The sequence below is a fragment of the Plantibacter sp. VKM Ac-2885 genome (genome assembly GCF_015351205.1).
Taxonomy (GTDB): domain Bacteria; phylum Actinomycetota; class Actinomycetes; order Actinomycetales; family Microbacteriaceae; genus Plantibacter; species Plantibacter auratus.
Map to the genome: position 1 here is coordinate 1,293,163 of NZ_JADKSK010000002.1, position 57,671 is coordinate 1,350,833.

Consider the following 57,671-nt stretch of genomic DNA (forward strand, 5'->3'; position numbering starts at 1 on the left):
GGCGAGCATGGTGAGGGTCGCGAGCGCGGTGTCGTGCAGGAGTCGTGCGTCCTGTCGTCGTTGCGACTCGGCCTGACTCGCGAGCCGCTCCGCGTTGTAGGCGCTGCCGATGGTGTCGACCCGACGGATGAGTCGGGGGATGCTCGTGTCGAGCCACCCGCCGAAGGCGCCGATCGCGACCCACACGACCGCGGTCAGGCCGATGGTCGGGATCGTGAGCGCGGTGGGCCCGGTGACGACGATGATCGTGACCGCCGTCACGACGAACGCGGTCAGGAGCAGCGGCCAGGTGCGCCGGAGCGGCACGAGTCTCGCCGCGACAGCGCCCAGGCCGAGGGAGGTGATCGCGGCGATCGCGCTGGCGGAGCCGACCTGGCCGGTGTTCCCGTCGGACAGACCGATGACGACGACGACCCCGACACCGACCAGGAACACCAGGACCAGCCAGCGACGGCCGTCGTACTGCTCCGCGGCCACGTGCGTGAGCGCGAGGGCGGCGACGAGGATGAGGAGGACGGTGTACCGACCTCCCGAGACGACGCCCGGGACGCTGAGGATCATCGCGGCCGTGACGCAACCCGCGAGCCCGAAGAGACGCGTCGTGCGCAGCAGCAGACGTCGCTGGGTCCTCGCCACCCGATCCATGCTCACGCTCCTCTGAGGAGTCACCTTATCGGGTGACACGACCGCCACGGAACGGGTGTCGGACAGAAGGGGCGCGGCCGTCAGACGGCGAGGAGCCGCCCGAGATGCGGCGCGACCAACGCGTTCTCGATGAGGAAGCCGTCGTGTCCGAAGTCGGACCGGAGGACCGACGGTCGGGTGCCGTCGAGGTTGCCGGGGAGATGGAGCGCGATCTCCTCCTGCCCACTGACCGGGAAGAGCCGGTCGCTGTCGATCCCGAGCACGAGCGACGGACCGGGGTAGGCCCGCAGCGCCGCCCCGACGCCGCCACGATCGCGTCCGACGTCGTGCGAGTTCATCGCCTCGACGAGGGTCACGTAGCTCCCGGCGTCGAAGCGTCGGGTGAACTTGTTGCCGTGGAAGTCGAGGTAGGACTCGACGGCGAAGCGTCCGCCGTGCCCGAGCGGGCTCACGCTCGACTGCCAGCTGCGCTCGAAACGGGCGTTCAACTCTCCCGGGCTGCGGTAGTTGAGCAGGGCCATCCGGCGGGCGAGCGCGAGGCCGCGGTGCGGGCCCTCACCGTCCGGGGCGTCGTAGTAGTCGCCTCCCTGGAAGTGGGGATCCGTGCGGACCGCTTCGAGCTGCACGAAGTTCAGGGAGATCTGGTCGGCCGTCGTGACCGGGGGTGCGGCGATCACGGCCAGTCGGTCGACGAGTTCGGGGTGGGTGGCGGCCCACTCGAGGGCGTGCATGCCGCCCATCGAGCCACCGATCACCGCGGCCCAGCGGTCGAGTCCGAGGTGGCCGAGCAGTCGGTGCTGGGCCTCGACCTGGTCGCGGATCGAGGTGTACGGGAACCGCGAACCCCACTCGACGCCGTCGGGCGCGAAGGAGGAGGGGCCGGTGCTGCCCTGGCAGCCGCCGATCATGTTCGGCGCGACGACGAACCAGCGGTCCGTGTCGACGGCGAGTCCCGGACCGACGATGCCGGCCCACCACCCGGCGGTCGCATGTCCGTTGCCGGCACCACCGAGGACGTGGCTGTCTCCGGTGAGCGCGTGGAGGATGAGGACAGCGTTGCCGCCGTCGTCGTCGAGCGTGCCCCAGGTCTCGTAGGCGAGTCTGGCGTGCGGGATGCTTCCGCCGTGTTCGAAGTCGAGGCGGCCGAGCGGGGCGAAGAGCCGGTCGCCTGGCCGGTCGCCGTCGCGCCAGGCGCCGCTCGAGGGCGGGTTCGCGAGCAGGGCGCCGACCTCGGCTTCGGTCACGAAGCGGGAGGGCACGCTGTCTTCCGGGGTCTGCCAGTCCATAGGTCTCCATTGTGGCGTGCCCTGGGGCGTCGACCGGCCGTGTTACGTCACCCGATCAGTCGAGGTCGGCGCGGTGCGCTGGCGCGAGTGCGCTCCCGTCGGCTCCGGCACGCCGCAACGGGCTCGCGTGACGGGGAACCGGCCCGAGTGCGCAACGAACGACGCGAGCGCGGGTCTCTGGAGACCCGCGCTCGCGGTTGTGGGGTGCGCTCGCGTCAGCGCACCGCGCTGGCGCAACCCGGGAAGGACACGTTGCGGGACGGACTCAGACCCGGGCGGCCTCGACGACCTGCTTCGCGGCGGTCAGACCGGCCTGGAGGTCGGCCGTGATGTCGTCGATGTTCTCGAGCCCCACCGAGAGCCGCACGAGCCCGGGCGTGACGCCGGCCGTGAGCTGCTGCTCCGGGGTGAGCTGCGAGTGCGTCGTCGACGCCGGGTGGATGACGAGCGAACGGACGTCGCCGATGTTCGCGAGGTGCGAGAACAACTGCAGGGAGTTCACGAAGGCGCGGCCGGCGTCGACCCCACCCTTCAGCTCGAAGGACAGGACCGCTCCGACACCCTTCGGGGCGTACTGGTTGGCCGCCGCGTACCAGGGGCTCGACGGCAGACCCGAGTAGTTGACGCTCGCGATGTCGGGGTGGGCGTCGAGCCACTCGGCGACCTGCTGGGCGTTCTGCACGTGGCGCTCGATGCGGAGGCTGAGCGTCTCGATGCCCTGGATCAGCTGCCAGGCGCTCGCCGGGGCGATGGCCGCACCCAGGTCGCGCAGGAGCTGCACGCGCGCCTTGATGATGTAGGCGAGCGCGTCACCCACGGCGTCCGTGTAGACCGCGCCGTGGTACGAGGGGTCCGGCGTCGTGAGGCCCGGGAACTTGTCCGCGTGCCCGGTCCAGGAGAAGGTGCCGCCGTCGACGATGACCCCGCCGATGACCGTGCCGTGACCACCGAGGAACTTCGTCGCCGAGTGGACGATGATGTCCGCTCCGTGCTCGAAGGGACGGATGAGGTACGGCGTGGCGATCGTGTTGTCGACGATCAGCGGGACGCCGGCCTCGTGCGCGACGTCGGCGACGAGGCGGATGTCGAGGATGTTGATCTTCGGGTTGCCGATGGTCTCCGCGAAGAACAGCTTCGTGTTCGGGCGCACCGCACGCCGCCACTCCTCGGCGTCGTCCTGGTTCTCCACGAAGGTGGTCTCGATGCCGAGCTTCGCGAGCGTGTACTTGAAGAGGTTGTACGTGCCGCCGTAGATCGACGAGGACGACACGATGTGGTCGCCAGCCTGCGCGATGTTGAGGACGGCGGAGGCCTCCGCCGCCTGGCCGGACGCGAGGAGGAGGGCACCGCTGCCGCCCTCGAGCGCGGTCAGACGCTCCTCGACGACGGCCTGCGTCGGGTTCTGGATGCGCGTGTAGATGTTGCCGAACTCCGCGAGGGCGAAGAGGTTCTTCGCGTGGTCGGCGTTGTCGAACACGTAGCTCGTCGTCTGGTAGATCGGCGTGGCCCGAGCCTTCGTGACCGGGTCGGGCGCGGCTCCGGAGTGGATCTGCTTCGTCTCGAACTTCCAGTCGTTCGTGGCATCGCTCATGGTGGATGGTCCCCTCTGCTCGGGTGGTCGGTGCTGCTCGGGTGATGGGTGCCGCCGGTGTGGCCGCTCGGTCCGACAGCGATGTCGCCGGGCGTGGCTCCGGGTGGTGCTCCGTCGTGACCCCGAGGCTACCGGCCCCACCTGCACGCGCCAACCGCGCGGACACACGGCGTAACGGCTCGGCCCGGTGGCTACCCTGGAGGCATGACGACGAGACGTGTGGTGGTGACCGGTGCGAGTTCAGGGATCGGGGAGGCGACCGCGAGGCGATTCGCTGCCGACGGCTGGGACGTCGTGGCGGTGGCCCGCCGAGCAGAGCGGCTCGAGGCGCTCGTCGCGGACATCGGCGGTACGGCGGTCGTCGCGGACCTGACCGTGCAGGCGGACGTCGACGCGCTCGCCGCCCGGGTGGAGGAGCTCGGCGGCGCCCAGGCGCTCGTCAACAACGCGGGCGGTGCCTTCGGCCTCGCGTCCGTCGAGGACGGCGACGCGGAGGACTGGCGGCGCATGTTCGACATCAACGTCCTCGGCACGAAGCGCGTGGTCCAGGCGCTCCTGCCGATCCTCCGTCGGAGCATCCCGGAGGGTGGTGCCGCCACCATCGTCGGTGTCACCTCGATCGCGGGCCACATCGCCTACGTGGGTGGCGGCGGGTACAACGCGGCGAAGTTCGCCGAGCGCGCCCTGTTCGAGGTGCTGCGGCTCGAGCTCAACGGCGAACCCATCAGGGTGATCGAGGTGGCGCCGGGCATGGTGCACACGGAGGAGTTCTCGCTCGTACGCTTCGGTGGCGACCAGGACCGCGCCGACGCCGTCTACGAGGACGTCCCGGATCCGCTCTCGGCCGACGACGTCGCCGAGGCCATCGTCCACGCGACCTCCCTGCCGCCGCACGTCAACCTCGACCTCATCACGATCAAGCCGGTCGCCCAGGCCGCCCCGTACCGCCTGGCGAAGGGACCGTTGCGCGTCGCGGAGTAGGCCCTTCGACAAGCTCAGGGACCGGTTGGGGCTCAGGGGCCGGTCGGGAGCTGAGGGACGGGTTGGGAACGTCGGGACCGGTTGCAGTCAGGGACGGGTCGGGAGGTCAGTGATCGGTCGGGTGCTCGGCAGCGGGGTCGGTGCGTGGCTCGGGTTCCGCGTCGACCGGGGCCGCATCCGCGAAGGCGAGTTTCGGGACGAAGCAGAGCAGGACGGCGGCGACGAGCGCGCCCGCCCCGCAGATCGCCCAGACCGTGAGGTAGCCGGACAGGCTCGACGCCCCGGCGGTGACGGCCTGCGCGGCGCCGGCGAACAGCACCACGCCGAAGACGGCTGAGGCGAAGGAGCCGCCGATCGTCTTCGTCGTGTTGGTCAGCGCCGACGCGACACCCGTCTGCCCGCGAGGTGCGGCGGCCGCGGCCGCAGCCGGCATGGCGCCGACGAGGGCACCGGAGCCGAGCCCCGCGATCGCCATGTTCAGGAAGACCTGCCACGTCTCGAGGTGGAAGGGGAGGAACAGCAGGTACCCGACCGCGACGAGTGAGGCGGCGATGATGAGCGCGATCCGAGGCGTCGCCCAGCGCGACACGAGTGGGAACAGGAGCGCACCGACGATCATCGAGATCAGGTAGGCGCCGATGAGCGTGGAGATGTCGCCGGCGTCGAGCCCCAGTCCGTACCCGTTCTCCCGGGGTGTCCCCGCATAGGTGCTGAGCGGGGCCTGGGCGCCGAGCAGGCTGATGCCGATGAGCCCGGCGGTCAGTTGCACCGGCCACATGTTCGGTTGCCGGAGCACCCGGAGGTCGATCGCCGGGTCGGGCTGCCGCAGTTCATATCGCCCGAACGGCAGGAACGCGAGCACGCCGATCGCGATGAGCCCCCACACCCACCACGTCTGCGGACCGTTGAGTCGCAGGAAGGTCAGCCCCGAGGTGATGAGGAGGAGCGCGAGGCTGAGGAGTACGAAGCCCGCGAGGTCCAGGGTCCTGCCCGGCAGGGGTTCGGACTCCGGGACGCCGAAGAGGATGGCGAAGAAGACGAGGGTCACCGCAACGGCCGGCAGCATCATCGTGAGCGGGATATCGCCGCCGAGGGCGGTGAGGATGCGGCCACTCGACAGCGCACCGATGATGGCCCCGGCCTCGAGCGCCACGACGAGGAGCCCGGCGGCCCGGCGGGTCTGCGAGGCCCCGGTGCCGGAGCGACGGCCCCGCTCGAAGATGAGTGCGATCTCGAGTGGCAGCCACACGACGTAGAAGCCCTGCAGCGCCCAGGCCGCGAGGAACGACCAGAAGTCCCCGGCCACGACGAGCCACCAGCTGGCGCCGGCCGTCAACACGGTGGAGACGAGGAGGACCCGCTTGTGCCCGAACATGTCGCCGACCTTCGCGAGGATGGGGACGACGAGCGCCGACAACAGCAGTTGCGCGGCCTCGAACCAGTTGAAGTCCGCGTCGTGGATGCCCAGGTGCTCGACGAGGTCGGGGATGAGCGGGACGTAGTAACCCTGCAGGACACCGCTCGTGATCTCGACGAGGAACAACCAGCCGATGAGTCCCGCCGTGATGCCCGCTGCCGAGCCACGGATCGACGTGCGCCATCCGGTCGCCGAGGCTCCGCCGGTCGTCGTGCTGTCTCGCGCCATGGGGGGATGGTACAGGCGGCCCGGCCGGCAGGATAGCGTTGGAGGATGTCGACCGAGAACCCCAGCGCAGCGTCCCCGGAGCGAGAGGTCCTCGACTGGCCCACGTTCGGTGACGCGGCCCGCGAACTGTCCAGTGCGATCGTCGCGAGCGGGTTCCGGCCCGACTCCGTCGTCGCGATCGCGCGCGGCGGGCTCCTGCTCGCCGGTGCCATCGCCTACGCCCTCGACGTGAAGGCGTGCGGCGCGCTGAACGTCGAGTTCTACACCGGGGTCGACGCGCGTCTCCCCGAGCCCGTCGTGCTCCCGCCGCTGCTCGACGTGGCCGGGCTGCCGGGGAGTCGGGTGCTGCTCGTCGACGACGTGTCCGACTCGGGTCGCACGCTCGCGATGGTGCTGGAACTCATGCAGGCGAGCGGGGCGGAGGTCCGCACGGTGACGCTGTACGAGAAGCCGCAGACGGTGCTCCGGCCCGACTACGTGTGGAAGCGCGTCGACCGCTGGATCTCCTTCCCCTGGTCGACGCTGCCGACGATCACGGCCTGATCGTCCCCGCCTGATCCGGGGTGCCGGGTAGGGTCTCAGGGTGAGTGTTTTCCTCCTCGGCGGTCCGGCCGCCCCAGAGACCGAGTCGACCGTCTACGCAGCGTTCATCGCCGAGGCGGCCGCGCTCGCGGTCGTCGCCGGTCGGTTGGCCCCGCGCATCGCGATCGTCGTCGTGCACGACGGCGACGGGCTCGAGCAGTCCGCCGCCCTGGAACGTGCCGTCGCACGCTCCGGTGAGATCGAGGCGATCCGCGTGGTCGTCCGCGAGGGTGGCGTGGTCGCGCAGGCGCAGCTCGCCGAGGTCGACGGGATCGTCGTCGGCGGTGGGCTGCCCTCGGCCTACGCGGAGGCGGTCGCGCCGGTCGCCACCGACATCCGACGCCTCGTCGCGTCCGGTCTGCCCTACCTCGGCATCTCGGCCGGCGCGATGATCGCCGCCGAGCACGCGATCATCGGCGGATGGCGTGTCGGCGAGGTCCCCGTGAGCCCCGAGGCGGCGTCCGAGGAACTCGACGAGGTCACGATCGGCGACGGTCTCGGGCTCGTCGACATCGCGGTGGAGGCGCATGCCGCACAGTGGGGCACCCTGGGGCGGCTCGTCGCCGCGACGGAGGCCGGGGTCGTCGACGGCGGGGTCGCGATCGACGAGAACACGGCGCTCGTCGTCGGGCAGGGGGCGCTCTCGGTCCTCGGTGGCGGCAGCGTCTGGCAGGTCTTCACCGCCGAGCACGGGGTCGTCGTCCGCACGATCGGTGCCGAGCAGCCGCAGCAGCAGTAGTCCATGACGGACGGGATCCTCGGCGGCAGCCCGGCACAGCTCGCCGCGGCGGGGTCGATGGACGAGGGCTGGGCCGACGCGCTCGCACCCGTCGCGGACGACCTCGCGACGATCGACCACTGGCTCGCGGCGCAAGCGGCGGCCGGTGCCCGATGGTTGCCGGCACCAGAGCTCGTCCTGCGTGCCTTCCGTACGCCGTTCAGCGCGGTCCGGGTCCTCATCGTCGGGCAGGACCCGTACCCGACGCCGGGTCATCCGATCGGCCTGTCGTTCGCCGCGGACCGGGACGTGCGCCCGCTGCCACGCAGCCTCGCGAACATCCATCGGGAACTCCGCGAGGACCTCGGTGTCCCGACGCCGGAACACGGCGATCTCAGTTCGTGGACCCGACAGGGCGTGCTGCTCCTCAACCGTGTCCTCACGGTCGGGGCGGGTTCCGCCGGGTCGCACCGCCGACACGGCTGGGAGGCGGTCACCGAACAGGCGATCCGTGCGCTCGCCGCACGCCCCGCACCGCTCGTGTCGATCCTCTGGGGCAAGGACGCCGAACGACTGGCGCCGCTGCTCGAAGCATCGGGCGACCCCGACCGCCACGTCATCGTCTCGGCGCACCCGAGTCCGCTCTCCGCTTCGCGGGGCTTCTTCGGTTCGAAGCCGTTCAGCCGCACGAACGACTTCCTCGTCTCCCGCGGCGTGGACCCGATCGACTGGTCGCTCGACTGACGACCGGGTCGTGGCGTCGGCCGCAAGGGCTGTCCGCCGACCCACCCCCTCGTTAGGCTTGGGGGATGCTGGAAGAGGAGTACGAGCCGAGGCGACGGCTGCCGCCGCACCTGCGCAAGCCGCCGACCCCCGAGACGCCCTTCGCCTTCACGATGCGCGACGCCACTGCGGCCGACCTGCCCGACATCCGGGCGATCTACAACCACTACGTCGCCAACAGCATGGTCACCTTCGACGAGGACGCGATGACCCTCGCCGAGTGGCGCTCCAAATTCGCCTACCTGCAGCGGCTCCAGCTCCCGTTCATCGTCGCCGTCAACCCGACTGGACAGATCCTCGGGTACGCGCTGTGTGCGCCGTGGAAGCAGAAGCGCGCCTACCGCTTCACGGTGGAGAGCTCGATCTACCTCGGAGCCGCGGCGACCGGCAAGGGCCTCGGCACCGATCTGCTCGGTGAGCTCATCGAGCGCTCGAAGGCCGCCGGGCTCAAGGAGATGCTGGCCGTCATCGCCGACAAGGGCGCCGAGTCGTCGATCGCCCTGCACGAGAAGTTCGGGTTCACCGAGGTGGGCCGCATGGGCCGTGTCGGGTTCAAGTTCGACCGGTGGATCGGCACGGTCCTCCTGCAGAAGTCCTTGAAGCGCTGAGCCGGTCGACGCCCTTCGACAGGCTCAGGGACCGGAACGGACAGGGAACAGGGACCGGAACGGACAGGGAACAGGGACCGGAACGGACAGGGAACGGGGACCACCGGAGACCGCCGCCTCTAGGCTGGTCGCATGGCGGAACTCCACGAGCTGACGGCGCTCGAGCAGTGGCAGGCGTTGCAGCGGGACGAGGTCTCACCGACGGAGCTCGCCCGGCACTACCTCGACCGGATCGAACGCCTCGACGACGCGATCGGCGCCTTCACCTCGGTCGCCGCCGGATCGCTCGCCGAACGCGTGGAGGCGGTCGACGCGCTTCCTCGGACCGCACCGCTCTGGGGACTCCCGATCGGCGACAAGGACCTCGTGTCCCGTGCCGGTCAGCCCGTCCGCTTCGGGTCGCGGCTCACAACGGATCTCGTGGCGACGACCGACGACGAGCTGGTCGGCGTCCTCGACCGCGCCGGTGCGGTGAGCCTCGGGAAGACCGCGACTCCGGAGTTCGGGCTCTACGGCTACACGGAGCCGCTCCACGGGATACCGACGCGGAACCCGTGGGCCCTCGACCGCGGCGCGGCGGGGTCAAGTGGCGGGGCCGCAGCCGCCGTCGCCGCGCGGCTCCTCCCGTTCGCCCCCGGCTCCGACGGCGGCGGCTCCGTCCGCATCCCGGCGGCCGCCTGCGGGCTCGTCGGCCTGAAGCCCACGAGGGGGCTCGTCCCCGCGGGCTCCGGTGTCGACCGACTCGCAGGCCTCGTCGTCCCCGGGCCGATCGCCCGGACCGTCGCCGACGCGGCGCTCCTGCTCGACGCGATGATCGAGCGCGTGCACGGACGCATCGACCACCACTTCACGCTGCGCGCACCCGACGCCGACGACGGACCACTGCTCGGACACGCCGTGCGTGGCGAGGGCCGGTTCCAGTTGGCGGTCCTCGACGGCTCACCCTGGGACAGCGCCTTCGAGCTGGCGGTCGACCCGGAGGCCCGCGCGGCCGTCGACGTCGCCACCCGGGCGTTCACCGCGATGGGGCACGGCCTGGAGGAGCTCACCCTCCGCGACGCCGAACGGTACCCGGCCGACTTCACGACGATCTGGCAGGCCTCGGCGGCCGGTGTCCCGGCGTCCTCGGAGGCGGAGCTGGCGCTCCTCGAACCCATCACGAGGTCCCTCGTCGAGCGCGGTCGGGCGCTGACGGCGACCCGGCTCATGGAGACGCTCGCCAGTCTCCACCGGTTCGAGCGCAGCGTCCTCGCGCAGTTCGCGCCGTTCGACGCGATCATCACGCCGGCGCTCGCCCAGACACCACGGCCGATCGGGTGGTACGACCAGGACTCGCCCGAACTGAACTTCGAGCAGCAGGTGCGCTACGCGCCGCACACCTCCTTCGTGAACGCGACCGGCTTGCCGGCCATCACGCTCCCCGCGCACGAGACGTCCGAGGGGCTGCCGATGGGCGTCCAGCTGATCGGGCGTCCCGGAGGCGAGGCGACCTTGCTCGCCCTCGGGGCGCAACTGGAGCGGCGACTGCGCTGGCAGGACCGCGTCCCGTCCGTCGCCCGCTGACCGGTCGTCGCCCTCGCGTCGCCCGGTGGCGTATGACGGGATGTGACACCGCGGCCGGACCTCGTCCCTCCCGCTGCGCCTAGGGTGCTCAGGCGGCCCGGTCCGGACGGACCGATCGCCGCTCCACCGGAGGAGTCGATCATCAGCGCACAGTCCAGCCCAACGCAGTCCAGCCCCAAGCAGCTCATCCTCAACCTGTTCGAGATGAACTGCGTGAGCCACATCACCCACGGCCTCTGGCGCCTGCCGGACAACCGACGCGACCAGTACACCGACATCCGGTACTGGACGACACTCGCCCGGACGGCTGAGGCGGGCGGGTTCGACGCGATCTTCATCGCGGACGTGGTCGGCGCCTACGACGTGTTCCGTGGTGGCCCGGCCGACGCCCTGCGCGAGGGTCTGCAGATCCCGAACAACGACCCGCTGCTCGTCGTCCCCGCGATGGCCGCCGTGACCGAGCACCTCGGCTTCGGCATCACCTTCTCGACGAGCTACGAGCCGCCGTTCGCCTTCGCCCGTCGCATGAGCACCCTCGACCACCTGACGAACGGCCGCGTCGCGTGGAACATCGTCACCTCGTACCTGCCCAACGCCGCACGGAACTTCGGCCTCGCCGAGGAGATCCCGCACGACGAACGGTTCGCGATCGCCGAGGAGTACCTCGATGTCCTCTACAAGCTCTGGGAGGGGTCGTGGGACGACGACGCCGTCGTCCGCGACCGGGAGGCCGGCGTCTACTCCGACCCCGACAAGGTGCGATACATCGATCACGTCGGACGCTACTTCCAGGTCGCCGGACCGCACCTGTCCGAGCCGAGCGCGCAGCGGACACCGCTGCTCTACACCGCGACCGCATCGCCGGCCGGCATCGCGTTCGCCGGCCGGCACGCCGAAGCCGTGTTCACGGGCGTGCGGGGTCCAGGTGGTGCGGGCCCCCTCCTGGAGCGGTTCCGTGCGGCAGCGGCCGACAACGGACGCGACGGGGCCGCGCTCAAGATCGTCGTCCAGGCCGCCGTCATCGTCGCGACGACGCAGGAGGAGGCCGAGGCCAAGGCCGCGCAGTACCGCGAGCACGCGAGCATCGTCGGCCGGTTCGTGCACGCCGGGCTGCCGTTCGACCCGCTGGCCCACCCGGAGGACCGGACCGTCGCCGAGGCGCTCGCCGCTGAGGGGGTCCCGGCGGACGCCCTGCCGCCGCAGGTGACGGCCGGCACCGTCGGCGAGTTCATCGTGCGGGTCGGCAGCGACCTCGAACGGGACTTCTTCGCCGTCGGCACCCCCGAGGTCGTCGCCGACGAGATCGAGCGATGGTTGGACGAGGTCGGTATCGACGGCATCAACCTGCGGCAGTACCACAGCCTCGACACGCTCACCGATTTCGTCGAACTCGTCGTGCCGGAGCTGCGTCGCCGAGGGCGGCTGCGCGACGCATATCGACCGGGGGAGACGCTCCGCGAGCGCCTGACGGGCGGAGCGGCCCGGCTCCCGGACGACCACCCGGCCGCACGATACCGCGGAGGACGGAACCTCGGCGACCAGCACGAGGGGACGGTCGACGGTCACACGGCGTCATCGAGGGAACCCGCGGGAAACCTGTCGTAACAGAGCGGCGGGGTGGCCCGGTGCGCCGACCAGGATGGGCAACCACACCGGCACAGCACCGGACCACCCCGACCCACAGGAGTACCCGTCATGACCCGAACCACCAGACGGCGAGCACGACTCGCCGCCGCAGCACTCGTCGCCGTGAGCATCGCGCTGACCGGCTGCTCGGCGGCGTCGGCCTCGTCCGACGCGGACGGTGGCAGCCTCACCTACCTCGACGCGGAGATCCCCACCTCGGCGCAGGTGCAGGAGGCGGGCACGTGGCAGACCCGTGCGCTCCAGCAGAACATCACCGACCGACTGCTCTACCGCAACGCGGAGACGGGCGAACTCGAACCGTGGATCGCCGACTCCTGGACCGTCAGCCCCGACGGTCTCACGTACACCTTCGTGATCCGTGACGGCGTCACCTACAGCGACGGCACCGACGTCGACGCCTCGAGCGTCGCGAAGAACCTGAACTGGCAGTCGACCGGCGACGAGGCGAAGGGCACGACCCCGAATGCGCAGTTCCCGCCCGGTCTCGTCGCGACGCCGGACGACGCGACCAGCACCGTCACCGTCGTCCTCGCCGCACCGTACGCGCCCTTCCTCAACGTGCTCACCGGGTGGGGATCCGGTCTCGTCGCCGACGCCACGATCGACGCGAGCAAGGAGGAGCAGTCGAAGTTCGTGAACCTCATCGGCTCCGGTCCCTTCGTCGTCGCCTCCGAGACCTACGGCAAGGAGATCGTGCTCGACCGTCGTGAGGGCTACGCCTGGGCCCCGCCGTCCTCCCCGAACCAGGGCGAGGCGCACCTCGCCTCGGTCACGGTCATCCCCGTGCAGGAGGACAGCGTCCGGCTCGGCACCCTGAAGTCGGGCGAGGCGGACGTCATCCGCTACGTCCAGCCGAGCGAGGAGCAGGGGCTCGTCGACGCCGGCTACGACATCGTGTCCAAGACGGGTGTCGGTCTCAGCAACCAGTGGTTCCTCCGCAGCCAGGCGCCGTTCCTCGACGACGTCGACGTCCGCAAGGCGCTGCTGCACGCGATCTACCGTGAGCAGATCATCGAGACGCAGTACACCGACAGCTGGACGCCCGCGACGTCGGTCCTGTCGCCGGGCACCTTCGGCTACGTCGACGAATCGGCGAAGTTCGCCTACGACCCGGATGCGGCCAACAGCCTCCTCGACGGAGCCGGCTGGACCGAGCGCGACGCGGACGGCTACCGCACGAAGGGCGGCGAGCGGCTCACGGTGAAGACCTACATCGACGTCTACGACAACACGGCGAAGAGCCTCTTCCAGCAGATCCAGAACCAGTTCAAGGACGTCGGGATCGAGCTGTCGCTCAACGAGCTCGACTACTCCACCTACTGGGCGACCGCGTTCGCGGACCCGGAGGTCGGGGCGCTCCGGGTCGGTTGGCCGCACCCTGACCCCTCGAAGGGCCTCAGCGAGTACTACAGCAAGGACGGCTCCGACCTCCTCGGTCTCGCCGGCGCCGACACGACCCTGCAGTCGCTGCTCGACGCGCAGAACGAGGCGACCGACGAGGACACCCGTGCGGTGATCCTCGGACAGATCCAGGACCACCTGATCGACCAGGCCTATGTCGTCCCGATCCTCAACGACAGCCAGGTGTTCGTCACCCAGCAGCGGGTGAAGGGCTTCTCCCTCACCGACGGCGCCCTGCCGGAGTTCTACAACACCTCGATCGAGGACTGAGCGAGCGGGAGGGCCGTCGACCGGACGGCCCTCCCGTACCCGGTCCCGTCCCTTCCGAGAGGAGGCCCCACATGTCCAACCAGCATCCGAACGCCAGCGCGGCGGACACGCGACGCCGGCAGTACCGCGAGTACGTGATCAGGCGCGTCGCCCAGGCGCTCCTCGTGATCGCCCTCGTCTACACGCTCGTCTTCTTCACCCTCTTCGTCCTGCCCGGCGACCCCATCGAGAACAAGCTGACGAGCCCGCTCAACCCACTGCCCCCGTCCGCAGGCGAAGCACTGCGGGCGTACTACCACTTCGACCTGTCGCCGATCGAACAGTTCGCACTGACGGTCGGTCGGCTCCTCCACGGGGACCTCGGCTACTCGCTCGTGAGCGGTCGTGCCGTGTCGGACCTCGTCGCGCAGGGCTTCTCGGACACGATCGTGCTCGCGGGCGTGGCGTTCGTCATGACGATCGTGCTGTCGCTCGCGATCGCGCTCACCGCCGTGTACGGCCCCGTCAAGGCGATCAGGAGCATCGCGGCCTCGGCGCCCATCGCCTCGATCTCCGCGCCGAGCTTCCTCATCGGCTTCGTGCTCCTCGCGATCTTCTCCTTCCAGCTCGGCTGGGTGTCGTCGGTGCGCGATCAGGGCTTCGTGTCCTACGTGCTCCCGGCACTGACCCTGGCGCTCGCCGTCAACGGTCCGTTGACGCAGGTGTTGATCCAGGGACTCCGGAAGGCCGCGGACGAACCCTTCGTCACCGTGCTCCGCGCGAAGGGGACGAGCGAGGTCCGGATCGCCCTCGGCCACGTCTTGAAGAACGGTGCGATCCCGTCGATCACGATGCTCGCCCTCGTCGTCGGAGAGCTGCTGGCCGGTGCCGTCGTCGTCGAGGCCGTGTTCACCCGCACCGGCCTCGGATTCATCACCTTCGAGAGCGTGCGCGATCAGGACACCCCGGTGATCCTGGCCGTCGTCATCCTCATCTCCTCCATCTACGTCGGCATCAACCTCGTGACCGACCTCGTCTACCCCGTCCTCGACCCGCGCATCGTCCGCCCGGGGCATGGGCGGTCCCGACGCTCCCGCCTCGCCAGGCCTGCTGTCGCGACAGCGGCGGCGACGGGGACGGCGGTGCCCGACGGTATCTCGTCGAAAGCGAGCGTGGACGCATGAGCCTCCGACTCCACCCGGACCGCGACGTCACCGCGGCCGACGACGGACCGGACGTGTTCCGTCGACTCCTCGGCCGCCTCGGGGTCGCGGACGTCCTGGCGATCATCGTCGTCGGTCTCGTCCTCGTGTCCGTCGTCGCACCCGGCCTCCTCACGCCGTACGACCCGCTCAAGCCCGACGACGCCAACGCGCTCGCCGCTCCATCGGTCGCGCACTGGTTCGGAACCGACTCCCTCGGTCGCGACCTGCTGTCGCGGGTGATCCACGGCACCGGTCGGACCCTGCTCGGCTCGGCGGTCGCCGTCCTCATCGGTCTCGGCGCCGGCACGGTCCTCGGGCTCGTCGCCGCGTCGTTCGGCGGTCTCGTCGACGCCGTCATCAGCCGGATCGTCGACGTGCTGCTCTCGATCCCCGGGCTGCTCCTCGCGATGGTCGTCGTCGTGGCGCTCGGCTTCGGCACCTTGAACGCGGCCGTCGCCGTGGGGATCTCCTCGATCGCGGCGTTCACCAGGATCATGCGCTCCGAGGTGTTGACGGTGAAGGACCTGCCGTTCGTCGAGGCGAGTCACCATCTCGGCGGTTCGCGGGCGTACGTCCTCGCGAAGCACGTCTTCCCGAACTCGTACTCCGCGGTGCTGTCGCTCACGGCCCTCCAGTTCGGCCTCGCGATCATCTGGATCTCCTCGCTCAGCTTCCTCGGGTACGGAGCTCCGCCGCCCGACCCGGAGTGGGGCCTGCTCGTCTCCGAGGGTCGTCAGTACGTCGTGTCCTCGCCGTGGCTCGTCGTCGTCCCGGGCCTCGTGATCGCCGTCACCGTGCTCGCCATCAGCCGTCTCAGCCAACTCACCCGCGAGAGGACCACCGCATGAACCAGGCAGCCCTGCAGCACAGCGCACTCCACGTCGTCGACGCGGCTCCGGTGCCCTTGCTCGTCGACGGACTCGCCGTCGGGTACCGGACGCGTGGTTCGAGGGGGCCGACCGACACGGTGCGCGACGTGTCGTTCCAGGTCGGGCGCGGCGAGACGGTGTCGCTCGTGGGCCAGTCCGGTTCGGGGAAGAGCACGATCGCCCGGGCGGTCGCGGGGCTCCTCCCGGGCAACGGCTCGGTCACCGCCGGTCGGGTCGCGGTCGCCGGACACGAGGTGGCCGACTTCTCCCGGAAGCAGTGGCGCCCCCTGCGCGGCTCGACGCTCGGTTTCATCCCGCAGGATCCGCTGAGTTCACTCGACCCGCTGCAGCGGATCGGCGTGCAGATCGCCCAGGCGGTCCAGGTGGCGGGCGACACCCCGCGCTCGGAGGTCCCCGCGCGCGTGATCGAGTTGCTCGAGCACGTGGGCATCCGTCAGGCCTCGGCCCGCGTGCGGTCCTACCCGCACGAGCTCTCGGGCGGGCAGTTGCAGCGGGTGCTCATCGCGATCGCCATCGCGGCGAGGCCCAAGCTGCTCATCGCCGACGAGCCGACGTCCGCGCTCGACGTGACCGTCCAGCGGCGCATCCTCGACCTCCTCGACGGCCTCCGGCAGGAGCTCGGGCTCGGGATCCTCTTCATCACCCACGACCTGGCGCTGGCGCAGGAGCGCAGCGACGCGATCGTGGTCCTGCAGGACGGGAACGTCCGCGAGTCGGGCCCGGCCGAGGAGGTGTTGCTCGCACCGCGGCACCCCTACACGGTGGGGCTGCTCTCGGACTCACCCGCGTCCTCGCCCTTGCGCTACCGGGAACGCATCCGCGCTGCGGCCGAGCAGGTGCAGGCGGAGCAGCGCGGCGAGACGAACGCGGCGCCCGCAGTGGTCGAGGTGTCGCACGTGTCCAAACGGTTCGGACGCGATCCGCAGGCGCCGCCCGCACTCGACGGCGCGTCGCTCGTCCTCCGTCCGCGTTCGATCCACGCGCTCGTCGGCGAGTCCGGGTCGGGCAAGTCGACGCTCGCGCGCATCGTCGCCGGGCTCACCTCCTTCGACGACGGCTCGGTGCGGGTCGCCGGCCGGGAACTCCCGCGGGACAACGCCGTCGCCAACCCCTTCGCGCGCGACCTCCAGCTGGTCTACCAGAACCCGCTCTCGGCGGTCGATCCGCGGTACACCGTCGGACAGATCATCGAGGAGCCCCTGCGGATCCACGGGGTGCGGAGCGCCGCCGAACGCCGGCGCCGCGTCGCGACCATCCTCGACCAGGTCGCCCTCCCCGCGAGTGCGCTGGGGCGTCGTGCACGGGAGGTGTCGGGTGGCCAGCGCCAGCGGGTCGCACTCGCGAGGACGCTCGTCCTCGCGCCGTCGGTCCTCGTCCTCGACGAGCCCACCTCGGCCCTCGACGTCTCGGTGCAGGCGCAGATCGTCGAACTGCTCCTCGACCTCCGGGACGAGCACGCGCTCAGCTACCTGTTCATCTCGCACGACCTCGGTCTCGTCCGGCAGATCGCCGACGAGGTGACGGTGCTGTCGACCGGGCGCGTCGTCGAGTCGGGCCCGGCCTCGGCCGTCCTCGGGCATCCACAGCACGCGTACACTCGGGAGCTGCTCGACGCGGTGCCGCGGTTCGATGTCGAGCGGCTCGATCCGAGCCGGTTCGAGGCCGTCGGATGAGCGCACCGACCACGGAACCACGCACGGAGGAGACCATGTCACGATCGTTCGACGACCTCGTCGCCGAGGCCGACGCCGCCTCGGTCGACGGATGGGACTTCTCGTGGCTCGACGGCCGAGCCAGTGAGGCGCGCCCCTCCTGGCGGTTCTCGGAGCTGCTCGGGAGACGTCTGGCCGACGTCCCGTCCTCGCTCGACCTCGAGACCGGCGGGGGAGAGGTGCTCGACACGGCGCCGGTGCTTCCACCGCTCGCGGCCGCCACCGAGTCCTGGCCACCGAACCTCGCCCGAGCCGCCGCCCGCCTGCACCCGCGCGGGGTCGTCGTCGTTCGCACGGAGGAGGGTGCTCCACTGCCGTTCGCGGACGACTCGTTCGCGCTCGTGTCGAGCCGGCATCCCGTCGCTGTGGACTGGGCCGACGTAGCGCGGGTGATCGCGCCGGGAGGAGGCTACCTCGCCCAGCACGTCGGACCGGCGAGCGTGTTCGAACTCGTCGAGGCCTTCCTCGGCCCGCAGCCCGAAGCCGTCCGTCGAGCACGTCACCCTGACGACGAGGCCGACGCCGCCCGCGCCGCCGGACTCGAGATCGTGGAGCTGCGGACCGAACGGCTGCGGATCGAGTTCCACGACGTCGGTGCGATCGTCTGGTTCCTGCGCAAGGTGATCTGGATGGTGCCCGGATTCACCTCCGCGCGGTACCTCGACCGCCTGCGGGAGCTGCACCGTTCCCTGCAGGAGGACGGCCCGTTCGTCGCGCACTCCTCCCGAACCCTCATCGAAGCGCGCAAGCCCGCCCGGTGACCGCGGCCCTGCCGAGGCGCCCTTCGACAGGCTCAGGGACCGGGATACAGGCTCAGGGACCGGAAGACGGGAGATGATCCCTCTACGGGTGGGTCCACCGGCATCCCGACGTAGGCTCGTCGTGACGGCGAGTGGAGGACGATCGAGTGGTGGATGTCGGCACCGGACGGCGACCGGTCTCCCGCCTGCGCACCCGCCTGCTCGCCGGGCTCCGCTCACGCATCCTCGCGGTCTTCGCGGTGGAGCAGGACCGCCCGCCGCAGTGGACGCTCGATCTCGAGGACGGCACCGACGCGGGGTTCTTCACGCCCGACTCCGCGGCCTGGACGGTGCACGGCGGTGTCGAGACCATGGTCGCCGGCATCCGGGCGCTCCTCCTGCAGGCGGCCCACCCCGGGGCGCTCGCCGGCGTGCACGACTGGTCCCGGTACCGGGAGGACCCGCTCGGACGGCTGGACGGCACCATCCGCTGGATCTTCACCGTCACCTACGGCGATCGTGACACGGCGCGTCGGACGAGCGACTACGTGCTCAAGCTCCACGAACGCGTCGTCGGGGAGTACCTCGACGCCCATGGCGTGGTGCGCCCGTACGCGGCCAACGACCCGGACCTCCTGCGCTGGGTGCACCTGGCGTTCACCGACGCCTTCTTGAGCGTGCGACAGACCTGGGGCGGTCGGATCCCCGGTGGTGCGGACGCCTATGTGGCCGACTGGGCACTCGCGGGCGAGCTCATGGGCGTCGTCGACCCGCCCCGCTCCGAGGCTGAGCTGGCCCGACAGCTGCACGGGTACCTCGACGCGGGCGAGCTGACCGGCGGCCCTCGGGTGGACGAGACCCTGGCGTTCCTCCGTCGACCGCCGCTCGACCGCTCGCTGCTCCCCGCCTACGGGATCCTCTTCGCGGGAGCCGTCGCGACGATCCCACCCGAGTACCGCCGCATCCTCGGGCTCCGCACCGCTCATCTCGGCCCGATCCCGCTGCCGGTCGTGACGGCGACCCGGGTGGTCCTGTGGATCGTGGGGCTCGTCCTGCACGGTGAGTCGCCGAGCCAGCGCGCGGCCCTGCGCCGGCATCGACGCCTGGCGGACCCGCCGGCTGTCTCCGGTCCCTGAGCTTGTCGTCTCCGGTCCCTGAGCTTGTCGAAGGGCTGCGCTCCGCGTTCCGTACTTCGCCCTTCGACAGGCTCAGGGACCGGGTGGTGGCGCAGGACCGGACGGCAGGTCGGCATGCCCTCTTGGGCGTCATCGCGCCGCCAACCGTCTCCGGTCCCTGAGCTTGTCGAAGGGCGGTTCTGCGCGGAGGATTGTCGCCCTTCGACAGGCTCAGGGACCGGGGAATGGTGGCTGAGGGGCCGAGACGGTGGTCCAGCGACGGTGGTCCAGGGACCGTGTGGTGGCTCAGGGACCGGGACGGTGTCAGAGGCGGGGGACCGAGGCGAGCAGCTGGGTCGTGTACGGATGTGACGGCCGACTGAGGACCTTGGCGACCGGACCCTCCTCGACGATCGCTCCGTCGCGCATGACGACGACCCGGTCGCAGAGATGCTGCACCACGCCGATGTCGTGTGAGACGAGCACGATCGCGAGCCCGAGCTCCTGCCGCAGCCCGCCGAGCAACTCGAGGATCTGCGCGCGGACGGTGACGTCGAGCGCGCTGAGCGGTTCGTCACCGACGAGGAGGCGCGGGCGGTGCACGATCGCGCGCGAGAGGGCGATGCGCTGGCGCTGACCACCCGAGAACTCGTGCGGGAAGCGGTCGGCCGCGTCGGCGTCGAGCCCGACGAGCCGGAGCACCGCGCGGACCTTGGAACGGTGGTCGCCCTCGATCCCGAGCGCCGAGAGGGGCTCGGCGACGATCCGCCCGACGCTCATGCGCGGGTCGAGCGACGCGTACGGGTCCTGGAACACCACGCCCGTCTGTCGACGGAACCAGTGCAGGCTCCTGGCGCTCGCCGCAGCGCTGACGGGACGGCCGTCGAACGCGACGGACCCGGAGCTCGGGGTGTCGAGCGCGAGCAGGAGGCGGACGAGCGTCGACTTGCCCGACCCCGACTCGCCGATGATGCCGACGGCCTCACCGGGGGCGACGACGAGGTCGCTCGGGTGGAGCGCGACGGTGCGGCTCGGGCGCTGGAAGAGCGACTCCCGCGGGTTGGTGTAGACCCGTCCGAGCCCCTGGGCGTGGAGCAGCGGCTCAGTCATCGTCCTCGCCCTTCCAGCTCATGGTCTTCGCGGCGGCCAACAGCCGCTGCGTCACGGGCGACACCGGCATCGACAGCAGTTGGGCCACCGGCCCGGCCTCGACGACCTTCCCCTGCGCGAGCACCACGGCGTCACTGGCGATCCGGGAGAGGACCGCGAGGTCGTGCGTGATGAAGACGAGGGACGCCCCTGTCTCGCTCACGAGACGCTCGAAGAGGCCGAGGATCTCCGACTGGATGGTGACGTCGAGCGCCGTGGTCGGCTCGTCCGCGATGAGCAGGGAGGGTCCGCAGGCGAGGGCGATGGCGGCCGCGACCCGCTGGCGTTGCCCGCCCGACAGCTGGTGCGGATACCGCCGGACGATGCGCTCGGGGTCGGGCAGACGGACCCGCGCGGCGAGTTCGACGGCCCGGTCGAGCGCCTCCCGTTTCGACAGCCCCTCGTGGATGCGCAGCGGCTCGCCGATCTGGCGTCCGATGGTGCGGATCGGGTTGAGCGCCGTCCGAGGCTCCTGGAACACGATCCCGATCTCACGCCCGCGGATCCGCGCGAGTTCGCGGTCGTCGCGGCCGAGGAGCTCCTCGCCCTGCCAGCGGATACTGCCACTCACCGAGGCGCCGTCCGGGAGCAGTCCGAGGATCGCCAGCGCCGTCAGTGACTTCCCGGATCCGGACTCGCCGATGAGGCCGAACCGTGCGCCCGCCGGCACGCTGAAGCTCACTCCGTCGACGACCCGGCGGCCGCCGAGCGTGACGACGAGGTCCTGGACGTCGAGACTCATGCGGTCACCCCCTGGGGGGACGTGGGGGTCGAGGCGGGTCCTCGGCGACCGAGGGTCGGATCGGTCGCGTCCCGCAGGGCGTCACCCAGCAGGTTGAGGGCGAGGACGGTGATGGTGATGGCGAGCCCCGGCCACAGCACCGACAGCGGGTGCACGGCGAGGTAGGTCTGCAGCTCACTGAGCATCCGACCCCAGGACGGGACACTGGAGGGGGCGCCGTAGCCGAGGTACGACAGGCCCGCCTCGGCGAGCACCGCGACCGCCATCGACCACGACAGCTGGACGATGAACACCGGTGCGACGTTCGGCAGGAGATGCCGCGTCAGGTTCCTCACCGGCCCGAGACCGGCGGCCTTGCCGGCGAGCACGTACTCGCTGTGCGAGACCCGGCGGATCTCGGGGCGGGTCACCCGTGCGATGTTCACGCCGAAGCTGATGCCCACCGCCCAGATGACGACCCACAGCGAGCCGCCGAAGACCGAGGCGATCATCATGGCGATGAGCAGTGTGGGGAACGCGATGAGGATGTCGATCAGCACCGCGACCGTCTCCCGGACCCAGCGCCGCGTGAGTGAACCGAGGGCGGCGAGGGCGACCCCGAGGACCGTCGATACGACTGCGGAACCGATCGCGACGGCCACGGTCACCCGCGCACCGACGAGCAGCAGGCTGAAGATGTCGCGTCCGACCTCGTCCGTGCCGAGCAGATGGGCCGGCGACGGAGCCAGCCACTTCGCGAACGGATCGGTGAGCTGGGGGTCGTACGGCGTCCAGAGGAAGGAGACGCCGGCGCTCAGGAGGAGCAGGGTGACCACGACGAGCCCGAACACGCCTGCCGGGCCGGACACGAGGGTGCGGAGTCCGCCTGATGCCGCGCGCCGACGCGGGTGATCCTGACGGGCGGTCATGTGGTCCGCTCCCGTTCGCGGAGTCGGGGGTCTGCGAGACGGTGGACGACGTCCACGACGGCACCGATCACGAGGACCACCCCGGTGAGGACGAGGAGCTCGCCCTGCACCTTCACGAGGTCGCGGTTGCCGACGTCGGCGACGAGCATGCGCCCGATGCCGGGAAGCGTGAAGAGCTGTTCGATGATGACGCTGCCGACGATGAGCCCGGCGATCTGGAGCCCGAGCACGGTGACGACCGAGAGCGCCACGTTCGGCAGCCCGTGGCGGATGAGCGCCTGCGAACGGGTCAGCCCCTTCGCCGCCGCCGTCCGGACGTAGTCCTGGCCGATCGCGTCGAGGGCGGCGGAACGGACGAAGCGCAGCAGGACCGCGCCCTCGACGATGCCGATCGTGAGTGCCGGGAGGAGGAGGGCACGGATCGCCGCCAGCGGATCGTTCCAGCCCGCGCGCGGGAAGCCCTGCGCTGGGAGCCAACCGAGCACGACGGCGAAGAGGAGCACGAGCAACATGCCGGCCCAGACGACCGGGACGGCGGCGAGCCCCTGCGACGCGAAGGAGATGACGACGCCCGTCGCGCGGGTGCGCCGGACGGCCGCCAGCACCCCGAGCGGAACACTGAACGCGAGGGCGATCACGAGGGCCATGACGCCGAGCGGGACGGTCACCTGCGCCTTCTGGGCGAGTTCGCTGGCGACGGGGGTGCCCGTGATGAGCGAGTTCCCGAGGTCGCCCCGGAGCAACCCGCCGATCCAGTCGAGGTACTGCAGGAGGACGGGCTGGCCGAGTCCCAACTGTTCGCGGATCGCGGCGACCGCTTCGGGCGTCGCATCCGTTCCTGCGATGACCTGGGCGACGTCGCCCGGGAGCACCCTGATGGTGAAGAAGATCAGGGCGCTCGCGGCGAGGAGCCCGACGAGGAGGAGTACCAGCCTCGTCAGGATGAACCGGGTCACCCGGTCACGGCGACCTTCGCCAGGTTGATGCGCGAGTTGACCGAGTCCACGGGGAAGCCGGTCACGCCGTCGCGCACCACCGTGAGGGTGATCGCGGTGTAGAGCCAGTCGGCGGCGTTGTCCTTCGACACGAGGTACGCCGCCTCCTTGAGCTTCTGGGCTGCGACGGCCGGATCGGTCGCCGCTACGGATTCAGCATAGAGCGACTGGACCTGCGCGTTGTCGTAGCCGAAGTAGTAGTTCGGGTTCGCCCAGTTCTGGAAGTCGCGTGCCTCGACGTGGTTCACGTAGCTGAGGTCGTAGTCCTTGTTCGTGTAGACGTCGTTCAGCCAGGTCGGGAACTCGACGCTCTTGACCGTGAGGGTGACGCCGATGGCCTTGAACTCGGACACCAGGACGTTGGCCACCGAGGTGCCGTAGAAGCTCGGGATCGTGAGCGTCAGGGACAGGTTCTCCTGGCCGGCCTGGGCGAGGAGCGCCTTCGCCTGGTCCGGGTCGTACTTCACGAGCTCGCTGAGGTTCTCGTAGCCCGGGTCGAGCTCGGGGATCGGACCGTACTGCTCGACCGCGGCGCCGCCGACGGCCTCGACGATCGCGGCGTGGTCGATGGCGGAGCGGAGCGCCTGCCGGACGAGGGGGTCGTTCAGGGGAGCGCGCTGGTTGTTGAAGGCGAGGGTGTACTTGTCGGTCGTCTTGCCTTCGGTGATGCTGAACCCGTCGGCGCGGGTGATCTGGTCCTTGAGGTTCGCGTCGAGCGCCGTCTGCACGTCGAGTTCGCCGGCGAGGGTGGCGTTGACGGCGGAGGAGGCGTCGGGGATGTAGCTGAAGACGACCTCCTTGACCTTCGGAGCGTCGCCCCAGTACTTCGCGTTCCGGTCGAAGGTGATGCTGTCGCCCTGCTTCCAGGTCTTCAGGGTGAACGGCCCGGTACCGTTGGCGGTCGTCGACAGGTCGTTGGTGGCGCCCGACTCCAGGACGAGTCCTGCGCGTCCGGTCAGGGTCCACAACAGGTTGGAGTCGGGCGAGGTGAGCTGCAACTGCACGGTCGAGTCGTCGACGGCCGTGATCGAGGCGACCTTCTGGAGCGCCACGTTGTCGACGAACGTCGGGTCCTGCTGAACCTGCGTGATGGAGTCGACGACGTCGGCCGCGGTCAGGGCGGCGCCGTCGTGGAAGGTCACGCCGTCGCGGAGGACGAAGGTGTAGGTGAGACCGTCGGCGCTGATGTCGTGGCTCTTCGCGAGCGTGTCGACGATCTGGTTGTCCTCGGTGCGGGACACGAGGCCCTGGTAGACGTTGTCGATGAGGATCTGATCGAGCGCGGCGCCCGAGGTGGTGCGGATGTTGAGGTCGGAGGGCTCCAGGACGAGACCGACCCGCAGGGTCGCGTCGGCGTCGGGCGTCGGCGTCGCGGCCGGGCCTGCGCAGCCGGTGAGGACGAGGGCGGCGCCGGTGACCGCGATCGCGGCGGTGAGGAGCTGACGACGCAGCTGACGATGACGCATGGAGGTCCTTTCGGGGATGCTGGAGTGGCCGGCATCTGGAGACGCACAACCGGTTCCGGGCAGCGGGCATTCCCGCCTGGGCCGCGTGAATACTGGACCGCGTCCGGAAAGCCGCATCGCTGGGGCTCCAGCGAGCGTACCCAGTCGACGTGTGTGGTGCCAGCCACGGTGTCAGGGGGCGTCACAGAGTGATCGGATCGTGATGTGCTCCGCCGCCTTGGAAGACCCTGCGCAGGGGATGGAAGTGAGCTTAGGCTCGCCTATACTGATCGCGTGAGCTATTTCGAGGATCCGGCGGAGTTCGCCGTCGCGGACGCACGCCACGTGCTGCTCGCGGGCGACGAGTCGTCGGTCGGCGAGCTGGCGGAGGTCCTCGCGCTGCTCCCCATCTGCGCCCGCGGTCAGGTGTTCGTCGAGGTCGACGACGCCGCGTCGATCACCACCCTCGACTCGCCGGGACGCGTCGTCGTGACGTGGCTCGTCCGCGCAGCGCGTTCGGGGGAACCCGGAACGGGCAGCCGGTGCGCACGCGGTCAGGCCGTCGCACGAGCGACCCGGGCCTGGGCGAGCGAGATGCTCGACGTCGACGGACACGACGCGGCCGACTACCACGTGTGGATCGGCGGCGAGACGGAGCACCTCACGGGCCTCCGGAACGACCTCAGGATGACGCTGGCGAGCATCGGCGCGCGTCAGCGCTCGAGCTCGGTCGAGCGCGCATCGCACTGACACGACCTCGAACCGGCACGACACCGCACGGACGCCGCGACGCTCGTCAGCGGCGCTTCGGCAGGTAGCCTCCCGCTTCGAGACCGGCTTCGATCTCGAACCGGTTCCGGAGCGGATCACGACCGGCGATCGCATACATGAGCGGGAAGAGCATGCCGTAGCGCTGCCACTGCCGCTTGTGCACCGCCTCGTGTTCGAGCACCCGGGTCGACACGTTCCGATCGGTGAGGTACACCCCGCCGACGCATGAGCCACCTCGGCCGAACGTCCACGACGGCATCCCGCGGAAGACGATCATCCCGCCCCGCCGTTCGACCGGACCGGTGCTCCAGAGTGCGCCCCAGACGAGCCCGGTGAGCGTGGCGTACCAGTACCCGATCCGGCTCAGGGGTGAGTCGAGCCACGGGCCGCCGGAACGACGGCTCCGCGGCTCATCGACGTCGCCGGGACGGGTCACGCACCGCTCCGGTAGGTCTCGAGGAGTCGCAGCCAGATCTCGCTCATCGTCGGGTAGGACGGCACCGCGTGCCAGAGGCGGTGCAGCGGCACCTCACCCACGACGGCGATCGTCGCCGCGTGGACGAGTTCGGCGACGTCCTGACCCACGAAGGTCATCCCGATGATCACGCCGCGCTCCTCGTCGACGACCATCCTCGCCTGCCCGGTGTAGCCGTCGGCGTGGAGGCTCGAGCCCGCGATGCCACCGAGGTCGTAGTCGACCACCCGGTGGTCGATCCCCGCCGCCTCGGCCTGCGCGGCAGTGAGTCCGATGGCGGCGACCTCCGGTTCGGAGAAGACGACCTGCGGCACGGCACGGTGGTCGGCGGTCGCCGCGTGGTCGCTCCACGGGCTGGTGTCGACGTCCTCGCCGTTCGCCCGTGCCGCGATGACCGCGCCCGCGGCGCGTGCCTGATACTTGCCCTGGTGCGTCAGGAGAGCCCGGTGGTTGACGTCGCCGACGGCGTAGAGCCAGTCGCTGCCGTGAGCGAGGAGCTGATCGTCGACCTCGATCCAGGCACCCGGTTCCAGGCCGACGGTCTCGAGCCCGAGGTCGTCCGTCCGTGGCGTCCGGCCGGTGGCCACGACGAGTTCCGCCGTCGTCACCGCGTCCCGGTCGTCGAACTCGAGCGTGACGGCACCGTCGGCGGCCCGCGAGACGGCGGTGGGGGACGCGTGCACGATCGTCACGCCGAGTTCACGCAGGGAGGACTCGACGAGCTCGCCGGCGAACGGCTCGGTGTTGCCGAGCAGGCCGCTGCGGGCGACGAGCGTGACGTCGACCCCGAGCGAGCGGTAGGCGGTCGCGAGCTCGACGGCGACGACGCCGCCACCGAGGAAGGCGACGGACGCTGGCAGGGTCTGGACGCTCGTGGCCTCGCGGCTCGTCCACGGCTCCACCGCCGCCAGCCCTGCGATGTCGGGCAGGAGCGCGGCGGAGCCGGTGCAGACCGCGACGGCGTGCGTCGCCGTGAGCACCGTCATCGAGCCGTCGGCGGCCGTCACGGTGACCTCGCGTTGGCCGGTCAGGCGACCGTGCCCACGCACCAGCTCGATGCCGGCGCCCTCGAGCCACTCGACCTGGCCGTCGTCCGACCAGTCACTCGTGAACGAGTCCCGTCGCGCGAGGACCTTGAGCGGATCGAGCGCGGTGTCCTCGGGGATGGCTCCACCCGTGCGCTTGGCGGCCCGCAGGGCGGCTCCCGAGCGGATGAGGGCCTTGGACGGCATGCAGGCCCAGTAGGAGCACTCACCGCCGACCAGTTCGCTCTCGACGATGACGACGCTCAGACCGCTCTTGTGGGCGTAGTCGGCGACGTTCTCGCCGACGGGTCCGGCTCCGATGACGACGAGATCGACGGTACGGCTCATGGGGTGACTCCTGTCGGGTTGGTGCTGTCAGGTTTCGGTTCGCGACTGATCGCGCCGATGATGCGGAGGATGGTTCCGAGGTCGTCGGCTGCGGCGTCGGGGGAGCCGGGTGAGAAGCCCGTGACCCCGGCCCCGGCGAAGCCGAATCGGGCGCGGAGGGCGGTGATGCAGTCGAGCAGGGTGCCGAGTTCGAGACCGAAGGGGACGGCCGAGCTGACGCCGGCGATGACGGCGGGGTCGAGGACGTCGACGTCCACGTGCAGGTAGACGCGGTCGGCGCCCGTCGCCTCGACGGCGGCGACCACCTCGGCGGCGCTCGTCATCACCGAGGAGACCATGGGGATGCCACGCTCCTCGATGTGGGCGAGTTCACCGTCGTCGAGGTCACGCACCCCCACGAGGACGAGTCGGGCGGGATCGAGTGGGGCCTCGGGCAGCAGCATCGCGGCGCCTTCGCCCGTGAGTGCCCGGGCGACCATGCCGCTGAACGACCCGGACGGCGAGCTGAGCGGGGTGTTGAGGTCGCCGTGGGCGTCGAACCAGACGACGGCGATGCCGGGGTCGCGTCGGAGGGCCTCACCGACCGACGCGAGTTCGACGCCGCAGTCCCCGCCGATGGTGATGACGGGCTCGTCGATCCCGACGAGCGCCTGACGTTGGAGTTCCGCGGTCGTCACGAGGGAACTGGCGCGCCGGATGTCGGTGTCGAGGGCCTCGCCGGCCTCGGTCGGCACGTGGACGAGTGTCGTGGCCGCCGTCGGCAGGTCGCCACGGATCGCCTCGGCTCCATCGATCAACTGCATGGCCCTGGACGAGCCGGAGCCCTGCCACTGGGGGACGACGACGAACTTCGTCATGCGGTGCCTTCCTGGAGATGGTGCGAGGGGGCGAGGGCGACGGGCCCTCGGGAGGTCCCGAGGGCCCGTCGGATCGTCAGGAGTGGTCGGCGTTCGGCGTGTACTCGGGGCCGGACGACTCGATCGCGGGAGACGCGGAACCGCCACCCTTCAGCGCGGCGAGCCGGGCCTCGACCTCGGTCAGCTCGCCGAGGTCCTCGAGGTCGTTGAACTGCGCGTCGAGACTCGAGGCGGCGAGCTCCTGCTGGCCGAGCACCTTCGCCTCCTCGCGGCGGATCTTGTCCTCGTAGCGGCTGAGGTCGCTCGTCGGGTCCATGATGTCGATGCTGCCGACCGCATCCGCGACCTTGCGCTGGGCCTCGGCGGTCTTGGCACGGGCGACGAGCTCGCTGCGCTTCGTCTTCAGCTGCTCGAGCTTCGCCTTCATGCCGTTGAGGCCGTTCTTCAGCTGCTCGACGACCTTCGTCTGCGACGCCAGCTGCGGCTCGGCCTGCTTGGCCTCGTTCTCGGCGCCGATCTGGCGCTGGAGCGCGATCTTCGCGAGGTTGTCGAACTTGTCGGCGTCCGCGGCGTTGCCCGCCTGACGGTATTCGTCGGCCTTGCGACTCGCGGCCAGCGCCTTGGTGCCCCACTCGGAGGCCGCCTCGACGTCCTGCTGGTGGTCCTGCTCGAGGAGCCGGAGGTTGCCGATCGTCTCGGCGATCGCGCTCTCGGCGTCGGCGATCGAGTTCGTGTAGTCCCGGACCATCTGGTCGAGCATCTTCTGCGGGTCCTCGGCGGAGTCGAGCAGCGCGTTGATGTTGGCCTTGGTCAGCTGGGCGATGCGTCCGAAGATGGACTGCTTCTCTGCCATGGTGTGGTTCCTCTCTCGTGTCCTGCTGGGTCGTGTCGGTCGGTGTCTGGTGATGAGGTGGGTGGTGCAGCGGATCAGAAGCGACCGCCACCGCGTCGGGAACGGGTGCCGCCGCCACCGAAGCTGCCGGCGCTGCGTGAACGACCGGAGCCGCCGCCGAACATGCCGCCGCTCGATCCTCCGCCACCGAACATGCCGCCGCCGGAACGGGACCCGCCGCCGCCGAGGACGGAGTTGATCAGGATGCCGCCGAGGACGGCACCGAGCATCCCGTTGCCACCCTGCTGACCCTGGCCGCCGCCGAACATGCCGTCGAGTTCGCCCGCCGACTGGCTCTGGAACTGCCCGAGGTCGGCCTGGGCGAGCTGCACCGCCTGACTCGCGAGCGAGTTGGCGCGCTGGGCGAGGGAGAGCGCCTGCGTTGGGTCGGTCGCGGCGAGACCCTGGGCCTGCATGAGGGTGCGGCCGGCCTCGGCGAGGCGCGTCCGGGCCTCCGGGCCGACGGCTCCGCGCCGCGAGACGATGAAGTCCTCTGCAGCCGACACCTGCGCGCCCGCCGTCTGCAGGGTCTGCCCGAGGGCGGCTGCGGCGCGTTGTCGCTGCTCCGCCGCGGTGCGCACTCCCTGGAGAGCACCGTCGATCTGCGTGTTCGCCGCATCCAGGCGGGCGAGGAGGGCGATCGGGTTGTTCGGTGCGCCGAGCGCGCCGCGCACCTGGGAGACCGTCGCGGTGGTGCTCGCGACCGCTGCGGCGAGGGTGCCGGTCGGGTCGGGTTGGCCGCCCGCCGCGGCGATGTCCCCGTCCAATTCGGCCAGTCGGGCGGCGAGGTGCTGCTCGGCGGTCGTCAGATCCGCCTGCAGCCGCTTCACGGCCCCGGTGAGCTGGGTGGCCTGGTCGAGCGCTTCCTCCGCGGCGCGGATGCCGACGGCGGCCTCGCCCGAGTCTCCGGCGGCGAGCCGTGCAGCTGCGTCGGAGATCGCTGCGGTGGCGAAGGCGAGTCGCTCGGTCGCCTGCGCCGGGTTGTCGATCACGGTGATGAGGGCGTCGGGGCTGTAGCGCGTCTGCAGGGCGTGCACCGCGTCTTGCGCGGCCGTCACCGTCGGTCCGGCTGCGGCCGCCCTGGCTCGCAGCTCCTCGACCGCGGCGGGCGCGTTCTTCTCGAGTGCGCGGAGCTCGTCGAAGGAGGCGGCCTGTTCGTCGAGCACGTGGTTCGCGTGCTCGCAGAGCCGGATGATCTGGAGGTTCCAGTCGCGTTGTTGCTGCTCCGTGTCCGGCTCGGCGTCGTCGAGCCGCTGCTTGAGTGCGAAGGCGTGCGAGAGGTCGTCCTTCGCTCCGGCGAGGGCAGCGGTGAACGCGGCCGTGGCCGGTTCGCCGTAGGAGGCGGTCGCGAAGCCGAGCTCCTCCTCGCTCGTCCGGACGGCGTCGTCGGTCTGGACGAGCGCACTGCCGGCGAGTCGTTCGAGCTCGGGGATCGGGGCGGTGGTCAGTGGGTCGACCGGTGCGCCCTGCCGGCCCGCGGTCACCCCGCCGTCGCCGTTCGCAGCGCGGCGTCGGCGGAGGAAGACGACCAGGAGGACGACGGCCACGACGGCGACGACCACGATCAGCAGGATCGTCAGCCACCCGGTCGAGCCGCCTGATCCGCTACCGGCACCCCCGATCGACCCGCCGCCGACGGCGGCACCCAGGCCTTCGGCGGCAGCGACGCCGGCCCCGGCCCAGTTCTCGTCACGCAGCTGCGGCAGGATGCGCTGCTGCTCGATCTCGGTCAGCTGATCGCCGCTCACCGGTCCGCTGGAGTCGCCGGAGAGGTAGTAGGCGCGGTCCTCGGTCGCCACGGCCAGCAGGTACTGGTTCGGTCCGAGGTTGTTGTCCTTCGCGGTCTGGTTCGCCCAGGACTCGGCATCGCTCGGGTCGGTGAAGGTCGGCACGTAGACCACCCAGAGGTCGACGCCGTGATCCGCGGCCAGGTCGTCGACGGCCGTCGTGATCTCGGAGACCTCACCGCTGCTGAGGACACCCGCGCTGTCGGACACGCGCCCGGCGCCGAGCTGCACCGGGCTCTCCGCCCAGGCGGCGGTGGCTCCCGCTCCGAGGAGCACGGCCACGCAGAACGCCCAGATCGATACCGCCCAGCGAACCCGCATCGGCCACCTCGTCACTCGTTCGGACCCTGGAGCCCCACCCCGCGGCTCGGTTCCGAGTCTAGGTCCGGGCCCTCGACATCTCTACAGCGGGCTCCCAGCGAGCGCACCGAACCGGAGCTGTGCTATACGGCGGTGACGGTGCTTCGGCGACACGGAACGTGACGCTGTCACCGACCGTGACGGACTCTGTTACCGACCGTGACGCGGCCACTCGCGCGAGGGCATCTGCCCGGCGAGACTGGTCGAGTCACCTCACGGAACCCCTGGAAGGAGCATCATGCAAGGACACGTCTCACCCATGCTGGCGCTCGTCGAGGTCACCAGGTTCCGTGAGGACGATCAGGCGTACCACGAGTACGTGCAGATCCTCGTCGGACGGACCATCGCCGCCGCCGAACGGGCCGGCTGGCGCGTGACCCGGTTGGCCGCGCACGACCTCGGCACCGATGCGCTCCTCGCCTCGACCGACGGGGCCTCCGCCGTCGTCATCATGGGCGGCGCCGACATCGATCCCGCCCAGTACGGCGGAACCACCGGCTACCGCGCCGAGGGCCAGCACTTCCCCGAGGCCGACCGCGCCCAGCTGGCGGTCGCCCGTCGCGCCGCCGAGCGAGGCACGCCGCTGCTCGGGATCTGCCGTGGTCACCAGATCATCAACGTCGCCCTCGGCGGGACGCTCGTGCAGGACCTCGGTGAGCACAGCGCCCACCGCAACGAGGGCGTCCCGGTCGATGAGAGTATGACCCCGCACGAGGTCGAGCTCGACCCCTCGAGTGCCCTCGCGTTCCGACTCGGTGCCCGTCACCTCCAGGTGCAGAGCGCCCACCACCAGTCGGTCGGCGAACTGGGCGAAGGCCTCCGCGCCGTCGCCTGGGCCTCCGACGGCACCGTCGAGGCGATCGAGCACCGCACCCTGCCGATCACCGGCGTGCAGTGGCACCCCGAGGACCCCGGCACTGTCGACGACCAGCTCGGGCTCCTGCTCGGCGGTCTCGCCCGCGAGGCGGAGCGCGCCGCCGCCTAGTCGGGGCGTGTCTCCGCACCGGGCGGCTTCGCATGCCAGGAGGCCCTCCCGCTGCAGGCGACCCACCGCTCGACATGTCCCCGACTCAGGACGGCGTCGGCGTGTCGAGCCTGGATTGCGGCGTGTCGGCCACGCCACGCCGGGGCCGTCCTGAGAAAGGACGGAGGGTTGGTTAGCGTTGACGGGTGTTCGAAGACAGGTACGGTCAGGACGTCCTCGCGGGGGACTGGCGGAAGAAGAACCGCGTGGTGGCCCGTGAGGTCGAGGCGGTGACGGACCTCGTGGTCGAGGAACTCGGCGGCTTCTGCGGCGCGATCACGCGCGTCGAGGCGAAGACGGTCGAGCTCGAGGACTACCGCGGCAAGCGGCGCGTGTTCCCGATGGGGGCAGGGTTCCTCCTCGAGGGTGAGCCCGTCGTCCTCGTCGTGCCGAAGCGTGCACCGACGGGGCGGGCGCGCACCGCTTCCGGCTCCTTCGCGGTGGAGACGACCGCTCGGGTGGCTCGCGCGAGCCGGATCTTCGTCGAGGGCCGCCACGACGCGGAACTCGTCGAGCGGGTCTGGGGCGACGACCTCCGCGTGGAGGGCGTCGTCGTCGAGTACCTCGCGGGCGTCGACCACCTCGACGCCGCGCTCGCCGAGTTCCGGCCGGGCCCCGACCGCCGTGTCGGCGTCCTCGTCGACCATCTGGTCCCCGGCTCCAAGGAGCAGCGGATCGCCGACGCCGTCATGGCCGGACCGAACGGCCGGAACGTCCTCATCGTCGGGCACCCGTACGTCGACGTCTGGCAGGCCGTGAAGCCCGCCAGGGTCGGCCTGCGCGAGTGGCCGACCGTCCCTCGCTCCATCGAGTGGAAGAAGGGCATCTGCCAGGCGTTCGGCTGGCCGCACGACTCGCAGGCCGACATCGCCCGTGCCTGGAAGCGCATCCTCGGTCAGGTCCGGACCTTCAACGACCTCGAGCCGGAGCTCCTCGGTCGCGTCGAGCAGCTCATCGACTTCGTCACCGTCGACTGAGCCGCCGCCGGTTGCGCCAGCGCGGTGCGCTGACGTCACCGCGGGGCACCGCCGCGAGCGCGACCCTCCGGAGACCCGCGCTCACGCGCCCGGGCCGCGCTCGCGCCGATTCGGGTGGGTTCGCGTCAGCGCACCGCGCTCGCGGAAGGGTACGGCGGCCGCAGACCCGCGCTCGCGTCAGCGCACCGCGCTGAGATCTCACCAGCGGAGGCGACCGCTGCCGCTAGGAGGAGACCTGACCCAGGGCGTCCTCGAGGACGGACACCGCGTCGCGGAGGAGCTCGTCGGACATGACCGCGCTCGGGAGGAGTCGCAGCACCGAGTCCCAGGAGCCGGCGTCGAGCACGAGCACCCCCTGGGCGATCGCCGCGTCGATGACGGTCTGCAGTGCCGTGGGGTGCGGCTGCTTCGTGCCGGGGACGACGAACTCGACACCGGCCATCGCACCGATGATCCGGACCTCGCCGACGATGTCGAACTGCTCGGCCCAGTCACCCATGAGCGATCGCAGGGTCGCCTCCACGCGACGTGCCTCGCCCAGCAGGTCCTCGCGCTCGATGACCTCGAACGTCGCGAGCGCGGCCGCCGTGGACACCGGGTTGCCGCCGAAGGTGCCGCCGATGCCACCGGGCTGGACGGCGTCCATGATCTCGGCGCGCCCGGTCACGGCCGACAGCGGGAAGCCGCCGGCGATGCCCTTGGCACTCGTGATGAGATCGGGCACGACGCCGTGGTGCTCGATCGAGTACCAGGCACCGGTGCGTCCGATGCCGGCCTGGATCTCGTCGGCGACGAACACGATCCCGTTCTCGGTGCACCACTCGCTGATGCGCGCGAAGTAGCCGGGCGCGGGGATGACGATGCCGCCGTCGCCGAGGACCGGTTCGGCGAAGAACGCGGCGACCTCACTCGCACCGATGTGCCGCTCGATGTAGTCGATCGTCACCTCGGCAGCCGCCGGTCCGTCGAGTCCGTCGCGGAAGGGGTAGGAGAGCGGGACGCTGTAGATCTCACCCGGGAACGGGCCGAACCCGAGGCGCTCGGGCGCAGGCCGGTAGGTCATCGCCATCGTCAGGTTCGTGCGTCCGTGGAAGGCGTGGTCGAGGGCGACGATCGCGCGACGTCCGGTGTACTTCTTCGCGATCTTCACCGCGTTCTCGACGGCTTCGGCACCGGAGTTCAGGAGGATCGAGCGCTTCTCGAAGTCGCCCGGCGTGATCTCGGACAGCTTCTCCGCGACGCGCAGGTAGTTCTCGTACGGCGTCACGGTGAAGAGCGTGTGCGTGAGCTTCGTCGCCTGCTCGGCTGCTGCCGCGGCGACGTCGGGGTTGGCGTGCCCGATGGTCGTCACGCCGATGCCCGTTCCGAGGTCGATGATGTGGTTGCCGTCGACGTCCACGAGGATGCCGCCGGAGCCGTGGTCCATCCACACCGGCGCGAGGTTGCCGGCACCGCGCGACACCGCGCGGCGGCGCCGTTCCGTGAGGGCGAGCGATCGGGGGCCGGGGATGGCGGTCACGAGCTGGCGTTCCTGGGGCACGGAGTAGTCGATGGTCATGCAGGCCATGGTAGGCGCGCGTCCTCCGAGGATGCCGGGGGCCGACGGAGCGTCGCCGACGATTCCACGACATCTGGCGGTTGACTGGTGTTCACCAACCGTCCATGCGCGCTGCCTACCGTTGGCGGCGCTGAACAGCCGGACGACAGGGGATCGCGTATGGACGCCGACACCAGCACCGCCCTCCTCATCGAGCGGCAGCCCGCGCTGCTCGGTGGCGTGCGCGCACCGGCCGAGCGCACCCTCCTCGACATCCTCCGTGACGTCGCCGCGTCGCACCCCGAGGCCTCGGCGATCGAGGACGCGGAGGGGGCGCTCAGCTACCGCGAGCTCGTCCTCAGTGCCGAGCGGGTCGCGGCTGGGCTGTTCGCCGCCGGGGTCCGCCGCGGTGACCGGGTCGGTGTCCGGATCGCCTCGGGCACCCGCGACCTCTACCTCGGGATCCTCGGGATCCTGTTCACCGGAGCGGCCTACGTGCCCGTCGACGCTGACGACCCGGAGGAGCGGGCACGACTCGTGTTCGGTGAGGCGGCCGTCGCCGGCGTCCTGGTCGACGGCGGTGTCTTCGAGCGTTCGCGCCGAGGCACTGAGGACCCGGCCGATGACGGCGCCGATCCCGACCGGGTGCAACTCGCGACGGGCGCGGCACCCCACCCGGGCACCCGGGCGATCCCGGTCCTCGAACCACCGCGACTCGACGACGACTCCTGGATCATCTTCACCTCCGGCTCGACGGGCACGCCGAAGGGCGTCGCCGTCTCGCACCGCTCTGCCGCCGCGTTCGTCGACGCCGAGGCGCGGATCTTCCTCCAGGCGGAACCCCTCGGCCCCGGTGATCGTGTGCTGGCCGGCCTGTCCGTCGCCTTCGACGCGTCCTGCGAGGAGATGTGGCTCGCCTGGGGACACGGCGCGTGCCTGGTCCCGGCGCCGCGCTCGCTCGTCCGCAGCGGCATGGACCTCGGACCCTGGCTCACCGCGAAGGGCATCACCGTGGTGTCGACGGTGCCCACGTTGGCGGCGATGTGGCCCGCCGAATCCCTCGAGAACATCCGCATGCTCATCTTCGGCGGCGAGGCCTGCCCGCCGGAGCTCGCCGCCCGGCTGGCCGTGGACGGTCGCGAAGTCTGGAACACCTACGGACCCACCGAGGCCACGGTCGTCGCCTGCGCCGCGCTGTTGACCGGCGAGCAGCCCGTGCGCATCGGACTGCCACTCGACGGCTGGGACCTCGCCGTGGTCGACGCCGAGGGCATCCCGGTCGAGGAGGGCGGCGTCGGTGAGCTCATCATCGGCGGCGTCGGACTCGCCCGGTACCTCGACCCCGTCAAGGACGCCGAACGGTATGCGCCCATGCCGAGCATCGGGTGGTCGCGGGCGTACCGGAGCGGCGACCTCGTCCGCTACGAGGCCGCAGGACTCGTGTTCCAGGGGCGCGCGGACGATCAGGTGAAGATCGGCGGTCGGCGCGTGGAACTCGGGGAGATCGAGGCCGCTCTGCAGGCGCTGCCGGGCGTCTCGGGTGCGGCAGCAGCCGTCCAGCGTACCGCCGCCGGGAACGCCGTCCTCGTGGGGTACCTCGCGGTGCCCGACCGCGACGGGTTCTCCGTCGAGCGGGCGCTCGACACCCTCCGTGAGCAGCTCCCGGCACCGCTCGTCCCGCTCCTCGCGGTCGTCGGCGAGCTGCCCACCCGCACCTCCGGCAAGGTCGACCGGGCCGCGCTGCCGTGGCCGCTCGACGCCGCCGACGGGGAGGACGCCTCGACCCTGTCCGGCACCGCCGCGTGGCTCGCCGAGCAGTGGACGGCCGTCCTCGGCGTCCGGGTCACGGCCGAGAGCGACAACTTCTTCAGCCTGGGCGGCGGCAGCCTGGCCGCGGCGCAGCTCGTGTCACTCATCCGCACCCGCGATGCCGAGTTCACCGTCGCCGACATCTACGGCCACCCCCGACTCGGCGCGATGGCCGCCGAACTCGACGGCCGACGCCCCGAGCGTCGCAGTCGGGCGGCCGTCGCGGACCCCGTGCTCCCGACGCCGCTCGCGACCCAGTGGGCGCAGACCCTCCTGGGTGTCCCGCTCCTCATCCTCGTCGGACTCCGGTGGCTCGTGTACCTGCTGGCCGGCAGTCGGGTCCTCGGCCTCGTCGCGGACGTCCCGTACCTCCCCATGGTCTCCTGGTGGTGGATCGCCCTCGGCTTCCTCGTGGTCATCACCCCGATCGGACGCATGGCGATCTCCGTCGTCGCGGCGAAGCTCCTCCTCGTCGGCGTCCGACCGGGCGACTACCCGCGCGGCGGCTCGGTCCATGTGCGACTCTGGCTCGCCGAACGCGTCGCCGACACGGTCGGCGCGGTGAGTCTCGCCGGAGCCCCCTGGATCTCGGGCTACGCCAGGGCGCTCGGCGCGAAGATCGGTGCCGACGCGGACCTCCACAGCGTGCCGCCGGTCACCGGGTTCCTCACCGTCGGGGCGCGCGCATCGATCGAGCCCGAGGTCGACCTCCGCGGCTACTGGGTCGACGGCGACACGCTCAGACTCGGCCACGTCCACATCGGCGCCGAGAGCACGGTCGGCGCTCGCAGCACCCTGCTCGCCGGCACCCGGATCGGCAAGCGTGCGGAGATCGCGCCGGGATCGTCCGTCTTCGGCCGCGTCCCCTCCGGACACCTGTGGTCGGGGTCGCCCGCCGTCCGCGTCGGCAAGGCGAAACCGGTGTGGCCGACCGAACGACCCCCGCGTCGCCGACGCTGGCTGTTCGCGTACGGCGCGGGATCGGCGCTGCTGTCGGTGCTGCCGTTCCTCGCCTTCGTGCTGGCGGCGGCGGTCGTGGCGGCCGGCGCGTCGGGCGCGACCAGCCTGCTCGAGTTCTCCTGGCGCGCACTCCTCTGGGTGCCCGTCGCCACCCTCGTGTGGTTCGTCGTCCTGGCGATCAGCACGATCGGCCTCGTCCGGCTGCTCGGCCTCGGTCTCAGCGAGGGCTACTTCCCGGTGCGCAGTCGGGTCGGTTGGCAGGTGTGGGCGACGGAGCGGCTCCTGGACGCCGCGCGCACCCTCCTCTTCCCCCTGTACGCGAGCCTCTTCACGCCCGTCTGGCTCCGCCTGCTCGGGGCGAAGGTCGGGCGCAACGTGGAGGCGTCGACGGTCCTCCTCCTCCCGCGGATGACGACCGTCGGCGACGGTGCGTTCCTCGCGGACGACACGATGGTGGCCTCCTACGAGCTCGGTGGCGGGTGGATGCGGATCGCCGGTGCGTCCGTCGGCAAGCGCGCCTTCCTCGGCAACTCCGGCATGGCGGGCCCCGGCATGCACGTTCCGAAGAACGGGCTCGTCGCCGTGCTGTCGGCCGCACCGCGGAAGGCCAAGTCCGGCTCGTCCTGGCTCGGGAGCCCACCGATGCGACTCCGGCGGCAGGTGTCCGACGCCGATCTCGACCGGACCTACGACCCGCCGCTCCGGCTCCGGATCGCCCGCGCACTGTGGGAACTCTGCCGCATCGTCCCCGTCATGGTGACGACCGGCATCGCGCTCCTGGTGCTCCTCGCGCTCGCCTGGTTCGCCGACACCTGGGGTCTCGGTGTCGCGATCGCCGTCAGCGGTGCCGTGCTCCTGGCCGCCGGCGCGGTCGCGGCCGGGATCACGACCGTCGCCAAATGGGTGATCGTCGGCCCGATCCGCACGGGGGAGCACCCGCTCTGGTCCTCCTTCATCTGGCGCAACGAGGTGTCCGACACCTTCGTCGAGATGGTCGCGGCGCCCTGGTTCGCGGCACCCGCCACCGGCACCCCCGCCCTCACCTGGTGGTTGCGCTCGCTCGGAGCCCGCATCGGTCGTGGGGTCTGGTGCGAGAGCTACTGGCTGCCGGAGGCCGACCTCGTCCGACTCGGCGACGGCGCGACGGTCAACCGGGGCTGCGTTGTGCAAACGCACCTGTTCCATGATCGAATCATGAGTATGGATCAGGTCGAACTCGCATCGGGCGCCACGCTCGGGCCGCACAGCGTCATCCTCCCCGGAGCGCGGATCGACGACGACGCGACGGTCGGACCGGCCTCGCTCGTCATGCGCGGCGAACGCGTCCCCGCGGGCACCCGGTGGAGCGGCAACCCGATCGGCCCGTGGCGCGAGGTGACGACGGCGGAGTACCGGGAGCCCCAGGTCGCGTCCTGATGGGGGAGGCTCTCGCCCGTCTGCGGAGCGCAGGCGACCCCTACACGCCCTCCAGCGGGAACCGTGGCTACCGCGTCGTCCGGTACGAGCTGGAGCTCGACTACGACGTCGACCGAAACGCGCTGTCCGGGACGGCTCGACTCACCGCCGTCGCGACGGAGGAGCTCACGCGGTTCTCGCTCGACCTCGCCGCGCTGCGCGTCACCCGTGTCCAGGTCGACGGGGTCGAGGCGAAGCGGACGCACAGCTCGGGCAAGCTCACGCTGACGCCCCGGAACACCATCGCGGACGGCGCCGAGTTCTCCGTGCTCGTCCGGTACTCGGGTGCGCCCCGTCCCGTGCGCAGCCCCTGGGGCGAGATCGGCTGGGAGGAACTCGAGGACGGCGTCATCGTGGCGTCCCAGCCGTGCGGCGCATCGAGTTGGTTCCCCTGCAACGACCACCCCTCGGACAAGTCGTCCTACCGGATCAGTGTCACGGCGTCGTCGGCGTACACGGTCGTCGCCCCCGGGGAGCTGGTGTCGCGGGTCGCCCGCGCGAGCCGGACCACGTGGGTCTACGAGCAGCCTGAACCGATGGCCGCCTACCTCGCGACGGTGCAGATCGGCCGGTACCAGCGGCTCGCCGTCAGCGCTCGGGTCGCGACGAGCACGGTGCCGGTCGTCGCGCACCTGCCGCGCGACCTCACCGCGCGGTTCCGACACGACTTCGCCGACCAGGTCGACATGCTGGCGTGCTTCGAGCGCGCCTTCGGGCCCTATCCCTTCGGCAGCTACGGCGTCGTCGTCACGGACGACGTGCTGGAGATCCCCCTCGAGGCGCAGGGGATGAGCGTGTTCGGCCGCAACCACGTCGACGGCGTCAGCGGTTCGGAGCGGTTGATCGCGCACGAGCTCGCCCACCAGTGGTTCGGGAACAGCCTGACGATCGCCACCTGGCGGGACATCTGGTTGCACGAGGGCTTCGCCTGCTACGCCGAGTGGCTGTGGTCGGAGGAGTCGGGCGCTGAGACGGCCGACGCCTGTGCTCGGGCGCACTACGCGGCGCTCCGACGGGCACCGCAGGACCTCGTCGTCGGCGACCCGGGACCCGCGGACATGTTCGACGACCGGGTCTACAAGCGGGGCGCGATCGCCCTGCACGCCGTGCGTCGATTGCTCGGCGACGAGGCGTTCTTCGACCTCCTGCGTGACTGGGTGGCGTCCTTCCGGCACTCGAGCGTGTCGACGGACGACTTCATCCGGACGGCCGATCGACATGCGCCGGCACCGGTCGAGCCGCTCCTCGACGCGTGGCTCTTCCAGGAGGCGCTCCCGCCGTTCCCCGTCGGCTGAACCGGGTCAGGGGAGCAGGAGGGCCGTCGCGACGACGAATCCCGGCACGGGCTCCGGGTGGTCGACGACGAAGCGGTGGCCCGCGGTCTCGGTGACGTGTGGTGCGGCATCCGGCCCGAGGTCGATCGTCGCGGGATCGGTCGTGAGGCCCGTACCGAGGGCCTTCGTCACGGCCTCCTTCGCCGTCCAACGCTCGGCGAGCGCCCGGAGGCGTTGTCGGTCCGGCAGTCGCTGCCACTGCTCCCGTTCCGCGGGGGTGAGGGCGACGTCCTCGACGCCGGCGAACCGGGCCGCGTCGAGCCGTTCGACGTCGACACCGACGGGGTGCTCGATCGACACCGCCACAGCGGAGGCGTCGGCGGTGTGGGAGACGCTCACGTGGACGGTCCGGTCACCCGTGCGCACCCGTGGTCGTCCGTGCGCCAGACCGCAGTCCGGGCAGACCGCCGTGACCTCGATCCGCTCGGGGTCGGTGCCGATCGTCTCCGCGACGGTGCGCACGAGCAGTGCGCGACCGAACAGGAACCGACGGGCCACGGCCTCGGACGATGTGTCGAGGCGGTCACGGGCGGACGCGTCCAGCCGGGCGGCCGTGCCGGCGAGGTCGAGCTCAGCGGCGCTGGCCCAGCGCAGGAAGCGGACCGTCGGCTGTGGGAGGGGATCGGCTCGGTGCATGGCCCCCGCGTCCCGGAGTCGGAGCGATGCGAAGCAGGACCTCGCGACATGGTGATGGTGCCCTCGACTGGATTCGAACCAGCGACTTCTTCCTCCGGAGGGAAGCGCTCTTCCGCTGAGCTACGAAGGCGGAACGTGTCCAAGCTACCAGAGTCGGGACCCACGCCGGTACCGGAGGCGTGCGGGATCGGCGTCCCCGGTCGCGTGGGACAATGAGGTCATGCAGCGCACCCTGACCGCGTCGCTCGATCTGCGGGTGCACGATCGAGCCGACCTCATCTTCTCCATCGCTGCAGCCGGCGGCACCCCGCTGGCGAGCGAGCGACTGCAGGTGCACTCCTCGGACGGCCCGTGCGCCGTCACCGAGATCGTGGGTCCGGACGACACACGACTCCACCGGGTCATCGCCGAGCCCGGGCGGTTGCAGGTCGACTACGAGGCGGTGGTCGTCGGGCAGGCCGTGCCGCGTCCCGTGGACGCCTTGGAGACCGTGACCTACCTCCGTCCCAGCCGGTACTGCGAGTCGGACGCGCTGTTCTCGCTCGCGCGTTCCGAGCTCGGCTACCTGCTCGAGCACCGTCGCCTGCACGAGGACGGCACGGTGTCCGGCGGTCTGCAGGTGCTGCCATGGGTGGCGGCCTGGGTCGGACGACACCTCTCCTACGTCTCCGGCTCCACGACCGTGTCGGACAGTGCGGTGTCGACCCTGGCCGCGGGCCGTGGCGTGTGCCGGGACTTCGCGCACCTGACCATCGCGATGCTTCGGGCGCTCGACATCCCGGCCCGGTACGCCGCGGTCTACGCCCCGGGTCTCGTCCCCATGGACTTCCACGCGGTGGCCGAGGGCTTCGTCGACGGCGCCTGGCACGTGGTCGACGCGACAGGCCTGGCACCGCGTCAGTCGCTCGTCCGCATCGCCACCGGACGCGACGCCGCGGACGTGGCCTGGTTGAGCAACCATCACGGCAACGTGACCGTCGAGGACATGCGGATCGACGCCCTGATCGACGTCCTGCCCGCCGACGACCCGGCGCAGGCGGTCGTGCTCGCCTGACGGTCGCCCCCGAGGCCCACCGTGTCGCCGGTGCGACGCGCCCGGGTAGAATCGCTCCTCGTGACTCCTGAAGACCTCGCCTCCGCCCTGCACGCCATCGTCGTTCCGATCGTCGAACGACGACGCGAGGCGGCGGGCATCACCGACGAGGTCGCGGTGTCGATCGACGACGTGGTGCTGGAGCGTCCGAAGAACCGCGATCACGGCGACTGGGCCTGCAATATCGCGATGAAGCTCGCGAAGCGCGTGGGGGCGAACCCGCGCGAGCTCGCGCAGGAGTTCGCCGACGCGCTCGTGCAGGTCGACGGTGTCGCCTCGGTCGAGGTAGCCGGCCCCGGGTTCATCAACGTGCGCCTCGATGCCGCTGCCGCGGGTGCGCTCGCGAAGGTGATCGTCGACGCCGGCGACGCGTTCGGCCGCAACGACAGCCTCGCCGGTCAGACCATCAACATCGAGTTCGTCTCGGCCAACCCGACCGGCCCGCTGCACATCGGCCACACGCGCTGGGCCGCGCTCGGCGACTCCCTGGCTCGCGTGCTGAGCGCGTCCGGTGCGACGCTCGTCAGCGAGTACTACATCAACGACGCCGGCAACCAGATGGACACCTTCGCGGACTCGATCCTCGCCGCGGCCAAGGGTGAGCCGACGCCTGAGGGCGGCTATCCCGGGGCGTACATCGGCGACCTCGCGAAGACCGTGCTGGCCGAGATCCCCGACCTCCTCGAGCGTCCGGACGCCCGTGAGGTCGCGCGGGAACGCGCCTACGCCCTGCAGCTCGGTGAGATCCGCGCGTCCCTCGAGCGCTTCAACGTCCACTTCGACGTCTGGTTCAGCGAGCGCACCCTGCACGCGACGGGCGAGGACGGCACGAGCCTCATCGACCAGGCCGTGGACCGGTTGCGCGAGCAGGGGCACGTGTTCGACGAGGAGGGCGCCGTCTGGGTGCGCACGACGGACTTCGGCGACGACAAGAACCGCGTCATCCGTCGCTCCAACGGTGTCTACACCTACTTCGCCGCCGACGCCGCGTACTACCTGAATAAGGGCGACCGCGGCTTCCAGCACAAGATCTACCTGCTCGGCGCCGACCACCACGGGTACGTCCACCGGTTGAAGGCGCTCGCGGGCGCGGCCGGAGACGACCCGGACCGCGACATCGAGGTGCTCATCGGGCAGCTCGTGAGCGTGAACGGCGCCCGACTCTCCAAGCGCGCCGGCAACATCATCGAGCTGGACGACCTGCAGGCCTGGATCGGGACGGACGCCCTGCGGTACTCGCTCGGTCGCTACCCGGCCGATTCGCCGTTGGCCCTCGACCCGGAGCAGCTCCGCAGCCGGACGAACGACAACCCCGTGTTCTACGTCCAGTACGCGCACGCCCGCACGAACTCGGTGGCGCGCAACGCCGCCTCGGCCGGGGTCGATCGCAGCGCCTTCGCACCGGAGCTGCTCGTCCACGAGACGGAGTCGGCGCTCCTCGGCGTCCTCCAGGAGTTCCCGCGGATCGTCGCGCAGGCCGCACAGCTGCGCGAGCCGCACCGCGTCGCCCGGCACCTGGAGGAGACCGCGAGCCTGTACCACAAGTGGTACGACAGCTGCCGGGTCGTCCCGATGGGGGAGGAGCCGGTCACCGACCTGCACCGCACGCGCCTCTGGCTGAACGACGCGACCGGCACCGTCATCCGCAACGGGCTGGCGCTCCTCGGCGTCTCCGCGCCGGAGCGCATGTAGCTTCCCCGCAGCAGGAGATCGGCGCGAGCACAGGACGGTCCCTCGGGAACGGTCCTGCGCTCGCGCCGTCCTCCCGCCGGCACGTCCACGGAGACGACGGTTCGCTACCCTCGGAACATGAGTGAGCAGCAACCGTCGGGCAAACGCAGGCGTCCCTGGCTTCCGATCGTCATCGTCGTCGGGGTACTCGTCGTCCTCGTCGGCGCGTTCCTGATCGCCGACACGATCGTGCGCGGCGTCGCCGAGGAGCGCGTCGCGACGCAGATCGAGCAGAGTCTGCCCGACAACGTCGACGCGGACGTCGCCGTGTCGATCGGCGGTGCCTCGGTCATCGCCCAGTACCTCACCGGAACGTTCGAGCACGTCGACCTGCGTGCACCGGACGCGAGCGTCGACGGCGTCCCGCTGGACCTCAAGGTCAGCGCGGACCGGGTCCCCCTCGACCCGGAGCAGACCATCGGTCGAGTGGTGGCGACCATCAGGATCGATGCTGCCGGAGCGGCGGACCTCGCCAAGACGGCCGGGCTCCCGGGCACGCTCACCCTCGGCGACGACGAGATCGGGTACGCGGGTGAGGCGACCGTCCTCGGGTTCACCATCCCGTACGACTTCTCCGTGGCACCGACCACCACGGCCGACCGCGTGAACCTCATGCCGACGTCCGTCAACGTCGACACCGGCCTCCTCGGCGTCATCGACCTGCGGGCGCTCGTGACCGGATTCCTGCAGGGCGACCCGCCGAGCATCTGCGTCGCCCAGTACCTGCCGAAGGGGGTCGACCTCGACGGACTCGCGGTGACGCCGGAGGCGGCGACCGCCACCCTGACGTCGACGACGCTCCGACTCGACGAGGCGTCGCTGCAGACGCTCGGCAGCTGCGACTGAACCTCGCCCCGCCACCCGGCGGCGGAGGGGAGCAGGCCACCCGACGTCACGATGCTGCACGGGCACGCGCGTCTCGCTAGACTTTCCACACACCCACTGCTCCGACCGGGCGGTGAGGTGTGCCGTCGGGCCCTCGGGCCCGTGTTCCACCACAGTCGTTCCAACCGAGCGGCGATGGGTGCGGACGACCGGGATCACCAACCACCGGGTCGTGCGCATCCACCTTCATCGGTGCTCTGCAAATCGGTGCTTCAGGGGCCAAACCGGGTCCGCTCGCCCAACGAGAACCTCCTTTTCCGCTCAACAGGACTCAGGACACCCCCGTGGCCAGAAACCCCCTCGCCCCCGACTGGCTCGCCGAGCCCGTCGATCCGAACGCGCTCGACCCGGCCGTGTGGCCGGCCTCGGCCGCCCGCGACACCGACGGCCTCCTGCAGCTCGGCGGCGTCGACGTCCGCACGCTCCAGGAGCGCTTCGGCACGCCGCTCTACGTCGTCGACGAGGACGACGCGCGGGCCCGCGCCCGCACGCTGAGAGAGGCGTTCGAGCGTGAAGCGGCGGCCCGCGGCACGAGTGTCGCCGTCTACTACGCGGGGAAGGCGTTCCTCTCGGCCGAGGTCGCGCGGTGGATGACGGCGGAGGGCCTCCGTATCGACATCTGCAGCGGTGGAGAACTCGCCGTCGCACTCGCCGCCGGAACCGACCCGGCCCAGCTGGGCTTCCACGGCAACAACAAGTCGGTCGCTGAGATCGAGCGAGCCGTGGGTGTCGGGATCGGCGCGATCGTGCTCGACAGCCTCACCGAGATCGACCGCGTCGCCGCGGCGGCCGAGCGCGCCGGCCGGGTCCAATCGGTGCGCCTGCGCGTGAACAGCGGCGTCCACGCCCACACGCACGAGTACCTCGCGACCGCCCACGAGGACCAGAAGTTCGGCCTGCCGCTCGAGGACGCCGCCGACGCCGTCGCGCGCATCCGGTCGCACGCCTCGCTCGACTTCCTCGGACTCCACTGCCACATCGGCTCGCAGATCTTCGGGTCCGACGGGTTCGCCGAATCCGCCGCCCGCCTGCTCGCCGTGCACGCGCGCCTGCTCGAGGGCGGCCCCGTGCCCGAGCTCAACCTCGGTGGCGGCTTCGGCATCGCCTACACCAGCGCCGACGACCCGACGCCGATCGAGCAGCTCGCGGCGGACATCCTCGCCGGTGTCCAGGCTGCGGCAGACCTCCACGGCGTCCGGATCCCGAAGCTCGCCTTCGAACCGGGACGCGCGATCATCGGCGGCGCCGGCATCACGCTCTACGAGGTCGGCACGATCAAGGACGTCGTGGTCGCCTGGAACGACGAGGGCGAGACGGCCGTCCGCCGCTACGTCAGCGTCGACGGCGGGATGAGCGACAACGCCCGGCCGTCGTTGTACGGCGCGGACTACACGGTCCGGATCGCCGATCGCGTGAGCGACGCGTCCCCCGCGCTTGTCCGGATCGCCGGCAAGCACTGCGAGTCGGGCGACATCGTCGTGAACGCCGACTACCTGCCGGCGGACGTCCGCGACGGCGACCTCCTGGCCGTCCCCGCGACCGGGGCCTACTGCTGGTCCCTCGCGAGCAACTACAACTACCTCGGTCGCCCGGCCGTCGTCGCCGTGTCGGGTGGCGCGGCCCGCGTCATCGTGCGCGGCGAGACCGAGCACGACCTCCTCAGCCGCGATGCGGGATTGGACACGGAATGATCGAATACCGCGGACTGAAGGTCGCCCTGCTGGGCGCCGGATCGGTGGGCTCGCAGGTGGCGCGTCTGCTGCTCGAGCACGCCGACGAACTGGCGTCCCGCGCCGGAGCGAGCCTCGAGCTCATCGGCATCGCCGTGCGCGACGTCGACGCACCTCGCGACGTCGACCTGCCGAAGGAGTTGTACACGACCGATGCCGAGCAGCTCATCCTGAGCGCCGACATCGTGATCGAGCTCATCGGCGGCATCGAGCCGGCGCGCAGCCACATCCTGCAGGCCATCAACGCCGGTGCCGACATCGTCACCGCCAACAAGGCGCTGCTCGCGACGCACGGCCCTGAACTGTTCGACGCCGCTGAGCAGGTCGGCGCCCAGCTGTACTACGAGGCGGCCGTCGCCGCGGCGATCCCGATCATCCGGCCGCTGCGGGAGAGCCTCGCAGGCGACCGCATCAACCGGGTGCTCGGCATCGTCAACGGCAGCACGAACTACATGCTCGACCGGATGGACCGCTTCGGCGACACGATGGAGGACGCGGCAGCCGTCGCGAGCGAGCTCGGGTACCTCGAGGCCGACCCGACCCTCGACGTCGAGGGCTACGACGCGGCGCAGAAGGCGACCATTCTGGCGAGTCTCGCCTTCCACACCACCGTCCCCGTCGAGGCCGTCCACCGTGAGGGCATCACCGGCATCACGAAGGCGCAGGTCGACCTCGCCCGCAGCGAGGGCTACGTCATCAAGCTGCTGGCGATCGCCGAGCGGATCGTCGACGAGACCACCGGCGAGGAGGGCCTGTCCGCCCGCGTCTACCCGGCACTCATCGGTCGGGAGCACCCACTGGCCGCCGTACACGGCGGCAACAACGCGGTCTTCGTGGAGGCCGAGAACGCCGGGAGCCTGATGTTCTACGGCGCCGGCGCCGGTGGCAAGGAGACCGCCTCCGCGGTGCTCGGCGACCTCGTCTCGGCGGCCCGTCGTCACGTCGCCGGCGGCCCCGGTGTCGGCGAGTCCACGCACGCCGACCTGCCGGTCCTCGAGATCGGCCGCGTCACGACGCGATACCAGGTCACCCTCGAGGTGGCGGACGAACCCGGCGTGCTCGCCGCGGTCGCGGGGATCCTCAGCGACGGCGGCGTCTCGGTCGAGACCTTCCAGCAGTCCGTGGCCTCCTCGGACGGGACGCTGTCGACCGCTACCCTGGTCATCGGCACCCACCGGGCGCTCGAATCGGCCCTCGCGGCCACCGTCGAGCAGCTCGCCTCGAACGCCCACGTCGAGCGGGTCGTGTCCGTGCTCCGGGTCGAAGGAGCCGAGTAGGTGCCGAACCGCACGACCACCGACCGCGTCGCTCGCCGACCTCTCACCAGATTGCAGGCATCCCTATGAGTCACACCGAACCGCTTGCGATCGGACGCACCGTCACCGTGAAGGTGCCGGCGACCACCGCCAACCTCGGACCCGGCTTCGACACGCTCGGTCTGGCGCTCGCCCTGTACGACGAGCTGACCGTCACGGTCCGCGAGGAGCCGGGCGTGTTCGTGGAGGTCATCGGCGTCGGTGCCGGCGAGGTGCCGACCGACGCGTCGAACCTCGTGATCACCGCGATCGCCCACGCCCTGCGTGCCTACGGCCACGACCTCCCCGGTCTCGACGTCGTCGCGCGGAACGTCATCCCGCACGGCCGCGGCCTCGGTTCCTCGGGCGCCGCGATCGTCTCCGGCATCATGGCGGCGAAGGGGCTCCTCGAGGGTCGGGTCGAGCTCGGACCGGACGACCTCCTCCGGCTCGCGACGGAGATGGAGGGTCACCCCGACAACGTCGCTCCGGCGCTGTTCGGCGGCCTGACGATCGCGTGGACGACGGACGACGGCCCGCAGCACAAGAAGCTCATCGTGCACCGCGGGGTCTCGCCGCTCGTGCTCGTCCCCGAGCACACGATGTCCACGGAACTCGCCCGCAGCCTGCAGCCTGCCAACGTGCCACACGCCGACGCGGCGTTCAACGTCTCGCGTTCGGCGCTCCTCGTCGCCGCGCTCACGCAGAGCCCCGAGCTCCTGCTCGCAGCCACCGAGGACCGGCTCCACCAGAGCTACCGCGCCGCCGCGATGCCCGAGACGAACACCCTCATCACGCTGCTGCGTGAGCACGGCTTCGCCGCCGTCGTGTCCGGCGCCGGCCCGTCGATCCTCGTCCTCGCGGACGATCCCGGACGACGCCTCGAAGCCACCGCGCTGGTCGCCGAGCACGCCACCACCCCGTGGCAGTCGCTCATGCTCGCGGTCGACTTCAAGGGTGCTACAGTGGGAGGGCACCCGGCCCACCCCGCCTCTTCGGCGTAACCGGCTTCCGGGGCAATTCCGCACAATCATCGCTTTCGCACCAATTGATCGCGTCTGTTCGGGTCCCACCGTGTTTCCATCCTGCTGAGCAGCGCTCCGCCGGGTCGTCGCACCGGGCTATCCGCACAGGCTCTGCGTCGTGTGAACATCACCCACCCGCCGCACAGGATTCCGGTGCGATCGCCGCCTGCGCGAGACAGCTCTGTCTCGACGCAAGGGAAGGAAGACACACGTGACAGACGTCAACGAAGGCGCCTCAGGCGTCTCGCTGGATGCCGACCCGAAGACGCTCAAGGTCGCCGACCTGCAGCGTCTCGCCGCCGCTCTCGGAGTGGCCGGAGCCTCAAAGCTCCGCAAGGGCGAGCTGGTCGAAGCCATCCAGACCATCCAGAACAGCACCGACACCGACACCGAGGCCGCGGTCACCGAGACCGCCGACGTCATCGAGTCGGTCTCCGCGCTCGAAGTCGCGCCGGAGGCACCGGTGCAGTCCAAGCTGCCCGAGCTCGACCTCGCGCTCGACCAGGCCTTCGGTGCCGAGAAGGCGGCCCCGCCGGCGCGACGCAAGTCCCGCCGGGCCACGACGGCCACCGTCGCCCCGAACGCGACCCCGATCGTCGGCGCCCCCGTCGTCGAGGCACCGGCTGCGCCGGCTGCCGCACCCGCCCCGGTCGAGGTCGAGGCACCGTCCGCTCCGGCCGACGCGGCTCCCGCCGAGCAGTCCGATGACGCCGCCGCGACCGCCGAGTCGCCGAGCGCCGACGAGACGACCTCCGAGCAGACGCCGAGGCGTTCGCGCGGCAACCGCCGTGGTCGCGGACGGGATCGCGACCGCAACGCCGACGACGCCGAGCAGAACACGGCTGAGCAGGGCACCGGCGAGCAGGCCGGCGGCGAGCAGAACCGCGCCGCACAGAACGCCTCCGAGCAGGACTCGAACGACGACGCCGCGAACACGGACGCCGACGACACCCAGGACGGCGAGCAGCAGGACGGCCAGTCGTCCGGCGGGCGCCGCGGTCGTGGCCGAGGCCGCAACCAGAACAACGGCGGCCAGAACAACGGCAACCAGAACACCGGTGGCCAGAACGCCGACGCCGGCCAGAAGGCCGACGCCAAGCAGGAGCAGCAGGGGCAGAACCGCGGCAACCAGGGCGGTCAGGGCAACCAGGGCGCACCGGGCGACGAGTCCGAGGGTCGTGGCGGCCGCAGCCGCTACCGCGACCGCAAGCGTCGCGGATCCGTGCAGAACGACGACGTCGAGCCCGAGATCGCCGAGGACGACGTCCTCATCCCGGTCGCCGGCATCCTCGACGTCCTCGACAACTACGCCTTCGTGCGCACCTCCGGCTACCTCCCGGGCACCAACGACGTCTACGTCTCGCTCGGCCAGGTGAAGAAGTACCACCTGCGCAAGGGCGACGCCGTCGTCGGGGCCATCCGTCAGCCGCGCGACAACGACAGCAGCAGCCGCCAGAAGTACAACGCGATCGTCAAGGTCGACTCCGTCAACGGCCTGTCCGTCGACGAGGCCGGCGCACGCGTCGAGTTCGGCAAGCTGACCCCGCTGTACCCGCAGGAGCGCCTCCGTCTCGAGACGGAGCAGACGAAGCTCACGCAGCGCATCATCGACCTCGTCGCACCGATCGGCAAGGGCCAGCGCGGCCTGATCGTCGCCCCGCCGAAGGCCGGGAAGACCATCGTCCTGCAGCAGATCGCCAACGCGATCTCGATCAACAACCCTGAGGTCCACCTCATGGTCGTGCTCGTCGACGAGCGTCCCGAAGAGGTCACCGACATGCAGCGCACGGTGAAGGGTGAGGTCATCGCCTCCACCTTCGACCGTCCGGCCGAGGACCACACGACGGTCGCTGAACTCGCGATCGAGCGCGCCAAGCGTCTCGTTGAGCTCGGCCACGACGTCGTCGTGCTGCTCGACTCGATCACGCGTCTCGGTCGTGCCTACAACCTGGCCGCACCCGCCTCGGGTCGGATCCTCTCCGGCGGTGTCGACGCCGCGGCGCTGTACCCGCCGAAGCGTTTCTTCGGAGCCGCTCGCAACATCGAGAACGGCGGATCCCTCACGATCCTCGCGACCGCGCTCGTCGAGACCGGTTCCAAGATGGACGAGGTCATCTTCGAGGAGTTCAAGGGCACCGGCAACTCGGAGCTCCGGCTCTCGCGCCAGCTCGCCGACAAGCGGATCTTCCCGGCCGTGGACGTCAACGCGTCCTCGACCCGCCGCGAGGAGATGCTGCTCGCCCCCGACGAGGTCAAGGTCACCTGGAAGCTGCGTCGTGCCCTCGCCGGCCTCGACCAGCAGCAGGCCCTCGAGGTCGTCCTCGGCAAGCTGAAGGAGACCACGTCCAACGTGGAGTTCCTCGTCCAGATGCAGAAGTCGATGCCCGCACCGACCTCGCACAGCCACGGACACGAGAACAACCACCGCTAGCGGTCCCGACCGACCCCATCCGTACCCGCGCCGCACCGGCATCGGGAACGGGTGGGGTCGGTCCCGTTTCGCCCCCGGTGCCGCATGATGGTGATGAAGGAAGAGAACGATGTTCGAATCAGTTGAGACGCTCGTCGCCGAGCACAAGGATCTCCAGGATCAGCTCGCCGACCCGGCGGTCCACGCCGACCCCGCACGGTCGAAGAAGATCAACCGCCGCTACGCCGAGCTGTCGAAGATCATCGCGGCCTACCACACCTGGCAGGCGACGCAGGAGGACCTCGACGCCGCTCGAGAACTCGCCAAGGAGGACGAGGCGTTCGCCGAGGAGGTGCCGGTGCTCGAAGAGCTGCTGGTGACCAACCAGGAGAAGCTCCGCCGTCTACTCATCCCGCGCGACCCCGACGACGGCCGCGACGTCATCATGGAGATCAAGGGTGGCGAGGGCGGCGCCGAGAGCGCGCTCTTCGCCGCCGACCTGCTCCGGATGTACCTGCACTACGCGGAGTCCAAGGGGTGGAAGACCGAGCTCCTCGAACGCACCGAGAGCGACCTCGGCGGCTACAAGGACGTCCAGGTGGCGATCAAGTCGAACGCGACCGATCCGTCGCAGGGGGTCTGGGCGCACCTCAAGTACGAGGGCGGCGTGCACCGCGTGCAGCGTGTGCCGGCCACCGAGTCCCAGGGCCGCATCCACACCTCCACGACGGGTGTCCTCGTCTTCCCCGAGGTCGATGAGCCGGAGGAGGTCGAGATCAGCCAGAACGACCTGAAGATCGACGTCTACCGGTCGAGCGGCCCCGGCGGTCAGTCGGTCAACACCACGGACTCCGCGGTGCGTATCACCCACCTGCCGACCGGCATCGTGGTGTCGATGCAGAACGAGAAGAGCCAGCTGCAGAACCGTGAGGCCGGTATGCGCGTGCTCCGCGCCCGCATCCTCGCGCGTCAGCAGGAGGAGCAGGCGGCACTCGACAGCGCGGCCCGCAAGACGCAGATCCGCACGATGGACCGCTCCGAGCGCATCCGCACCTACAACTTTCCGGAGAACCGGATCGCCGACCACCGGACCGGGTACAAGGCCTACAACCTCGACGGCGTCATGAACGGCGCGCTCGGGCCGATCATCGAATCTGCGATCACCGCCGACGAGGAGGCACGCCTGGCCGACATCGGCGACCAGGACTAGGACTCGAAAGCGCAGTCGTGGTCGTCATCCCGCTCGGATGACGACCACGACTGAGCTTTCGTCGTTCAGCCGATGCGCAGTCGCTTCGTCGCGACCTTGTCGGCGAAGAACCGGTCGTGGCTGACCACGACGATGGCGCCGGGGAAGTGCACGAGTGCGCGTTCCATCACCTGCGTGCTCGCGAGGTCCAGGTGGTTCGTCGGCTCGTCGAGGAGGAGCACCGAAGCTCCGGAGAGCAGGCACTGGGCCATGGCGACGCGGGCGCGCTGCCCACCCGAGAGCATGCCGATCTTCTGCTTGAGGTCGGCGTCGGAGAACTGGAACATGCCGAGGAAGCGGTTCACCGACTTCTTCGTCGCCGCGAAGGCGAGGCTGTCGGGCATGGCGCCGACGGCGTGCGCGACCGTGTCGGTGAGGTCCAGCTCGTCGACCATCTGGTTGTAGGACGCGTATCGGACCCCGCCGGTCCAGGTGACGTGACCGGCGTCGGGGCGTTCGTCGCCCTCGAGGATCCGGAGGAAGGTGGACTTGCCCGCGCCGTTCGGTCCGTGGACGACGATGCGTTCGCGGCGGCCGATCTCGAGGTCGAGCCCGTCGAACAGCGTGTGCTCGCCGTAGGCCTTCGTGAGCCCCTGGATCCGGCAGAGCGTGTCCTTGATGTGCAGGCCGCCGTAGATGTCGGTGATGATGTCGTCGACCGGACGCGGCGGCCTGGCCTTCTTGATCTTCGCCAGCTGCGAGGAGAGGTCCTTCTTCCCGGCGGCCTTGGCCGCCTCGCGACGGTCCGAGATGCCCTCGGCCTCGAAGGCGAGCAGCTCGGACTCGTGGACGAACTGCGCCTCGAGGCTCTTGAGTCGGAACTGCTTCTGGACGACGTACTCGTCGAAGCTGCCGGGATACTCGTGGAGGTGGAAGTTCTCGACCTCGACGATGCGGGTGACCACGGCGTCGAGGAAGGTCCGGTCGTGCGAGACGACGATGGCCGCGCCGCGGAACGAGCCGAACCAGGATTCGAGCCACTCGACCCCCGCGACGTCGAGGAAGTTCGTCGGCTCGTCGAGGAGCAGGACGTCCGGGCGCTCGAGGAGGATCTTCGCGAGCGCCGCGCGGTTGCGCCAGCCGCCGGAGAGGGAGTCGATGGGGAGCACGCGGCGCGCGGCGTCGAAGCCGAGTGTGGTGAGGGCGGTGTCGATGTGGCGCTGGTAGTCCCAACCGTCCTGGCGCTCCATCTCCTCGAAGAGCTCGGCCTGCCGTTCGATGAGCTTCGTCATCCCGTCGAGGTCGTTCGGGTCGGCGGCGATCGCGGCGTCGATGGATGCGAGTTCCGCCTCGATGGCGTGGATGTGACCGAAGAGTCCTTCGAGGACCTCGGTGATGGTTGCGCTGCCGTCGAGCTCCGAGAACTGCGAGAAGTACCCGATCCGCGTCCCGTCCTCGATGGTCACGGTGCCGGAGTCCGGTTGGAGCTGGTCGAGCGCGAGCTTCAGGAGGGTGGACTTGCCGGAGCCGTTCCGGCCGATGAGCCCGACCCGGTCGCCTGGCTCGAGCCGGAAGAAGACGTCGCGGAGTACCGGGCGCTCCTCGAACCGGACGGTGACGTCGTGCAGGCGGATGAGACTCATGGGGACCTCTCGAGGAACGGGGTGCGGGTGGGAAGCGGGAGATCGTCGTCCGGGGGAGACGTGGACGACGGACCGCCTCACCTCGCGCGGATCAGATGTGGTACTCGGGATCGAGCAACGCGAGACCGTGCGTGCCGCTCCCGCGCGGGCGCTCGACCGCTGGGACACCGAGCAGCAGGCTGCGGGGTGGGCACGCCTTGGTGACGACGGCGTTCGCGCCGACGATGGTCCCCGCACCGATCAGGATGGGCCCGAGGATCTTCGCCCCGGCGCCGACGGCGACGCCGTCACCGATCGTCGGGTGGCGCTTGCCGACGCCGCGGCTCTTCCCGCCGAGGGTCACGCCGTGGAAGATCATGACGTCGTCGCCCACCTCGGCCGTCTCGCCGATGACGACGCCCATGCCGTGGTCGATGAAGAACCGTCTGCCGATCCGGGCGCCCGGGTGGATCTCGATCCCGGTGAGGAACCGGGTGAACTGGGAGCCGAACCGGGCGAGGGTGCGGAAGCCGCGCAGCCACAGGCGATGGTGCAGCCGGTACGCCCAGACGGCGTGCAGGCCGGAGTAGCTGAGCGCGATCTCGATGGTGCCGCGGGCCGCCGGATCGTGTGCGCGTGCGGCACCGATGTCCTCGCGGACCCGCGACAGCATTCCCATGCGTCGAGCCTAGTCGCGCAGGTCGTCGTACATCGTCGTCGACAGGTAGCGCTCGCCCGCGTCGGGGATGATGACGACGATGGTCTTGCCGGCCATCTCCGGACGGCGTCCGACCTCGAGGGCCGCCCACACCGCGGCGCCGGAGGACATGCCGCCGATGATGCCGTCGTCGGTCGCGAGGCGTCGTGCGGTCGCGTAGGCCGTGTCGGTCTCGACCGGGATGATCTCGCTGAACAACGAGGTGTCGAGGATGTCGGGCACGAAGTTCGGGCCGATGCCCTGGATCTTGTGTCCACCGGCGCGACCCTCGCTGAGCAGCGGGGAGTCCGCGGGTTCCACGGCGATGATCTGCACGTCGGGGTTGTGCTCGCGGAGCCAGCCCCCGACGCCGGTGATCGTCCCGCCCGTCCCGATGCCCGCGACGAACGCGTCGACCGTGCCGGCGGTGTCCTCCCAGATCTCGGGTGCGGTCGTCCGCCGGTGGATGGCGGGGTTCGCCTCGTTCTCGAACTGCCTGACCCAGACGGCGCCGGGGTGCTCGGCGACGATGCGCTGCGCCTCCTGCACGGCGTTCGCCATCCCCTTGGTCGGATCGGTGAGGACGAGCTCGGCACCGTAGGCGCGGAGGAGGGTCCGGCGTTCCTTGCTCATCGAGGCCGGCATCGTGAGGATGACCCGGTAGCCCCGGGCGGCTCCCACGAGGGCGAGCGCGATGCCGGTGTTCCCGCTCGTCGACTCGACGATGGTCCCTCCCGGCTGCAGCTGGCCCGAGGCCTCCGCCGCGTCGACGAGCGCGATGCCCAGGCGGTCCTTGACGCTCGATCCGGGATTGTAGAACTCCAGCTTCGCCAGGACGGTCGCGCCGACGCCCTCGGCGATGCGGTTCAGGCGGACGAGCGGGGTGCGCCCGTAGGCCTGGGTGATGTCGGTGTAGACGGTGCCGGGCACGGTGTTCCTCTTCCTCGAACGGGGCTCGGTTCAGCCTACGACCTGGTCGATCGGCGGGGTCCCGTGTGACGACGAGGGTTACCGGCCCGCCGCCGCGCCGAGGCGGTGGGGTAGGCTCGGTGCGGCCCACCCGACCAGGCCGCCCCAGATGATGACCTCGCTCATGCCCAGCACCCCTTCCGCCGCCGCCGCAGACACCCCGTCCGCCGGCCACCCTGCGACCGTCGAACTCGCGCGCCAACACGCCGTCGAGATCCTCACCCGCGCAGCCGTGCCGTCACCCGACGTCGACGCGGAGCTCCTCCTCGGACACGTGCTCGGTCTCGGTCGTGGTGCCGTGCAGGCCGCGGCGATCACCGGTCGCGTGCTCGACGCCGAAGAGCGCACCGTGTTCGCCGAGCTGGTCGAGCGTCGGGCCGCGCGCGAACCGCTGCAGCACATCACCGGTCGCGCCGCGTTCCGTTCGATGGAACTCGCGGTCGGACCGGGCGTCTTCGTCCCGCGCCCCGAGACCGAGTCGGTCGTGCAGTTCGCGATCGACGCGCTCCGGGCCGTGCCGATCCCTCGGCCCATCGGCGTCGACCTCGGCACCGGCAGTGGAGCCATCGCGCTGGCGATGGCGACCGAGGTCCCGAACGCGGCGATCTACGCGACCGAGAACTCGGTCGAGGCGTTCATCTGGGCGAGACGGAACTTCGCCGAATCCGGTGCCGACAACGCCACCGTCGTCTTCGAGCACCTCGCCGACGCCTTCCACGAGCTCGACGGCTCGGTGGACGTCGTGATCTCGAACCCCCCGTACGTCCCGGACGACGCGATCCCGCGCGATCCCGAAGTGCGTCTCCACGACCCCTCGGCCGCGCTGTACGGCGGGCCGGACGGTCTCGACGTGGTGCGTCAGGTGTCCGCCACCGCGCAGCGCCTGCTCCACCGGGGCGGCACGCTCATCATCGAGCACGGTGAACTCCAGGGGCAGGCCATCCGCGAGCTGCTCACGGCCGACGGCTGGCACGCTGCGGCGACCCACCGCGACCTCACCACCCGCGACCGCACCACCATCGCGATCCGCTGACGCGTCGCGAGCCCGAGCTTCTCCGCTCCGTAGGCCCCTCTTGCGGTCCCTGAGCCTGTCGAAGGGCGAGTCCGAGCCGTGGATCCGCCGCCCTTCGACAAGCTCAGGGACCGATGGGTCGGCTCAGGGACCGATGGTTCGGTTCAGGGACCGGTGGGACGTACCGCCCGGTGGGCCGAGTCAGGGTGTGGCCGCCACGAAGGCGTCGACCGCGGCGTCGAGTCCCGCGACGTCGAAGGCACCTGAGGCGTCCTTCGTCAGTTGGAACGCGTGCATCCCCACGGCCTCGGCGCCCACGCAGTTCGCCGCAGAGTCGTCGATGAGCATGGTGCGGCCGGGTGCGACCCCGTAGCGGCTGAGCGCGCGGGTGTAGACACGGGGCTCGGGTTTCTCCGCTCCGAGGACGGCGGACACGAGGTCGTTCTCGCCGAGGAGGGCTGCGGCTTCGGGAGCCAGCTGCGCGAAGGAGTCCCGGAACGGGATCGGATTGTTCGACAGCAGGGAGACCGTGCCGAGGGTCGAGGCACGGGCGAGGGTGGCCAGGACGCCGGGAACCGGCGTCATCGCCGCCGCGCGGGCCTCGCGCCACTCCTCGAGGGACAGCGGGTACCCGGTGACCTCGGCGAACACCGCCAGATAGTCGTCGCTGGTGGGGTACTCGCCGATGTTGGCCGCGGCCTCATGCCCGCCGACCCACCACAGCTTCGCGAGCCGGTACTGGCTCACGCCCGTCAACCGGGAGAGCGCCGGGAGGCGTTTCCGGAAGTCGTAGTCGTACAGGGTCTTGTCGCAGTCGAAGAAGAACACACGCTCTGGCACCACTCCAGTATGCGGCCCCGGGCTCCCAGGACCGGACGCGGGCAGCACGTAGACTGACCAGGCGCGTCGGGCCCACGTCCGTCGTGCCTCGGCGGTGCCGTCCCCGCCGCCGGAGAGGGTGAACCGTGGACCGTCCTGTGACCGCCTGCATCGTCATGTACCGGAACGATCGCGACAAGCTGCGTGCGGCCATCGACTCGACCCTCGGGAGCCCGCTCGTCGAGACGCTGTACCTCGTCGACAACTCGCCGACGGACGAGCTCCGCGACCTCGCGGCCGACCCGCGGGTCGAGTACCTGCACAACCCCTCGAACCCCGGCTTCGGC

General features: G+C 70.7%; 48 protein-coding genes and 1 tRNA gene (2 of these 49 only partly in view). 28 read left to right on the forward strand and 21 right to left on the reverse strand.

Translation table 11 applies throughout. From position 1 onward, the window contains the following. The 3 genes from ITJ66_RS18445 to ITJ66_RS18455 all read right to left on the reverse strand — a co-directional run. A protein-coding gene (locus ITJ66_RS18445) for a sensor histidine kinase (protein ID WP_194645537.1) crosses the window boundary here: on the reverse strand, window positions 1-636 show its 5' portion. The gene continues 522 nt to the left of window position 1, outside the view; the window shows 636 of its 1,158 coding nt (coding positions 1-636); the start codon lies at window positions 634-636; its stop codon lies beyond the left edge, outside the window. 89 nt (window positions 637-725) lie between these two features. Continuing rightward, window positions 726-1,931, reverse strand: a complete 1,206-nt coding sequence (locus tag ITJ66_RS18450) for a homoserine O-acetyltransferase (RefSeq protein WP_194645538.1) — start codon at window positions 1,929-1,931, stop codon at window positions 726-728. A gap of 265 nt (window positions 1,932-2,196) precedes the next feature. Then, on the reverse strand, window positions 2,197-3,522 hold the full coding sequence (locus ITJ66_RS18455) for a bifunctional o-acetylhomoserine/o-acetylserine sulfhydrylase (RefSeq protein WP_086473990.1): 1,326 nt from the start codon (window positions 3,520-3,522) through the stop codon (window positions 2,197-2,199). Between the two features lie 204 nt (window positions 3,523-3,726). Between ITJ66_RS18455 and ITJ66_RS18460 the strand changes: the two genes are divergently transcribed. Further along, window positions 3,727-4,503 carry an SDR family oxidoreductase gene (locus tag ITJ66_RS18460; RefSeq protein WP_192018535.1) on the forward strand — a complete coding sequence of 259 codons (777 nt, stop codon included), beginning with the start codon at window positions 3,727-3,729 and terminating at the stop codon, window positions 4,501-4,503. 106 nt (window positions 4,504-4,609) lie between these two features. Here ITJ66_RS18460 and ITJ66_RS18465 read toward each other — a convergent pair whose 3' ends face one another. After that, on the reverse strand, window positions 4,610-6,148 hold the full coding sequence (locus ITJ66_RS18465; protein ID WP_194645540.1) for an MFS transporter: 1,539 nt from the start codon (window positions 6,146-6,148) through the stop codon (window positions 4,610-4,612). Window positions 6,149-6,193: 45 nt separating this feature from the next. On the opposite strand from ITJ66_RS18465, the gene ITJ66_RS18470 reads away from it, so the two are divergent. The 12 genes from ITJ66_RS18470 (at window position 6,194) to ITJ66_RS18525 (ending at window position 19,382) form a co-directional block, all read left to right on the forward strand. Beyond that, entirely contained in the window at window positions 6,194-6,691 is a 498-nt protein-coding gene (locus ITJ66_RS18470) for a phosphoribosyltransferase (RefSeq protein WP_071262460.1), read from the forward strand. 40 nt (window positions 6,692-6,731) lie between these two features. Further along, window positions 6,732-7,469, forward strand: a complete 738-nt coding sequence (locus ITJ66_RS18475; protein ID WP_064295268.1) for a Type 1 glutamine amidotransferase-like domain-containing protein — start codon at window positions 6,732-6,734, stop codon at window positions 7,467-7,469. A 3-nt stretch (window positions 7,470-7,472) separates the two neighbouring features. Next, entirely contained in the window at window positions 7,473-8,192 is a 720-nt protein-coding gene (locus tag ITJ66_RS18480; protein WP_194645541.1) for a uracil-DNA glycosylase, read from the forward strand. 65 nt (window positions 8,193-8,257) lie between these two features. Then, entirely contained in the window at window positions 8,258-8,839 is a 582-nt protein-coding gene (locus tag ITJ66_RS18485) for a GNAT family N-acetyltransferase (protein ID WP_085513310.1), read from the forward strand. 132 nt (window positions 8,840-8,971) lie between these two features. Then, on the forward strand, window positions 8,972-10,402 hold the full coding sequence (locus ITJ66_RS18490) for an amidase (protein ID WP_194645542.1): 1,431 nt from the start codon (window positions 8,972-8,974) through the stop codon (window positions 10,400-10,402). 204 nt (window positions 10,403-10,606) lie between these two features. After that, a complete protein-coding gene (locus tag ITJ66_RS18495; RefSeq protein ID WP_194645801.1) occupies window positions 10,607-12,007 on the forward strand; it encodes an NtaA/DmoA family FMN-dependent monooxygenase in 1,401 nt (466 codons plus the stop codon). A 90-nt stretch (window positions 12,008-12,097) separates the two neighbouring features. Beyond that, a complete protein-coding gene (locus tag ITJ66_RS18500; protein WP_194645543.1) occupies window positions 12,098-13,720 on the forward strand; it encodes an ABC transporter substrate-binding protein in 1,623 nt (540 codons plus the stop codon). A 71-nt stretch (window positions 13,721-13,791) separates the two neighbouring features. Then, window positions 13,792-14,883 carry an ABC transporter permease gene (locus ITJ66_RS18505; protein ID WP_228501985.1) on the forward strand — a complete coding sequence of 364 codons (1,092 nt, stop codon included), beginning with the start codon at window positions 13,792-13,794 and terminating at the stop codon, window positions 14,881-14,883. Further along, window positions 14,880-15,752 (forward strand): ABC transporter permease, encoded by an 873-nt coding sequence (locus ITJ66_RS18510; protein ID WP_194645544.1) that lies wholly within the window; start codon window positions 14,880-14,882, stop codon window positions 15,750-15,752. Before ITJ66_RS18505 ends, ITJ66_RS18510 begins: the two co-directional genes overlap by 4 nt. After that, window positions 15,749-17,467: an ABC transporter ATP-binding protein gene (locus tag ITJ66_RS18515; RefSeq protein WP_194645546.1), complete on the forward strand. Its 1,719-nt coding sequence runs from the start codon at window positions 15,749-15,751 to the stop codon at window positions 17,465-17,467. Before ITJ66_RS18510 ends, ITJ66_RS18515 begins: the two co-directional genes overlap by 4 nt. A 35-nt stretch (window positions 17,468-17,502) precedes the next feature. Beyond that, window positions 17,503-18,267, forward strand: a complete 765-nt coding sequence (locus tag ITJ66_RS18520; protein WP_137243317.1) for a class I SAM-dependent methyltransferase — start codon at window positions 17,503-17,505, stop codon at window positions 18,265-18,267. Between the two features lie 149 nt (window positions 18,268-18,416). Continuing rightward, entirely contained in the window at window positions 18,417-19,382 is a 966-nt protein-coding gene (locus ITJ66_RS18525) for an oxygenase MpaB family protein (protein ID WP_240044038.1), read from the forward strand. Window positions 19,383-19,685: 303 nt separating this feature from the next. On the opposite strand, the gene ITJ66_RS18530 is transcribed toward ITJ66_RS18525, so the two are convergent. Genes ITJ66_RS18530 through ITJ66_RS18550 form a run of 5 tightly spaced genes read right to left on the reverse strand, consistent with a single transcriptional unit; the run spans window position 19,686 to window position 24,621 of the window. Continuing rightward, on the reverse strand, window positions 19,686-20,471 hold the full coding sequence (locus ITJ66_RS18530) for an ABC transporter ATP-binding protein (protein WP_086473982.1): 786 nt from the start codon (window positions 20,469-20,471) through the stop codon (window positions 19,686-19,688). Next, complete coding sequence (locus tag ITJ66_RS18535) at window positions 20,464-21,252, reverse strand: ABC transporter ATP-binding protein (protein WP_124769609.1); 789 nt, start codon at window positions 21,250-21,252, stop codon at window positions 20,464-20,466. Before ITJ66_RS18535 ends, ITJ66_RS18530 begins: the two co-directional genes overlap by 8 nt. Further along, window positions 21,249-22,160 carry an ABC transporter permease gene (locus tag ITJ66_RS18540; RefSeq protein WP_137243315.1) on the reverse strand — a complete coding sequence of 304 codons (912 nt, stop codon included), beginning with the start codon at window positions 22,158-22,160 and terminating at the stop codon, window positions 21,249-21,251. Before ITJ66_RS18540 ends, ITJ66_RS18535 begins: the two co-directional genes overlap by 4 nt. Continuing rightward, window positions 22,157-23,116, reverse strand: coding sequence for an ABC transporter permease (locus ITJ66_RS18545; RefSeq protein ID WP_194645547.1), 960 nt, complete (start codon window positions 23,114-23,116; stop codon window positions 22,157-22,159). Before ITJ66_RS18545 ends, ITJ66_RS18540 begins: the two co-directional genes overlap by 4 nt. After that, window positions 23,113-24,621, reverse strand: coding sequence for an ABC transporter substrate-binding protein (locus tag ITJ66_RS18550; RefSeq protein ID WP_071262450.1), 1,509 nt, complete (start codon window positions 24,619-24,621; stop codon window positions 23,113-23,115). Before ITJ66_RS18550 ends, ITJ66_RS18545 begins: the two co-directional genes overlap by 4 nt. A 273-nt stretch (window positions 24,622-24,894) precedes the next feature. Between ITJ66_RS18550 and ITJ66_RS18555 the strand changes: the two genes are divergently transcribed. Then, window positions 24,895-25,350, forward strand: coding sequence for an SIP domain-containing protein (locus tag ITJ66_RS18555; protein ID WP_159453431.1), 456 nt, complete (start codon window positions 24,895-24,897; stop codon window positions 25,348-25,350). 46 nt (window positions 25,351-25,396) lie between these two features. On the opposite strand, the gene ITJ66_RS18560 is transcribed toward ITJ66_RS18555, so the two are convergent. The 5 genes from ITJ66_RS18560 to ITJ66_RS18580 form a co-directional block, all read right to left on the reverse strand. Further along, window positions 25,397-25,807, reverse strand: a complete 411-nt coding sequence (locus ITJ66_RS18560; RefSeq protein WP_064295281.1) for a hypothetical protein — start codon at window positions 25,805-25,807, stop codon at window positions 25,397-25,399. Then, the gene (locus tag ITJ66_RS18565) at window positions 25,804-27,219 is read right to left on the reverse strand and encodes an NAD(P)/FAD-dependent oxidoreductase (RefSeq protein ID WP_194645548.1); all 1,416 of its coding nucleotides are present in this window, start codon (window positions 27,217-27,219) and stop codon (window positions 25,804-25,806) included. The genes ITJ66_RS18560 and ITJ66_RS18565 overlap by 4 nt, the downstream gene beginning before the upstream one ends. Next, complete coding sequence (locus ITJ66_RS18570; RefSeq protein WP_064295283.1) at window positions 27,216-28,076, reverse strand: arginase family protein; 861 nt, start codon at window positions 28,074-28,076, stop codon at window positions 27,216-27,218. The genes ITJ66_RS18565 and ITJ66_RS18570 overlap by 4 nt, the downstream gene beginning before the upstream one ends. A gap of 76 nt (window positions 28,077-28,152) precedes the next feature. After that, a complete protein-coding gene (locus tag ITJ66_RS18575; RefSeq protein WP_194645550.1) occupies window positions 28,153-28,929 on the reverse strand; it encodes a PspA/IM30 family protein in 777 nt (258 codons plus the stop codon). 74 nt (window positions 28,930-29,003) lie between these two features. Beyond that, window positions 29,004-31,076 (reverse strand): YgcG family protein, encoded by a 2,073-nt coding sequence (locus ITJ66_RS18580; RefSeq protein ID WP_194645551.1) that lies wholly within the window; start codon window positions 31,074-31,076, stop codon window positions 29,004-29,006. Between the two features lie 277 nt (window positions 31,077-31,353). Between ITJ66_RS18580 and ITJ66_RS18585 the strand changes: the two genes are divergently transcribed. Next, on the forward strand, window positions 31,354-32,100 hold the full coding sequence (locus ITJ66_RS18585; RefSeq protein ID WP_064295286.1) for a gamma-glutamyl-gamma-aminobutyrate hydrolase family protein: 747 nt from the start codon (window positions 31,354-31,356) through the stop codon (window positions 32,098-32,100). Between the two features lie 185 nt (window positions 32,101-32,285). Beyond that, entirely contained in the window at window positions 32,286-33,116 is an 831-nt protein-coding gene (locus ITJ66_RS18590; RefSeq protein ID WP_124769602.1) for a DUF3097 domain-containing protein, read from the forward strand. 223 nt (window positions 33,117-33,339) lie between these two features. Here ITJ66_RS18590 and ITJ66_RS18595 read toward each other — a convergent pair whose 3' ends face one another. Next, complete coding sequence (locus tag ITJ66_RS18595) at window positions 33,340-34,674, reverse strand: aminotransferase class III-fold pyridoxal phosphate-dependent enzyme (RefSeq protein ID WP_370582705.1); 1,335 nt, start codon at window positions 34,672-34,674, stop codon at window positions 33,340-33,342. Between the two features lie 159 nt (window positions 34,675-34,833). On the opposite strand from ITJ66_RS18595, the gene ITJ66_RS18600 reads away from it, so the two are divergent. Together ITJ66_RS18600 and ITJ66_RS18605 are read left to right on the forward strand one after the other, a co-directional pair. After that, on the forward strand, window positions 34,834-38,838 hold the full coding sequence (locus ITJ66_RS18600) for a Pls/PosA family non-ribosomal peptide synthetase (protein WP_194645554.1): 4,005 nt from the start codon (window positions 34,834-34,836) through the stop codon (window positions 38,836-38,838). Then, window positions 38,838-40,172: a M1 family metallopeptidase gene (locus tag ITJ66_RS18605; RefSeq protein WP_137243308.1), complete on the forward strand. Its 1,335-nt coding sequence runs from the start codon at window positions 38,838-38,840 to the stop codon at window positions 40,170-40,172. Before ITJ66_RS18600 ends, ITJ66_RS18605 begins: the two co-directional genes overlap by 1 nt. A gap of 6 nt (window positions 40,173-40,178) precedes the next feature. Here the strand turns inward: ITJ66_RS18605 and ITJ66_RS18610 are convergent, their stop codons facing one another. Continuing rightward, window positions 40,179-40,847, reverse strand: a complete 669-nt coding sequence (locus ITJ66_RS18610) for a 4'-phosphopantetheinyl transferase superfamily protein (protein ID WP_137243307.1) — start codon at window positions 40,845-40,847, stop codon at window positions 40,179-40,181. Between the two features lie 55 nt (window positions 40,848-40,902). Continuing rightward, window positions 40,903-40,977, reverse strand: a tRNA-Arg gene (locus ITJ66_RS18615). 90 nt (window positions 40,978-41,067) lie between these two features. On the opposite strand from ITJ66_RS18615, the gene ITJ66_RS18620 reads away from it, so the two are divergent. The 8 genes from ITJ66_RS18620 to prfA all read left to right on the forward strand — a co-directional run bounded on the left by ITJ66_RS18620 (window position 41,068) and on the right by prfA (window position 52,226). Then, window positions 41,068-41,901, forward strand: a complete 834-nt coding sequence (locus ITJ66_RS18620) for a transglutaminase family protein (protein ID WP_086473968.1) — start codon at window positions 41,068-41,070, stop codon at window positions 41,899-41,901. 60 nt (window positions 41,902-41,961) lie between these two features. Next, complete coding sequence (locus ITJ66_RS18625; protein WP_137243306.1) at window positions 41,962-43,632, forward strand: arginine--tRNA ligase; 1,671 nt, start codon at window positions 41,962-41,964, stop codon at window positions 43,630-43,632. A 117-nt stretch (window positions 43,633-43,749) separates the two neighbouring features. Further along, window positions 43,750-44,517 carry a DUF2993 domain-containing protein gene (locus tag ITJ66_RS18630; RefSeq protein ID WP_194645556.1) on the forward strand — a complete coding sequence of 256 codons (768 nt, stop codon included), beginning with the start codon at window positions 43,750-43,752 and terminating at the stop codon, window positions 44,515-44,517. 323 nt (window positions 44,518-44,840) lie between these two features. Beyond that, window positions 44,841-46,247, forward strand: coding sequence for a diaminopimelate decarboxylase (gene lysA / locus ITJ66_RS18635; RefSeq protein WP_194645557.1), 1,407 nt, complete (start codon window positions 44,841-44,843; stop codon window positions 46,245-46,247). Continuing rightward, window positions 46,244-47,563, forward strand: coding sequence for a homoserine dehydrogenase (locus ITJ66_RS18640; RefSeq protein WP_079002763.1), 1,320 nt, complete (start codon window positions 46,244-46,246; stop codon window positions 47,561-47,563). The genes lysA and ITJ66_RS18640 overlap by 4 nt, the downstream gene beginning before the upstream one ends. A 65-nt stretch (window positions 47,564-47,628) precedes the next feature. Beyond that, window positions 47,629-48,585, forward strand: coding sequence for a homoserine kinase (thrB, locus tag ITJ66_RS18645; protein ID WP_071262436.1), 957 nt, complete (start codon window positions 47,629-47,631; stop codon window positions 48,583-48,585). Between the two features lie 232 nt (window positions 48,586-48,817). Beyond that, complete coding sequence (rho, locus tag ITJ66_RS18650) at window positions 48,818-51,037, forward strand: transcription termination factor Rho (RefSeq protein WP_194645558.1); 2,220 nt, start codon at window positions 48,818-48,820, stop codon at window positions 51,035-51,037. Window positions 51,038-51,146: 109 nt separating this feature from the next. Beyond that, complete coding sequence (gene prfA, locus ITJ66_RS18655) at window positions 51,147-52,226, forward strand: peptide chain release factor 1 (RefSeq protein WP_071262434.1); 1,080 nt, start codon at window positions 51,147-51,149, stop codon at window positions 52,224-52,226. A 65-nt stretch (window positions 52,227-52,291) separates the two neighbouring features. Here prfA and ITJ66_RS18660 read toward each other — a convergent pair whose 3' ends face one another. The 3 genes from ITJ66_RS18660 to cysK form a co-directional block, all read right to left on the reverse strand. Beyond that, window positions 52,292-53,848, reverse strand: coding sequence for an ABC-F family ATP-binding cassette domain-containing protein (locus tag ITJ66_RS18660; RefSeq protein ID WP_194604881.1), 1,557 nt, complete (start codon window positions 53,846-53,848; stop codon window positions 52,292-52,294). A gap of 91 nt (window positions 53,849-53,939) precedes the next feature. Then, window positions 53,940-54,506, reverse strand: coding sequence for a serine O-acetyltransferase EpsC (epsC, locus tag ITJ66_RS18665; protein WP_194645559.1), 567 nt, complete (start codon window positions 54,504-54,506; stop codon window positions 53,940-53,942). Window positions 54,507-54,515: 9 nt separating this feature from the next. Beyond that, window positions 54,516-55,454 (reverse strand): cysteine synthase A, encoded by a 939-nt coding sequence (gene cysK / locus ITJ66_RS18670; protein WP_194645560.1) that lies wholly within the window; start codon window positions 55,452-55,454, stop codon window positions 54,516-54,518. A gap of 163 nt (window positions 55,455-55,617) precedes the next feature. Here cysK and prmC point away from each other — a divergent pair, with 163 nt between their 5' ends. Next, a complete protein-coding gene (prmC, locus tag ITJ66_RS18675) occupies window positions 55,618-56,526 on the forward strand; it encodes a peptide chain release factor N(5)-glutamine methyltransferase (RefSeq protein ID WP_228501986.1) in 909 nt (302 codons plus the stop codon). Between the two features lie 180 nt (window positions 56,527-56,706). On the opposite strand, the gene ITJ66_RS18680 is transcribed toward prmC, so the two are convergent. After that, window positions 56,707-57,345, reverse strand: coding sequence for an HAD-IA family hydrolase (locus ITJ66_RS18680; protein ID WP_370582706.1), 639 nt, complete (start codon window positions 57,343-57,345; stop codon window positions 56,707-56,709). 125 nt (window positions 57,346-57,470) lie between these two features. On the opposite strand from ITJ66_RS18680, the gene ITJ66_RS18685 reads away from it, so the two are divergent. Next, window positions 57,471-57,671, forward strand: partial view of a glycosyltransferase family 2 protein gene (locus ITJ66_RS18685; RefSeq protein ID WP_137243298.1) — the start only. 597 nt of this gene lie beyond the right edge of the window; 201 of the gene's 798 nt are visible here — the first part of the coding sequence; the start codon lies at window positions 57,471-57,473; the stop codon falls past the right edge of the window.

Bases quoted from the DNA above. Each gene is read 5' to 3' on its own strand.
- ITJ66_RS18450 (WP_194645538.1), bottom strand. From the start codon at position 1,931: ATGGACTGGCAGACCCCGGAAGACAGCGTGCCCTCCCGCTTCGTGACC.
- ITJ66_RS18455 (WP_086473990.1), bottom strand. From the start codon at position 3,522: ATGAGCGATGCCACGAACGACTGGAAGTTCGAGACGAAGCAGATCCAC.
- ITJ66_RS18460 (WP_192018535.1), top strand. From the start codon at position 3,727: ATGACGACGAGACGTGTGGTGGTGACCGGTGCGAGTTCAGGGATCGGG.
- ITJ66_RS18465 (WP_194645540.1), bottom strand. From the start codon at position 6,148: ATGGCGCGAGACAGCACGACGACCGGCGGAGCCTCGGCGACCGGATGG.
- ITJ66_RS18470 (WP_071262460.1), top strand. From the start codon at position 6,194: ATGTCGACCGAGAACCCCAGCGCAGCGTCCCCGGAGCGAGAGGTCCTC.
- ITJ66_RS18480 (WP_194645541.1), top strand. From the start codon at position 7,473: ATGACGGACGGGATCCTCGGCGGCAGCCCGGCACAGCTCGCCGCGGCG.
- ITJ66_RS18485 (WP_085513310.1), top strand. From the start codon at position 8,258: ATGCTGGAAGAGGAGTACGAGCCGAGGCGACGGCTGCCGCCGCACCTG.
- ITJ66_RS18490 (WP_194645542.1), top strand. From the start codon at position 8,972: ATGGCGGAACTCCACGAGCTGACGGCGCTCGAGCAGTGGCAGGCGTTG.
- ITJ66_RS18495 (WP_194645801.1), top strand. From the start codon at position 10,607: ATGAACTGCGTGAGCCACATCACCCACGGCCTCTGGCGCCTGCCGGAC.
- ITJ66_RS18500 (WP_194645543.1), top strand. From the start codon at position 12,098: ATGACCCGAACCACCAGACGGCGAGCACGACTCGCCGCCGCAGCACTC.
- ITJ66_RS18505 (WP_228501985.1), top strand. From the start codon at position 13,792: ATGTCCAACCAGCATCCGAACGCCAGCGCGGCGGACACGCGACGCCGG.
- ITJ66_RS18510 (WP_194645544.1), top strand. From the start codon at position 14,880: ATGAGCCTCCGACTCCACCCGGACCGCGACGTCACCGCGGCCGACGAC.
- ITJ66_RS18515 (WP_194645546.1), top strand. From the start codon at position 15,749: ATGAACCAGGCAGCCCTGCAGCACAGCGCACTCCACGTCGTCGACGCG.
- ITJ66_RS18520 (WP_137243317.1), top strand. From the start codon at position 17,503: ATGTCACGATCGTTCGACGACCTCGTCGCCGAGGCCGACGCCGCCTCG.
- ITJ66_RS18530 (WP_086473982.1), bottom strand. From the start codon at position 20,471: ATGACTGAGCCGCTGCTCCACGCCCAGGGGCTCGGACGGGTCTACACC.
- ITJ66_RS18535 (WP_124769609.1), bottom strand. From the start codon at position 21,252: ATGAGTCTCGACGTCCAGGACCTCGTCGTCACGCTCGGCGGCCGCCGG.
- ITJ66_RS18540 (WP_137243315.1), bottom strand. From the start codon at position 22,160: ATGACCGCCCGTCAGGATCACCCGCGTCGGCGCGCGGCATCAGGCGGA.
- ITJ66_RS18550 (WP_071262450.1), bottom strand. From the start codon at position 24,621: ATGCGTCATCGTCAGCTGCGTCGTCAGCTCCTCACCGCCGCGATCGCG.
- ITJ66_RS18565 (WP_194645548.1), bottom strand. From the start codon at position 27,219: ATGAGCCGTACCGTCGATCTCGTCGTCATCGGAGCCGGACCCGTCGGC.
- ITJ66_RS18570 (WP_064295283.1), bottom strand. From the start codon at position 28,076: ATGACGAAGTTCGTCGTCGTCCCCCAGTGGCAGGGCTCCGGCTCGTCC.
- ITJ66_RS18575 (WP_194645550.1), bottom strand. From the start codon at position 28,929: ATGGCAGAGAAGCAGTCCATCTTCGGACGCATCGCCCAGCTGACCAAG.
- ITJ66_RS18580 (WP_194645551.1), bottom strand. From the start codon at position 31,076: ATGCGGGTTCGCTGGGCGGTATCGATCTGGGCGTTCTGCGTGGCCGTG.
- ITJ66_RS18585 (WP_064295286.1), top strand. From the start codon at position 31,354: ATGCAAGGACACGTCTCACCCATGCTGGCGCTCGTCGAGGTCACCAGG.
- ITJ66_RS18595 (WP_370582705.1), bottom strand. From the start codon at position 34,674: ATGACCATCGACTACTCCGTGCCCCAGGAACGCCAGCTCGTGACCGCC.
- ITJ66_RS18600 (WP_194645554.1), top strand. From the start codon at position 34,834: ATGGACGCCGACACCAGCACCGCCCTCCTCATCGAGCGGCAGCCCGCG.
- ITJ66_RS18605 (WP_137243308.1), top strand. From the start codon at position 38,838: ATGGGGGAGGCTCTCGCCCGTCTGCGGAGCGCAGGCGACCCCTACACG.
- ITJ66_RS18610 (WP_137243307.1), bottom strand. From the start codon at position 40,847: ATGCACCGAGCCGATCCCCTCCCACAGCCGACGGTCCGCTTCCTGCGC.
- ITJ66_RS18620 (WP_086473968.1), top strand. From the start codon at position 41,068: ATGCAGCGCACCCTGACCGCGTCGCTCGATCTGCGGGTGCACGATCGA.
- ITJ66_RS18630 (WP_194645556.1), top strand. From the start codon at position 43,750: ATGAGTGAGCAGCAACCGTCGGGCAAACGCAGGCGTCCCTGGCTTCCG.
- ITJ66_RS18640 (WP_079002763.1), top strand. From the start codon at position 46,244: ATGATCGAATACCGCGGACTGAAGGTCGCCCTGCTGGGCGCCGGATCG.
- thrB (WP_071262436.1), top strand. From the start codon at position 47,629: ATGAGTCACACCGAACCGCTTGCGATCGGACGCACCGTCACCGTGAAG.
- prfA (WP_071262434.1), top strand. From the start codon at position 51,147: ATGTTCGAATCAGTTGAGACGCTCGTCGCCGAGCACAAGGATCTCCAG.
- ITJ66_RS18660 (WP_194604881.1), bottom strand. From the start codon at position 53,848: ATGAGTCTCATCCGCCTGCACGACGTCACCGTCCGGTTCGAGGAGCGC.
- epsC (WP_194645559.1), bottom strand. From the start codon at position 54,506: ATGGGAATGCTGTCGCGGGTCCGCGAGGACATCGGTGCCGCACGCGCA.
- prmC (WP_228501986.1), top strand. From the start codon at position 55,618: ATGCCCAGCACCCCTTCCGCCGCCGCCGCAGACACCCCGTCCGCCGGC.